Annotated in this window: 57 protein-coding genes (2 of these 57 running past the window's edge); 27 read left to right on the top strand and 30 right to left on the bottom strand. The window is 70.8% G+C overall.

The genetic code is table 11. The features are described 5' to 3' along the window. Together ACZ592_RS34410 and ACZ592_RS34405 are read right to left on the bottom strand one after the other, a co-directional pair. Window positions 1-350: the 5' end (the start) of a trypsin-like peptidase domain-containing protein gene (locus ACZ592_RS34410; RefSeq protein WP_471585633.1), read on the bottom strand. The gene continues 3865 nt to the left of window position 1, outside the view; 350 of the gene's 4215 nt are visible here — the first part of the coding sequence; the start codon lies at window positions 348-350; the stop codon falls past the left edge of the window. Window positions 351-455: 105 nt separating this feature from the next. Further along, window positions 456-767: a trypco2 family protein gene (locus tag ACZ592_RS34405; RefSeq protein WP_471585632.1), complete on the bottom strand. Its 312-nt coding sequence runs from the start codon at window positions 765-767 to the stop codon at window positions 456-458. Window positions 768-871: 104 nt separating this feature from the next. Between ACZ592_RS34405 and ACZ592_RS34400 the strand changes: the two genes are divergently transcribed. Beyond that, window positions 872-1939 carry a BUD32 family EKC/KEOPS complex subunit gene (locus tag ACZ592_RS34400; protein ID WP_471585631.1) on the top strand — a complete coding sequence of 356 codons (1068 nt, stop codon included), beginning with the start codon at window positions 872-874 and terminating at the stop codon, window positions 1937-1939. 48 nt (window positions 1940-1987) lie between these two features. Beyond that, complete coding sequence (locus ACZ592_RS34395) at window positions 1988-2458, top strand: DIP1984 family protein (protein ID WP_471585630.1); 471 nt, start codon at window positions 1988-1990, stop codon at window positions 2456-2458. A 357-nt stretch (window positions 2459-2815) separates the two neighbouring features. Here ACZ592_RS34395 and ACZ592_RS34390 read toward each other — a convergent pair whose 3' ends face one another. After that, window positions 2816-3646 (bottom strand): helix-turn-helix transcriptional regulator, encoded by an 831-nt coding sequence (locus tag ACZ592_RS34390; RefSeq protein WP_471585629.1) that lies wholly within the window; start codon window positions 3644-3646, stop codon window positions 2816-2818. Between the two features lie 101 nt (window positions 3647-3747). Between ACZ592_RS34390 and ACZ592_RS34385 the strand changes: the two genes are divergently transcribed. Together ACZ592_RS34385 and ACZ592_RS34380 are read left to right on the top strand one after the other, a co-directional pair. Further along, a complete protein-coding gene (locus ACZ592_RS34385) occupies window positions 3748-4455 on the top strand; it encodes an SDR family NAD(P)-dependent oxidoreductase (RefSeq protein WP_471585628.1) in 708 nt (235 codons plus the stop codon). A 160-nt stretch (window positions 4456-4615) separates the two neighbouring features. Then, window positions 4616-8014 carry a molybdopterin-dependent oxidoreductase gene (locus ACZ592_RS34380; RefSeq protein ID WP_471585627.1) on the top strand — a complete coding sequence of 1133 codons (3399 nt, stop codon included), beginning with the start codon at window positions 4616-4618 and terminating at the stop codon, window positions 8012-8014. Window positions 8015-8028: 14 nt separating this feature from the next. On the opposite strand, the gene ACZ592_RS34375 is transcribed toward ACZ592_RS34380, so the two are convergent. Further along, window positions 8029-8496, bottom strand: coding sequence for an SRPBCC family protein (locus ACZ592_RS34375; RefSeq protein ID WP_471585626.1), 468 nt, complete (start codon window positions 8494-8496; stop codon window positions 8029-8031). A gap of 277 nt (window positions 8497-8773) precedes the next feature. On the opposite strand from ACZ592_RS34375, the gene ACZ592_RS34370 reads away from it, so the two are divergent. The 4 genes from ACZ592_RS34370 to ACZ592_RS34355 are packed head-to-tail and all read left to right on the top strand — an operon-like array spanning window position 8774 to window position 11950. Further along, on the top strand, window positions 8774-9775 hold the full coding sequence (locus tag ACZ592_RS34370) for an acyl-CoA dehydrogenase family protein (protein ID WP_471585625.1): 1002 nt from the start codon (window positions 8774-8776) through the stop codon (window positions 9773-9775). Then, on the top strand, window positions 9772-10548 hold the full coding sequence (locus ACZ592_RS34365) for a PIG-L deacetylase family protein (protein ID WP_471585624.1): 777 nt from the start codon (window positions 9772-9774) through the stop codon (window positions 10546-10548). The genes ACZ592_RS34370 and ACZ592_RS34365 overlap by 4 nt, the downstream gene beginning before the upstream one ends. Continuing rightward, window positions 10545-11159, top strand: coding sequence for an SAM-dependent methyltransferase (locus ACZ592_RS34360; RefSeq protein WP_471585623.1), 615 nt, complete (start codon window positions 10545-10547; stop codon window positions 11157-11159). The genes ACZ592_RS34365 and ACZ592_RS34360 overlap by 4 nt, the downstream gene beginning before the upstream one ends. Continuing rightward, window positions 11156-11950 (top strand): glycosyltransferase family 2 protein, encoded by a 795-nt coding sequence (locus ACZ592_RS34355; protein ID WP_471585622.1) that lies wholly within the window; start codon window positions 11156-11158, stop codon window positions 11948-11950. The genes ACZ592_RS34360 and ACZ592_RS34355 overlap by 4 nt, the downstream gene beginning before the upstream one ends. 168 nt (window positions 11951-12118) lie before the next feature. Here ACZ592_RS34355 and ACZ592_RS34350 read toward each other — a convergent pair whose 3' ends face one another. Beyond that, window positions 12119-13531 (bottom strand): oxygenase MpaB family protein, encoded by a 1413-nt coding sequence (locus ACZ592_RS34350; RefSeq protein WP_471585621.1) that lies wholly within the window; start codon window positions 13529-13531, stop codon window positions 12119-12121. 318 nt (window positions 13532-13849) lie between these two features. On the opposite strand from ACZ592_RS34350, the gene ACZ592_RS34345 reads away from it, so the two are divergent. After that, on the top strand, window positions 13850-14659 hold the full coding sequence (locus ACZ592_RS34345) for a squalene/phytoene synthase family protein (protein WP_471585620.1): 810 nt from the start codon (window positions 13850-13852) through the stop codon (window positions 14657-14659). A gap of 435 nt (window positions 14660-15094) precedes the next feature. On the opposite strand, the gene ACZ592_RS34340 is transcribed toward ACZ592_RS34345, so the two are convergent. Further along, complete coding sequence (locus ACZ592_RS34340; RefSeq protein ID WP_471585619.1) at window positions 15095-15523, bottom strand: hypothetical protein; 429 nt, start codon at window positions 15521-15523, stop codon at window positions 15095-15097. A gap of 1069 nt (window positions 15524-16592) precedes the next feature. On the opposite strand from ACZ592_RS34340, the gene ACZ592_RS34335 reads away from it, so the two are divergent. After that, entirely contained in the window at window positions 16593-16832 is a 240-nt protein-coding gene (locus ACZ592_RS34335; protein ID WP_471585618.1) for a hypothetical protein, read from the top strand. A gap of 106 nt (window positions 16833-16938) precedes the next feature. Here ACZ592_RS34335 and ACZ592_RS34330 read toward each other — a convergent pair whose 3' ends face one another. After that, window positions 16939-17223 (bottom strand): hypothetical protein, encoded by a 285-nt coding sequence (locus ACZ592_RS34330; protein ID WP_471585617.1) that lies wholly within the window; start codon window positions 17221-17223, stop codon window positions 16939-16941. A gap of 290 nt (window positions 17224-17513) precedes the next feature. Here ACZ592_RS34330 and ACZ592_RS34325 point away from each other — a divergent pair, with 290 nt between their 5' ends. Next, entirely contained in the window at window positions 17514-17897 is a 384-nt protein-coding gene (locus ACZ592_RS34325) for a nuclear transport factor 2 family protein (RefSeq protein WP_471585616.1), read from the top strand. Between the two features lie 15 nt (window positions 17898-17912). On the opposite strand, the gene ACZ592_RS34320 is transcribed toward ACZ592_RS34325, so the two are convergent. After that, on the bottom strand, window positions 17913-19196 hold the full coding sequence (locus tag ACZ592_RS34320; RefSeq protein ID WP_471585615.1) for a metal-dependent hydrolase family protein: 1284 nt from the start codon (window positions 19194-19196) through the stop codon (window positions 17913-17915). Between the two features lie 391 nt (window positions 19197-19587). On the opposite strand from ACZ592_RS34320, the gene ACZ592_RS34315 reads away from it, so the two are divergent. Both ACZ592_RS34315 and ACZ592_RS34310 read left to right on the top strand, forming a co-directional pair. Then, on the top strand, window positions 19588-19938 hold the full coding sequence (locus ACZ592_RS34315; RefSeq protein ID WP_471585614.1) for a hypothetical protein: 351 nt from the start codon (window positions 19588-19590) through the stop codon (window positions 19936-19938). A 254-nt stretch (window positions 19939-20192) separates the two neighbouring features. Further along, complete coding sequence (locus ACZ592_RS34310) at window positions 20193-21008, top strand: SAM-dependent methyltransferase (RefSeq protein WP_471585613.1); 816 nt, start codon at window positions 20193-20195, stop codon at window positions 21006-21008. Window positions 21009-21055: 47 nt separating this feature from the next. Here ACZ592_RS34310 and ACZ592_RS34305 read toward each other — a convergent pair whose 3' ends face one another. After that, complete coding sequence (locus tag ACZ592_RS34305) at window positions 21056-21481, bottom strand: pyridoxamine 5'-phosphate oxidase family protein (RefSeq protein WP_471585612.1); 426 nt, start codon at window positions 21479-21481, stop codon at window positions 21056-21058. A 442-nt stretch (window positions 21482-21923) separates the two neighbouring features. Further along, the gene (locus ACZ592_RS34300) at window positions 21924-23090 is read right to left on the bottom strand and encodes a DUF1152 domain-containing protein (RefSeq protein ID WP_471585611.1); all 1167 of its coding nucleotides are present in this window, start codon (window positions 23088-23090) and stop codon (window positions 21924-21926) included. A 243-nt stretch (window positions 23091-23333) separates the two neighbouring features. Here ACZ592_RS34300 and ACZ592_RS34295 point away from each other — a divergent pair, with 243 nt between their 5' ends. Next, on the top strand, window positions 23334-24722 hold the full coding sequence (locus ACZ592_RS34295) for an STM4012 family radical SAM protein (RefSeq protein WP_471585610.1): 1389 nt from the start codon (window positions 23334-23336) through the stop codon (window positions 24720-24722). Between the two features lie 123 nt (window positions 24723-24845). Here ACZ592_RS34295 and ACZ592_RS34290 read toward each other — a convergent pair whose 3' ends face one another. The 4 genes from ACZ592_RS34290 to ACZ592_RS34275 form a co-directional block, all read right to left on the bottom strand. Beyond that, window positions 24846-25820: a DMT family transporter gene (locus tag ACZ592_RS34290; protein ID WP_471585609.1), complete on the bottom strand. Its 975-nt coding sequence runs from the start codon at window positions 25818-25820 to the stop codon at window positions 24846-24848. Between the two features lie 140 nt (window positions 25821-25960). Next, window positions 25961-27304: an MFS transporter gene (locus ACZ592_RS34285; RefSeq protein WP_471585685.1), complete on the bottom strand. Its 1344-nt coding sequence runs from the start codon at window positions 27302-27304 to the stop codon at window positions 25961-25963. An 8-nt stretch (window positions 27305-27312) separates the two neighbouring features. Then, window positions 27313-27915, bottom strand: coding sequence for an ArsR/SmtB family transcription factor (locus ACZ592_RS34280; protein WP_471585608.1), 603 nt, complete (start codon window positions 27913-27915; stop codon window positions 27313-27315). Window positions 27916-28071: 156 nt separating this feature from the next. Further along, window positions 28072-28557, bottom strand: coding sequence for a carboxymuconolactone decarboxylase family protein (locus ACZ592_RS34275; RefSeq protein ID WP_471585607.1), 486 nt, complete (start codon window positions 28555-28557; stop codon window positions 28072-28074). A 218-nt stretch (window positions 28558-28775) separates the two neighbouring features. Between ACZ592_RS34275 and ACZ592_RS34270 the strand changes: the two genes are divergently transcribed. Continuing rightward, entirely contained in the window at window positions 28776-29705 is a 930-nt protein-coding gene (locus tag ACZ592_RS34270; RefSeq protein WP_471585606.1) for an RNA polymerase sigma-70 factor, read from the top strand. A gap of 39 nt (window positions 29706-29744) precedes the next feature. Here ACZ592_RS34270 and ACZ592_RS34265 read toward each other — a convergent pair whose 3' ends face one another. The 7 genes from ACZ592_RS34265 to ACZ592_RS34235 form a co-directional block, all read right to left on the bottom strand. Next, a complete protein-coding gene (locus tag ACZ592_RS34265; RefSeq protein ID WP_471585605.1) occupies window positions 29745-30776 on the bottom strand; it encodes a hemolysin family protein in 1032 nt (343 codons plus the stop codon). Then, complete coding sequence (locus tag ACZ592_RS34260; RefSeq protein WP_471585604.1) at window positions 30773-32116, bottom strand: hemolysin family protein; 1344 nt, start codon at window positions 32114-32116, stop codon at window positions 30773-30775. The genes ACZ592_RS34265 and ACZ592_RS34260 overlap by 4 nt, the downstream gene beginning before the upstream one ends. 152 nt (window positions 32117-32268) lie before the next feature. Continuing rightward, window positions 32269-32739 (bottom strand): GNAT family N-acetyltransferase, encoded by a 471-nt coding sequence (locus ACZ592_RS34255; RefSeq protein WP_471585603.1) that lies wholly within the window; start codon window positions 32737-32739, stop codon window positions 32269-32271. Beyond that, window positions 32736-33932 carry an acyltransferase family protein gene (locus ACZ592_RS34250; RefSeq protein WP_471585602.1) on the bottom strand — a complete coding sequence of 399 codons (1197 nt, stop codon included), beginning with the start codon at window positions 33930-33932 and terminating at the stop codon, window positions 32736-32738. Before ACZ592_RS34250 ends, ACZ592_RS34255 begins: the two co-directional genes overlap by 4 nt. Window positions 33933-34254: 322 nt before the next feature. Then, on the bottom strand, window positions 34255-35709 hold the full coding sequence (gene argG / locus ACZ592_RS34245; RefSeq protein ID WP_471585601.1) for an argininosuccinate synthase: 1455 nt from the start codon (window positions 35707-35709) through the stop codon (window positions 34255-34257). A 76-nt stretch (window positions 35710-35785) separates the two neighbouring features. Further along, a complete protein-coding gene (locus ACZ592_RS34240; RefSeq protein WP_471585600.1) occupies window positions 35786-36211 on the bottom strand; it encodes a hypothetical protein in 426 nt (141 codons plus the stop codon). 187 nt (window positions 36212-36398) lie between these two features. Beyond that, entirely contained in the window at window positions 36399-37004 is a 606-nt protein-coding gene (locus tag ACZ592_RS34235) for a hypothetical protein (protein WP_471585684.1), read from the bottom strand. 369 nt (window positions 37005-37373) lie between these two features. Here ACZ592_RS34235 and ACZ592_RS34230 point away from each other — a divergent pair, with 369 nt between their 5' ends. From ACZ592_RS34230 to ACZ592_RS34210, 5 genes are all read left to right on the top strand, one after another. After that, window positions 37374-39461, top strand: a complete 2088-nt coding sequence (locus ACZ592_RS34230; protein ID WP_471585599.1) for a hypothetical protein — start codon at window positions 37374-37376, stop codon at window positions 39459-39461. Window positions 39462-39567: 106 nt separating this feature from the next. After that, window positions 39568-40341 (top strand): SDR family NAD(P)-dependent oxidoreductase, encoded by a 774-nt coding sequence (locus ACZ592_RS34225; RefSeq protein WP_471585598.1) that lies wholly within the window; start codon window positions 39568-39570, stop codon window positions 40339-40341. 382 nt (window positions 40342-40723) lie between these two features. Beyond that, complete coding sequence (locus ACZ592_RS34220; RefSeq protein WP_471585597.1) at window positions 40724-42232, top strand: peptide MFS transporter; 1509 nt, start codon at window positions 40724-40726, stop codon at window positions 42230-42232. 46 nt (window positions 42233-42278) lie between these two features. Then, complete coding sequence (locus tag ACZ592_RS34215) at window positions 42279-42560, top strand: helix-turn-helix domain-containing protein (protein ID WP_471585596.1); 282 nt, start codon at window positions 42279-42281, stop codon at window positions 42558-42560. A 191-nt stretch (window positions 42561-42751) separates the two neighbouring features. After that, complete coding sequence (locus ACZ592_RS34210) at window positions 42752-43171, top strand: transposase (RefSeq protein ID WP_471585595.1); 420 nt, start codon at window positions 42752-42754, stop codon at window positions 43169-43171. Between the two features lie 66 nt (window positions 43172-43237). On the opposite strand, the gene ACZ592_RS34205 is transcribed toward ACZ592_RS34210, so the two are convergent. Further along, window positions 43238-44623 carry an MFS transporter gene (locus tag ACZ592_RS34205; RefSeq protein WP_471585594.1) on the bottom strand — a complete coding sequence of 462 codons (1386 nt, stop codon included), beginning with the start codon at window positions 44621-44623 and terminating at the stop codon, window positions 43238-43240. 92 nt (window positions 44624-44715) lie between these two features. Next, the gene (locus ACZ592_RS34200; protein WP_471585593.1) at window positions 44716-45075 is read right to left on the bottom strand and encodes an ArsR/SmtB family transcription factor; all 360 of its coding nucleotides are present in this window, start codon (window positions 45073-45075) and stop codon (window positions 44716-44718) included. 104 nt (window positions 45076-45179) lie between these two features. On the opposite strand from ACZ592_RS34200, the gene ACZ592_RS34195 reads away from it, so the two are divergent. Then, window positions 45180-45503, top strand: coding sequence for a hypothetical protein (locus ACZ592_RS34195; protein WP_471585592.1), 324 nt, complete (start codon window positions 45180-45182; stop codon window positions 45501-45503). Between the two features lie 70 nt (window positions 45504-45573). On the opposite strand, the gene ACZ592_RS34190 is transcribed toward ACZ592_RS34195, so the two are convergent. Beyond that, window positions 45574-47103: an MFS transporter gene (locus ACZ592_RS34190; RefSeq protein ID WP_471585683.1), complete on the bottom strand. Its 1530-nt coding sequence runs from the start codon at window positions 47101-47103 to the stop codon at window positions 45574-45576. A gap of 146 nt (window positions 47104-47249) precedes the next feature. On the opposite strand from ACZ592_RS34190, the gene ACZ592_RS34185 reads away from it, so the two are divergent. Then, entirely contained in the window at window positions 47250-47696 is a 447-nt protein-coding gene (locus ACZ592_RS34185) for a MarR family winged helix-turn-helix transcriptional regulator (protein ID WP_471585591.1), read from the top strand. Between the two features lie 51 nt (window positions 47697-47747). Here the strand turns inward: ACZ592_RS34185 and ACZ592_RS34180 are convergent, their stop codons facing one another. Beyond that, the gene (locus ACZ592_RS34180) at window positions 47748-48599 is read right to left on the bottom strand and encodes a LysR family transcriptional regulator (RefSeq protein ID WP_471585590.1); all 852 of its coding nucleotides are present in this window, start codon (window positions 48597-48599) and stop codon (window positions 47748-47750) included. A 191-nt stretch (window positions 48600-48790) separates the two neighbouring features. Here ACZ592_RS34180 and ACZ592_RS34175 point away from each other — a divergent pair, with 191 nt between their 5' ends. Beyond that, window positions 48791-49246 (top strand): cupin domain-containing protein, encoded by a 456-nt coding sequence (locus ACZ592_RS34175; RefSeq protein ID WP_471585682.1) that lies wholly within the window; start codon window positions 48791-48793, stop codon window positions 49244-49246. Then, entirely contained in the window at window positions 49243-49605 is a 363-nt protein-coding gene (locus ACZ592_RS34170) for a DoxX family protein (RefSeq protein WP_471585589.1), read from the top strand. The genes ACZ592_RS34175 and ACZ592_RS34170 overlap by 4 nt, the downstream gene beginning before the upstream one ends. 92 nt (window positions 49606-49697) lie before the next feature. Here the strand turns inward: ACZ592_RS34170 and ACZ592_RS34165 are convergent, their stop codons facing one another. Further along, window positions 49698-50084: a hypothetical protein gene (locus ACZ592_RS34165; RefSeq protein ID WP_471585588.1), complete on the bottom strand. Its 387-nt coding sequence runs from the start codon at window positions 50082-50084 to the stop codon at window positions 49698-49700. Between the two features lie 298 nt (window positions 50085-50382). Here ACZ592_RS34165 and ACZ592_RS34160 point away from each other — a divergent pair, with 298 nt between their 5' ends. Continuing rightward, window positions 50383-51366: an ArsR/SmtB family transcription factor gene (locus ACZ592_RS34160; protein ID WP_471585587.1), complete on the top strand. Its 984-nt coding sequence runs from the start codon at window positions 50383-50385 to the stop codon at window positions 51364-51366. Window positions 51367-51390: 24 nt separating this feature from the next. Here the strand turns inward: ACZ592_RS34160 and ACZ592_RS34155 are convergent, their stop codons facing one another. Together ACZ592_RS34155 and ACZ592_RS34150 are read right to left on the bottom strand one after the other, a co-directional pair. After that, window positions 51391-51873 (bottom strand): diadenosine tetraphosphate hydrolase, encoded by a 483-nt coding sequence (locus tag ACZ592_RS34155; RefSeq protein WP_471585586.1) that lies wholly within the window; start codon window positions 51871-51873, stop codon window positions 51391-51393. 23 nt (window positions 51874-51896) lie between these two features. Beyond that, on the bottom strand, window positions 51897-52352 hold the full coding sequence (locus ACZ592_RS34150; RefSeq protein WP_471585585.1) for a GNAT family N-acetyltransferase: 456 nt from the start codon (window positions 52350-52352) through the stop codon (window positions 51897-51899). A 232-nt stretch (window positions 52353-52584) separates the two neighbouring features. On the opposite strand from ACZ592_RS34150, the gene ACZ592_RS34145 reads away from it, so the two are divergent. Beyond that, window positions 52585-52806: a hypothetical protein gene (locus ACZ592_RS34145; protein ID WP_471585584.1), complete on the top strand. Its 222-nt coding sequence runs from the start codon at window positions 52585-52587 to the stop codon at window positions 52804-52806. A 48-nt stretch (window positions 52807-52854) separates the two neighbouring features. Here the strand turns inward: ACZ592_RS34145 and ACZ592_RS34140 are convergent, their stop codons facing one another. After that, window positions 52855-53523, bottom strand: coding sequence for a TetR/AcrR family transcriptional regulator (locus tag ACZ592_RS34140; RefSeq protein WP_471585583.1), 669 nt, complete (start codon window positions 53521-53523; stop codon window positions 52855-52857). 160 nt (window positions 53524-53683) lie between these two features. On the opposite strand from ACZ592_RS34140, the gene ACZ592_RS34135 reads away from it, so the two are divergent. Continuing rightward, window positions 53684-54640, top strand: coding sequence for an NAD(P)-dependent alcohol dehydrogenase (locus ACZ592_RS34135; RefSeq protein ID WP_471585582.1), 957 nt, complete (start codon window positions 53684-53686; stop codon window positions 54638-54640). A 25-nt stretch (window positions 54641-54665) separates the two neighbouring features. Here the strand turns inward: ACZ592_RS34135 and ACZ592_RS34130 are convergent, their stop codons facing one another. Continuing rightward, window positions 54666-55137 carry the 3' portion of a GOLPH3/VPS74 family protein gene (locus tag ACZ592_RS34130; protein WP_471585581.1) on the bottom strand. The gene runs 137 nt beyond the window's last position, so the window shows 472 of its 609 coding nt (coding positions 138-609); its start codon lies beyond the right edge, outside the window — the gene reads right to left on this strand; the stop codon is at window positions 54666-54668.

The raw sequence follows: 55137 nt of genomic DNA, 5'->3' as shown, positions 1-55137 counted from the left end.
TCCTCACCCGTACGCAACTTGAAGAGCGGGAAGCCCAGGGATGTGCAGCGGACCACGGCGTCCTGCTCGCCGAGCCGGCCGTAGGAGGCCGGCGCGGCGTCCACCGCGGTGTCCTCGATCGCGAGCACGGCGATGTCGATCCCCCGGTGCGCCCACGCGACGCGGGCCACGACGACTCGCTCGTCGGGCAGGTCCGCCTGAAAGCGGACACGGACACCGGACGCCCCGCCGACGACGTGCGCGGCGGTCAGCACCCTCCCGGGCGCGACCAGATACCCCGAACCGCGCCGCCCACGGCCGCCGTCGGCGGACTCGGCGATGACTTCGGCCACCAACGCCGCCGTCAGCACCCGGCCGCTCCCGACGCACGGCGTTCCGGTCCGGCGGACGAACCGTGCGCCGAGCGGCCGTCGCACCCGCGGGGAGGCCCGCTCACCGCCGGTCCCCGGACGCGCTCACCGCTCACCGTCGACTTCGTCATCGCCGATGAACAACGTGGCAGTCGGTTCCTGTCCGTGACCCGCGGCCTTCGGCAGCAGCGTGACGGTGATCCGTTGCGTCTCGGCCCGGGAGTGCCTGCCATGGGCCGCGGCGTCGACGACCCACAGCCGTACCTTGGCGTCCGCTCCCCCCTCGCGGCTGACGGCGACGGTCGCCTCCACCTCGACGGGACCGAGCTCGAACCGCACCGCCTCGTCCGCGCCGTCGGTCATGGCTACCGCCAGCTGACTCCGCAACTCGCCTATTAGGTCCGACAGTTCAATCACGCTCGCCCCCTCGTACACTTGCCCGTCAGGACCGGGATCCTACAAGGGTCGTACTGCGGACACGGGCGGCACCCGCGGCCCCGGGAATCGAGGTTGTTCTCCGGATGCCGACAACGGCCAGACAGCCGACCGCCCGGCCCGATGAGCGCGAAGGCGCGTACAGCACCGCCGCCACCGCCCTGGCCCTGTGCGGCGACCGGGAGTTGCGCGATCTCGTGAGTGCTGCCGCCCCGCTCGGCTCCGGGATCGGCGGGACGTCAGCGCTGCTGAAGGTGGACGGCGTGTCCGTCTTCGTGAAGCGCGTGCCCGTCACCGAGAGGGAGCTCCGGCCGGCTCATGTCCGTTCCACGGCCAATGTGTTCGATCTGCCCGTCCACTGCCAGTACGGCATCGGCAGTCCGGGCCTCGGGGTGTGGCGGGAGCTCGCCGCCCACACCATGACCACGAACTGGGTGCTGACCGGGCAGCACCAGAGCTTTCCCCTGATGTATCACTGGCGTGTGCTGCCGGACGCGGCTCCCGCCCTCCCCGAGGAACTGGCCGACGTGGAGAAGGCTGTGGCCTATTGGGGTGGAGGAGACGCCGTACGCCACCGTATCGAGGCCATCAAGAAGTCGTCCGCGAGCCTCGTGCTGTTCCTGGAGTACATTCCCGGAACGCTGCGGGAATGGCTCACCGGTCAGGTGCGCGCCGGTGGCGCGATCGCCGACCGGGCCTGTTCCCTGGTCGAGAAGGAGCTCCTTGCCGGCACCTCGTTCATGAATGACCGTGGACTCCTGCATTTCGATGCCCACTTCCAGAACATCCTCACCGACGGCCGCCGCCTCTACTTCACCGATTTCGGCCTGGCCCTGTCCTCACGGTTCGACCTGTCGCCTGCCGAAATCGCCTTCTTCGACAGGCACAGGTCGTACGACCGGGCGTACACCCTCAGTTACCTCGTGAACTCGCTCGTCACCGGCCTGTACGGATACGGACGCGCGGATCGGGAAACGCTGATCCGGGCCTGCGCCGACGGGCAGACTCCCCCGGACTGTCCGCCCGGAATGAGGGCGCTCCTGGCCCGGCACGCGCCGCTGGCTGCGGTCGTGACGGATTTCTGCGGCAGGCTGCAGCACGAGAGTCGGAACGTTCCGTACCCGGCGGAGGAAATTCAGCTGCGGATGGGCTGAGGTCACTCCGTATACTCGACCAAGCCGAAAGAGGACGAGGGGAATTCAGTGAAACTGGCCGAGGCACTGGCAGAGCGCGCGGAGGCGACTCGGCGCGTGGAGCAGCTGCGGGCGCGGGTCGTCGGCAGCGCGCGGTACCAGGAGGGCGAGACGCCCCCCGAGGACGCGGCTCAGCTGTTGTCCGATGCCGATGAGGTCCTGAACGCCCTCGAGTCACTGATCCGGCGGATCAACCGGACCAACGCGGCCGTCGACCTGGGTGAGGTGGGCACCCTCACCGACGCGCTCGCGCGCCGGGACGTGCTGCGGCTGCGCCACTCGGTGGTCACCGCGGCGGCGGACGCGGCGGCGGGCACCGACGAGCGCGGCTACGGTCGGCAGCTCCGGTCCGAGCTGATGATGCTCTCCGCCCTGCCGGTCGCCGAACTGCGGAGCCAGGCGGACGCGGTCGCACGGGACCTCCGCGAGATCGACGTGCGGATCCAGCGCGCGAACTGGGAGGTCGATCTGCTGGACTAGCCGTACGGGCCGTGCCGACCGTCCGAGTCGGTCGGCCCTCGCGGCACAGGAGAGCGATGGGAGCAGGTAGCTGTTCCGGAGGCGTGCACACACCGAGGGCCGCGGTTTCCGGCCCACTCCTGGCGCGTGAAGAGCAACGCAGGGGTTCGATTCCCCATCAACAGTGCAGCTCAGCACCGCGTACAGGTGACAGTGCACCTTGCACGGCACATCACCGCGTGCAGATCCGGGCAGTGAGGGCGGGTTCGGGGTCCCCCATCGCACTTTTGAGGCGGGCGCACACGGTCGAGGTCACCCGGGCGCCACGCCCCAGTGAGCCCGCCGTGGAGGCGAGGCCCGGTGGCCGCGCGCCCGTGCCTACCCGGTCGGCGTCTGCGTGCCGAGGACCGCGAGGAGTTCGAGGCGTTCGGCGTCCCGGCTGCCGGGCTCGGCCGTGTAGATCATGATGCGCAGGTCGCTCCCCGCGACGCTGAGCACGTCGCAGTCCAGCGTCACGGGACCGGCCCGCGGGTGGTCGACGGTCTTGCGGGACGCTTCGTGGTGACCCACGGCCCCGGCGTTCCACAGCTCGTCGAAGCGGTCGCTGTGCGCGCGCAGTTCCGCGATCAGCTCGCGCAGCCGGCGGTCCGCCGGATACCGGTTCGCCGCCGCGCGCAGATCGCCGACCACCGCGGTCTCCATGGCGTGCCGGGACCGCGGTGTGTGGCGGACGCGGTCCGTCCCCCCGAGGAAGGCACGCCACGCGCCGTGGCGGTCCCGGCCGCGCCGCTCGCCCATCAGCGCCGTGTGCAGCGGGTTGGCCAGCAGCAACGTCCACGACGCGTCAAACACCGCGACGGGCGTACCGGCCAGCCGGTCCAGCATCCGGTGCACACTCGGAGTGATGTACGCGGGGACGGTGCCCCGTCCCGGCGGCACAAGACCGGCGAGGTGGAACAGGTGCTCGCGCTCGGCCGAGGACAGCCGCAGCGCACGGCCGAGGGCCTCGACGACCTGTTCCGACGGGTTGGCCGCCCGGCCCTGCTCGAGCCGGGTGACGTAATCGACCGAGATCCCGGCCAGCAGCGCCAGCTCCTCGCGCCGCAGGCCCGCCGCGCGCCGCTGACCGCCCTCGGGCAGCCCGGCAGCCGCCGGGGAGGCCCGGTCGCGCCAGCGCCGTACCGCCCGTCCGAACTCCGTCTGCGCCATGCCCCCACTCTGCACCGTCCGGCCCCGTTCTTCCTGGTACCGCGAGTCCCAGGAAGCGGGGACTCCTGGCTGGGCCGGCCCCCGGGACGCACCGTGGAGGCATGACAACGACACTGATCACCGGAGCGAACAAGGGGCTCGGGCACGAGACCGCCCGCCGTCTGATCGCCGTCGGCCACACCGTCCTCATCGGCAGCCGTGACGCCGCCCGCGGGCGCCTCGCGGCCGAGCGGCTCGGAGCACGGCTCGTGCTGCTCGACACCACCGACGACACGTCCGTCGAGGCCGCGGCGCGCACCGTCGAGGCCGGCGGCGGGCTCGACGTCCTCATCAACAACGCCGGCATCGAGGGGAGGGGCCCCGGCAACACCGTGATCGACGCCGAGCACGTGACCGCCGACAGCATGCGGGAGACGTTCGAGACGAACGTCTTCGGCACCGTGCGCGTGCTGCACGCCTTCCTGCCGCTGCTGGAGCGCTCCGTCGCCCCCGTCGTGGTGAACGTCAGCAGCGGCCTGGCCTCCCTGGCCCACGCCACCGCCGATGGCCACCCGGCGTCCGCGTATCCGGGCGTCGCCTACCCGGCGTCGAAGGCCGCGGTCAACATGGTCACCGTGCAGTACGCGAAGGCCTTCCCGCGCCTACGGATCAATGCCGTCGAGCCCGGCTTCACCAAGACCGACCTGAACGGCAACACCGGTCTGCAGACCGTCGAGCAGGGCGCCGAGATCATCGTCCGCATGGCGCAGACAGGTCCCGATGGCCCCACGGGCGGCTTCTTCGACGCCGAGGGCCCGCTCCCCTGGTGATACGGGCGACGCCGCCGCCCTAGGTCCCGCTCCCCAGAGCCGTACGGCCCGGAGAACGGGACCATCGGCGCTCCGTGCGACGGTGCCGCGGACGTGCAATGGGAGCAGATGTCCCAGCAGCCGGCGCCGAGGCCGGCCGTCCGTCCTCCGGAGGCACGTGGTGAGCCAGGAAAAGCGGGGTTTCTGCACGCTGTGCAAGTCACGCTGCGGTGCTGTCTTCACGGTGGAGGACGGCAGGATCACCGGCGTCCGGCCCGATCCGGACCATCCCACGGGCGCGGCGATGTGCCCCAAGGGACGCTCCGCGGCCGAGATCGCGCACAGCAGCCGACGGCTGACGACGCCACTGCGGCGCACCAGGCCAAAGGGCGACGACGACCCGGGGTGGGAGCCGATCTCCTGGGACGAGGCGCTCGACGAGATCGCGGAGCGGCTGCGGGCGATCGCCGACGAGAGCGGGCCGGAGTCGGTGGCCTTCGGCGTGGCCACGCCCAGCGGCACGATGATCTCCGACGCGACCGAGTGGATCGAACGATTCGTGCGCGGCTTCGGCAGCCCCAACACCGTCTACAGCGCCGAGATCTGCAACTGGCACAAGGACTTCGCGCACGCCTTCACGTTCGGCTGCCCGCTGCCGCCGCCGGACTACGCGCACGCCGGCCTCGCGGTGCTGTGGGGCTTCAACCCGGCCAAGACGTGGCTCGCCCAGTCCACCGCACTCGCCGCCGCCCAGGCCCGTGGCACCCGGCTCGCCGTCGTCGACCCGCGCCGCTCCACCAGCGCCCTGCACGCCGACCACTGGCTGCGGGTGCGTCCGGGCACGGACGCGGCGCTCGCCCTGGGCATCGCCCACCTCCTCATCGAGAACCACGCCTACGACGAGCGGTTCGTGCGCTCCTGGACCAACGGCCCGTTGCTGGTCCGGCTGGATGACGGCCGCTTCCTGCGCGCCGGGGACCTCACCGAGGGCGGCGAAGGCTTCGTCGTGCGGGACGAGCGGACCGGCGCGCACGAGGCGTACGACACCAGGCGTGCCGCCGTCGCCCCGGAGCGGTTCGCGCTGCGCGGGGTCCGCCCGGTCCGGCTGCGCGACGGATCCAGCGTGCGGTGCGTCCCCGCGTTCGAGAAGTACGCCGAGGCCTGCGCGCGGTGGCCCCTCCAGCGGGTCGCGGACACCACCTGGATCCCCGCTCAGGAGATCCGGTCGCTGGCGGACGAGATCGGTTCGGCCCGGTCCGTGACGTACTACGGCTGGACCGGCGTGGGGCAGAGCGCCAACGCCGCCCAGACCGAGCGGGCACTCGCGACCTTGTACGCCCTCACCGGCTGCTTCGACACCGAGGGCGGCAACCGGGTCGCGCCCGCACCGCCCTACCGTCGGGCCTCGGCGCCCGTCGACCTCGCCCCGGGGCAGCGGGCCAAGGCCCTCGGCCTGGACAAGCACCCGCTCGGGCCGCCCGCCGCCGGTTACATCAACGCCGGTGACCTGTGCCGGGCCATCGAGGAGCACGAGCCCTACCGGGTACGGGCGCTGGTCGGGTTCGGCTCCAACCTCGTGGTCGCGCAGCCCGGTTCGGACCGGACCGCTCGCGCGTTGCGGGCCCTTGACTTCCAGGTACACCTGGACCTGTTCATGAACCCGACCTGCGCGAGCGCCGACATCGTGCTGCCCGTGAACAGCGCCTACGAACACGAGGCGCTGCGCTTCGGGTTCGAGACAGGCCAACAGGCCCAGGAGCAGGTTCAGTTGCGGCAGCGGATCGTCGAACCGTTGCCCGGCACCCGCTCCGACACCGAAGTCGTCTTCGCCCTCGCCGCCCGGCTCGGCATGGGCGCGGAGTTCTTCGACGGTGACATCGAGGAGGCCTGGAACTGGCAGCTGGCGCCGCTGGGCCTCACCACGGAGCAGTTGCGGGCCGCACCGGGTGGCGTGCGGGTTCCGCGACCCGTGCCGGAACGCGGTTACGCCACTGCCGCCACCGACGGTGGTGGCGGTATCGACGGAGCCGTCACGGGCTTCAACACCCCCACCCGGCGCGTGGAGTTGTACTCCCAGCGGCTGCTGGACCACGGCTACCCCGCCGTACCGGAACACCAGGAGCCGGCGGCGCCCGACGCGTCCTACCCGCTCGTCCTGACCTGCGCCAAGCACGGCTACTTCATCCACAGTCAGCAGCGCGGCGTCTCCTCGCTGCGTCGCCGCGCGACCGAACCGTGCCTCGACCTCCACCCTCGTACGGCCGCCGCCCGCGGGATCGACGAGGGCCAGTGGGTGGAGCTCGCCACCCCTCTCGGAGCGATCCGGCTGCGTGCCCGCTTCGACGGCTCCCTGCACCCCGCTGTCGTCGTCGGCGAGTACGGCTGGTGGCAGGACGCCCCCGATCTCGCCCTGCCCGGTGCCGACCCCCTCGGCCCGGCCGGCAGCAACTACAACCGTCTGGTCGACCACGCCAGGACCGACCCGCTCAGCGGCTCGGCGCCGCTGCGCTCCCTGGCCTGCGAGGTGCGTGCCGCGCCGGCGGACGGCACCTGGAACGGCACGCGTACGTTCACGCTGACGGCCGTCGGCGAGGAGGGCCCGGGGGTGCGCACCCTGCGCCTGAAGCCCGTGGACGCGGGGCCGCTCCCCGACCACCGGCCCGGCCAGCACGTCACCGTACGCACGGGCGTCGGCGACCTCGCGGACACGGTGCGCGCGTACTCCCTCACCGGTCCGGCCACCGACCCGGCGCGCGGCACGTACGACATCGCCGTACGCCGTCAGCCGGGCGGCGCGTTCTCCACGTACGTCCATGACCGCCTGCACGTGGGCGACCGTCTCGAACTCACCTCTCCGGGCGGCGTGTTCAGCATTCCCACCGACACCGACCACCCGGTGGTCCTGCTCGCGGGCGGCATCGGGATCACCCCGTTCCTGGGCTACTTGGAGACGCTCGCAGCCGTAGGAGGAACCGTCCCCGAGGTCGTGCTGCACCACGGCGTCGCGAACTCCGCCGATCACCCCTTCCGCCGGCGCCTGCGCGAACTGGAGCGACGGCTCCCCACGCTGCGCGTCGTGACCCACTACGCGGCCCCCTCCCCCACGGACATCCTCGGCGACGCCTGCGATCGCCGCGGCTTCATCACCGCCAGGGACCTCGATGCGGGCCTCATCGCGCGCCGGGCCCGCTTCTACCTCTGCGGCCCCGGGCCGATGCTGGTCTCGCTCACCGAGGGCCTGCGCTCTCTCGGGGTGCCGCACTTCGAGATCTTCGCCGAGCGGTTCGGTGCCGCGCCGCGCACGGTCGACGTGCCCGACGACGCTCGTTTCACCGTCCGGTTCGCCCGCTCGGGCCGCGAACTGACCTGGACGGCGCCCACCGGCACCCTCCTCGAACTCGGCGAGCGGGCCGGCGTCACGATGCCCAGCGGCTGCCGCGTCGGCCAGTGCGAAAGCTGCGCCTGCACGGTCCTGGAGGGCCGGGTCTCCCACCTCGTGAGCCCGGGTGCCGACTTGCCCGAGGACACCGCCCTCACTTGCCGGTCGATCCCGGCGTCGGATCTCGTCCTGGACGCCTGAGCGCGGGGACCCGGTCAGTCCGTCTCGACCGTGCGAGCCAGGATTCCGAGCGTGGCCCGCAGTCCCGCCTCCGGGATGACCGGGAAGATGCCTGCCTCGCGGTACTTGTCGTCGATCTCGCTCCAGTCGTAATAGGAGGTGACGAGGGTGCCCGCGGCATGGGGTTCGAGGTGGTATCCGTAGAGGTGACGGATGGGCGGCTGGATGGTCCCGGAGATCGTCCATTCCAGAAGCACGTCGTGTTCGTAGCGAGTGATGATCACGGTGACGTCGTACCGCCCCATGGGGAGATCCCCGAGGGCTTCCCGGTCCATGTGGACAGTGAACTCGTCGCCCACCGCGCTCACGGGATCGCCGTCGGCGGACTGCAGCATCCCTGAGCTGTCAATGCTGACGTGCCCCCGAGGGGATCGCAGCACTTCGAAGATGGCCGCCGGGGACGCGGCGATCTGCCGGGTGACATCAAATCGTTCTGTCGTCATGCGTACCACCCTTGCACGCAGGATCTCGGTACCTGTCACCGCAGGATGGGGAGACGGCCTCTTCGCCACCGGAGCCAAGCTGAAGCCGACCGCCCCACAGCGTTCGACGAAGGGGTGGGCAGTCGTCGGCTCACGACCGTTCCGGCGGGTGAGCGACGGCGAAGATGCGCCAACCCGCCGATCGGGGGACGCTGAGATGCCGCGCACGCGGGGTTTGCGGTGACCCTCGGGGGAAACACAGGCGCTGGTGTGGCTGCCGCAGCCGAAGGAGTTGGAGATGACCGCATCCACCGCTGCCCGTCCTGGCGCCTCCTCGGCCCTGGGACCAACGGCGTCTGAGCTCTTCGCCGACTTCGTCGAACGTGAGGCCGCCGACGTGCCTCTCCCCGGCCGGTCGACCGCCCGCAGATTCGCGGTCCTGGACGCTCTGGGCCGGCGCGACCTGTCGCTGGCGCGGCTGGCCGAGGGGCATCTGGATGCCGCGGCCATCCTCGACGAAGTCGACGGTTCCCGACCCGAGCCGGGCGAGCGCTGGGGAGTGTGGGCGGCACGCCCGCCGAATCCGGTCGTGCGCGCGACCCGGGCCGGGAGGGAGTGGAGGCTGAGCGGCGTCAAGCCTTACTGCTCCGGAGCGCGCAGCTGCACGCACGCCCTCGTGACCGCCGAGGCGGACGACGGCTACCGGCTGTTCGCCGTGCCCCTGGACCTTCCCGGTGTGGAGGCCGTACCGGGCACCTGGACGGCGGTCGGCATGGCCGAGAGCGACAGTCTGGACGTGTCCTTCACCGACGTACCGTCGCGGGCCGTCGGCGGCCCGGAGGCCTACATGGAGCGACCTGGTTTCCTGCACGGCGGCGTGGGGGTGGCGGCGTGCTGGCTCGGCGGGGCGCACGCGGTCTCCGCTCCCCTGTACCACCGCGCCGCCTCCGGACACCTCAGCGAACACGCTGCCGCGCATCTGGGAGCGGTGGACGTGCTGCTCAGCACCGCGGACAGCGTGTTGCACCGGGCAGCGGAGGACATCGACGCCGACCCCCTCGACGAGGGCGGGCAGGCTCGGGTGCGAGGTCTGCGGGTCAGGGCGCTGGTCGAGAAGGTGTGCACCGAGGTGCTCGGCCATGTGGGGCGGGCCACCGGCGCCGGCCCGCTCTGTCACGACGAACACCATGCGCGTGCCGTGGCGGATCTGACCGTCTACATCCGTCAGCACCATGCCGAGGCCAACCTCGCCGAGCTGGGACACTCGATCGCCAAGAGCGCCGAGCAGGCGGCCCGGTGAGCGCGCGCAGCAGTCTCTCGGTGCACGAACGGGCCGCCGCGGCCGCGGCCATCGACGCACAGGGTACGTCGGAGGCGGACTGGTCACGGGAGGAACTGCCCGACCGTCTGCCGCGTCTGCGGCCGCCCCTGGGGCCCGTCGTGGTCGTGGCGGCCCATCCCGACGACGAGGTGCTGGGCTTCGGGGGGACCATGGCCTCGCTGGCGAGTTCAGGCGTTGTGGTACACACGCTCTGCCTGACGGACGGCGAGGCTTCCCACGGACACACCGCCCCTTCGGAGCGTGCCGTGTTGGCGACCAGGCGCCGCGGCGAACTCCGCGCCGCCCTGCACGAGCTGGGTCCTCTCCCCCCGCCCGTCCACACAGGTCTGCCCGACACGGCGCTGGACCGGCACGAGGACGAAGCGGTCAGGGCCATCGCCGATCTCCTTGCCGACGCAGGGGCGAGGACGTGCGTGGCGCCGTGGGACGACGACCTGCACAGCGACCACGAGGCTGCTGGGCGCGCGGCGCGGCGCGCCTGTCGCACCACGAGGACCGACCTGTGGACGTTCCCGGTGTGGATGTGGCATTGGGCCCGCCCGCGGGACCCTCGGGTGCCCTGGCAGCGTGTCGGCGTCCTGCCGCTCTCCCCTGATGCGCTGGACCGTAAGGAGGCGGCTCTTGCGCGGTTCGTCAGCCAGCTCGAGGCGCGCGGTCCCGGGGCCGGTCCTGTGCTGCCGCCGGAGGAGATGGCCCACCACACTCGTACGTTCGAAACGGTGATCCGTTGAACACGCCCACCACCTACTTCGAGGACCAGTACGCCGGCAGCTCCGACCCCTGGCATCTGGCGGACCGCTGGTACGACCGCCGCAAGTACGACCTGACCGTGGCGTCACTGCCACGTGCGCGCTACCGTCACGCCTTCGAACCAGGCTGCTCCGTGGGCGTGCTGACCAGCATGCTGGCCGCGCGCTGTGACCGCCTGCTCGCGGCCGACCGCATGGCCTCCGCCGTGCGCACGACGACCCGGCGCACGCACGCGACGGACCATGTCACGGTGCGGCAGATGACCGTCCCCGAGCAGTGGCCCGAGGAACAGTTCGACCTGGTCGTCCTCTCCGAACTGCTGTACTACTTCGACGCGGACACCCGCACCCGGCTTCTGCGTCGTGGCGCCGACAGCCTCAGCACGGGCGGTCACCTGGTCACGGTCCACTGGAACCATCCGGTCGCCGAGCACTCCTGCACGGGGCGGGAGATCGCGGAGCAACTCGAAACCGTCACGCACCTGAGCCGCCTCGCCCGCTACGACGATCCCGATTTCACCCTCACGGTCCACGAGGCCGGCCCCGAGGGTGCTCCCCCCGTCTCCCCCGCCCGGGCCGAGGGTCTGGCGTGATTCCCGCGGCGGTGGCCGTCGTGATCCCTGCACACAACGAGGAGCATCGCATCGGCGCCTGCCTGCGCAGCGTGCGGCGAGCGGCGGCGCACGTCGCACCCGTCCCCGTCGTGACGGTGGTGGCAGTGGACACCTGCACGGACGCCACCGCGGACATCGCCGCGCGCGCCGGAGCGGAGGTGGTGCACCTCGAACGCCGCAACGTCGGAGCCGCCCGGGCCACGGGAACCGCCCACGCGCTCCGTCTCCTTGCGCGCAGCGGGCCCTCCGTCTGGCTGGCGATGACGGATGCCGACACGACCGTGCCCGCCGCCTGGCTCACGCATCAGGTCACATGGGCGCTGCGTGGGTACGACGTCGTACTGGGCACCATTCGACTCGCCAGGGCACCGCGAGGACTGGCCGCCCTGCATGACGCCGACTACTTCCGCACCCGGCCCGCCGTCCCGGGCGGCGGCCGATGGGATCACCCGCACGTCCACGGGGCGAACATGGGGTTCTCGGCCGCGGCCTATCTCCAGGCCGGCGGTTTCGCCGCACTGCCCACCGGCGAGGACCGCGACCTCGCATCCCGGCTGGCCGCACACGGCCGCCGCATCGTCCGCACCGACCGGCACCCTGTCCGGACCGCGGCACGGCTGCGAGGACGTGCGCCCGCCGGCCTCGCCGATCTGCTCGCCGCTCTGGGGCCTTTCCGTACGACAGAGGCCCGTACAGGTGTCCGTTTCCATGCCTCCGCTCCCCGCAGGGCTGCCTTGGCGGGCGACGAACAGCAGGGTCCTGTGCAGTAGGCGGCCTCCTCAGCGCCCGGCACACCGGCGCCAGATCGACGCTTGGACCAGGCCGCGCTCACACAGCGAAGTCCCCGCGGGGAGGGTTTGCAGGCCGTACCCGGCGGACGCGGCGGGACGGCCGACCATGTGCGTGCCCGGCGCCCCAGTGGCTTCCATTGGTGACGATCACTGGCCGAACAGACGGGCTCCTGTGGTCGCGTTCGCTTGGGCTGTGAAGAACAGCTCCAGAGTGTGGAGGAATTCCGTCCGGCTGATCTGGCCGTCGCCGTCGGTGTCGAGCTCTTGGAAACCCTGATTGAGGTCGGCCGGGTGAAGTTTGGAACCGAAGAGTTTCCGGTATTCGGCCATGTCCAGCCGGCCGCTACCGTCGATATCGACCACGTCGAAGACCGCACCCATGGCGTGAAGAAGGCCGTCCTGCAGATAGTCCGGCGTCTCGTCCAGACGCGACAGTGTCCCGGTGGTGAACTCATCCTTGGAGACGCGGCCGTCGCCGTCACTGTCCATGACGGAGAGCTGTTGCCACCACGCGTCGAAGGCGTCGTAAAGGCGCTGCTCCGCCTCGTCGGTGAGGTCCTGGTGCCAGCACACGGTCCGCACCATTGCCTGGAGGTCCTCTCGGGTGATGAAGCCGTCCCCTGTCTGATCGAGGACGTCGTCGAAGAATTTGCCGACCCGCACCGGCCGCGAGTAGTCGCCACCGCGGTGGCGCCGCACCGGAAGCGGTCGCCGTGCGGCACGGGGCTCCAGGGCACCTCCCTGAAGAGCAGCCGCTGCCAGCGGCAGGTATCGCCGCTTCAGCGCCAGGACCGACATGAACTGCCGGGCGGTGCGGTGCAGCACCCACGACAGGGCACGGTCACCTCGACTGGCCTCCAGACCCAGACGCCTGCGGTACGGGGACGGAAGGTCGGCGCGCAGTACCCGGCCCATCACGACGGCCGCAGCTTTCGCGACCGCCTTCCAGACGGGCTTGGGGCACCGGGCGAGTGCGGGCGGGCGCTGGACGGAAGCGTAGAGCTCGCCGAGGAGGTGGCGGACCTCGGGGTTGTCCTCGAGCTCGTCCGCCACCATGGAGGCGAAGCAGGAGCGGTAGGCGGCGAGGTCCTTGGGGACCGCGCTCTCGTCGATGCCGAAGGCGAGCGTCACCACTCGCCACTCGTCGTACAACTGGGCCTCGTCGGCCGGGGCGAGTGGCCTGCCGCCGAGCCGTTCCATCGTCACCATGGCATCGAAGAGGGTGAGCATGATCCAGGTGCGGCTGGCGTCGTCCAGGCCGTCGTACGGGCGGCCCGTCTCGTCCGTGCCGTTGATGTGCCGGTGTGCGCGCCGGATCCGGGTGACCTCCCGCTCGCGGGTCTGAGCGTCGCCGTAGGTGAGGCGCTGAAGGCTGTCGAGAGTGAGCTCCAGACGCCGGAGCGGTCGGGTGCGGTAGGTCGAGTGCCGGGCCAGCGCCGCCCCGCCCGCCGGCAGTGCGGCCTCCAGGACCAGGGCCCGGCCGGTGACGAGGAGCATTCTCGTCTGGCCCAGGAGCCGCCAGCACAGCGAGCCGGGGCCGGGAAGTTGACATTCACTCACTCGGTTTCTCCAGTTGTGTTCACCATCGCGCCCGCTGAGGAAGCGAAGCCATCGGGGGCGAAACATATCGGTTTCTCCGCCTAGAAGAATTCGAATGTGGTGGCACCTCCCTAACCGCCGGACGCAGAGCGCCGCGAATCGGCCACGTGTGACTTAAAAGGAAATCGCACAAGCCGATCAGTTCCTTTCTATTTCCTACGGTGCACGCTGCTAGGATGTGCCGCCACGCATCACCAAGTGACGCGTGTGGATACCGGGTTGGATGCAGTTTGACGGCCATTCACATTCGGCAGGCCGACACTACGAGACAGGCTTGAAATGCTCACCACGGAAGTTCTCGGAATCCTTGAAAAAACAAGCAGAACGTTCTTTCTGCCCATCATGCGACTTGATGGAGCACTGCGGGACGTGGTGGCCGTCTACTACCTCGCCAACCGCGCGCTCGACGAAATCGAAGACCATACGGAACTCAAGCCCGAAGCCAAGATCGAACTGCTGCGCGGGCTGAGCCGCCTCATGCAGCAGGAGTCCTTCACCCGGGCTGACGTCGAACGCCTGTTCGAGCCCTACGCGGCGCAGCTGCCCCCCATCACCACGTGCTTTCATCAATGGGCCGTCGAACTGCCTCCGTACGAGATCGCGCCGCGCCTGTGGGACGCGCTGGCCGCCCTCGCGGACCGCATGGCCGACTGGGTGCAGGCCGGATTCAGGGTCGACAACGAATCAGACCTGGACCGCTACACGTTCGCCGTGGCGAGTTCCATCGGCATCACACTGTCCGACCTGTGGGCCTGGCACTGCGGCATCACCACTTCCAAGGTTGGCGCGGTGTCCTTCGGGCGTGCCGTGCAGGCTGCGAACATCGCCTGGAACCGCCAGGACGACCTCGCTCGCGGTGTCGACTTCTTTCCCCGCGGCTGGACGACAGCCGACATGTGCCGCTATGTACGCCAGCATCTGCCCGGGGCGGAAACCTACACCCAATCGATCCCCGCCGGCCCGGTCCACAGCTTTTGCGCGACCACCCTGGACATCTGCGCCGCCACACTGGAGGCGCTGCAAGGAGGAGCCTCCGTGGACAGGGCAGCGATCACCGCGATCGCCGCAGCGCACACTGTGCCTCAGTAGTCCGGCATTCGTCCCACGGCCCCTGGGGCCGGAGATGCGTGAAGGCACGGTCCGGTGGCCATAGCCGGTGCCGCCCCGACGGCCGGACACTGGACGCTGTACCCCGCCACCACCTCCGACGCCCCAATCATTCCCCGCCCATACAGAAGCCGCCGGAGCCCGCGCGCCCATACAGCGCGACGCCGTTACTTCTTGGCCAGCCACCTCCCCAGCCATCCAGGAAGACAGCCAGAGCGCGGCGTCGCTCTTTTCCGGCGGCCTGCCACCGACCACCCGCACCACCAGCTCCCTGGTGATCTTCACGGTCCGGGCCCGACCGCATCTGGAACAGGGGATGGCCATGCACAGGGCGCTCACGACCATCGACCAGCGTCTCCTGTCCTGCGACAGTGAGCCCTTTTCAACTGACCGTTCTCGCCGCATCCAGTCGATTTCTCATTCAACGTAGTCCGAGTGCAGCCCGGTTGGTAAGCCGACAGGAATCCGGTCTTGCGGGCCGCACATCGTGTCGTCGATCGTCGTACCCATGTTGATGCTGATGACCTGTGTGGTCTCACTGACCAGCGTGAACATCGTGTTGGGTCTGGCGACCAGGCCGTGGCGGCGGTCGGTGGAGACTCGGATGGTCCGGCAGGCGCGGCCTCGGTGGCCGTCCGTCTGATGAGTGAGGACAAGCTGCTCGACAGGCGCGGCATGAGGCTGGCGGAGACTGCGCCTGAGCCGGCCCACCCGGTCACCGCGGCCGCGTTCCGCGCCATCGGCCGGTACCAGACCGTCCGCGACCGGCCACGCGTCGGCGACATCGACCGCGACCCCGCCTTCCAGACGACCGTCCGCACTCGCCTGAACGACATCTTCGTCCACGCCCCCGCTACCCGGCGCCACTTGGGGACCACGAACAGCAACCTGGCCCTCTGGCGCTACGGCCTCGGCGCGGCAGCCCCGCACTACACGCCTTCTTCATACTGCGCCGCACCGAGCACAGTGACCCCTACGTCCTCCAGAGCTCCTTCGTGCTGGCCTCGCTCGCCTTCGTGGCGGCTCTGATCGCGCTCACAGCCCAGGCCCGGCAACACGTGGCACCCCTCGAAGGCTTGGACACCCCCACCGCACTCAACGAACAACGAACTGGGCCCCACCCCGAGAAGACCCCGTGATCCTCGCCGAAGGCGCCGGGGAGAGCACGTCGTAGAGCTCTCCCAGCGCCGGCGCGAGTTGATCCTGGAACACGAACGACAGGCTCACCTCGGCAAGGGCGGTCCGCACCGATGTCGACAGGTGCGAGCGGAAGCTCGTCGTCAACCACGCCGAGCTCGCCCTGGGGCCGAACGAGGCGACTGGATCGCATGAGATGACGGCTGGCTTCGATGAGAACGGTCATGCGTTTCAGACTGCCGTCGAGTGGCCGCCTGCCGGGTGTTCTGTCTCAACGAACCCAGGACCCCCGCACGATGCAGGTCCGTCCGTGAATTGGTCGGTCACCCCCACGAACTGGGGCGTCTTCACGGGGTCCCTGAGGGCGATGGTGGAAACGAGGGGCGTCGGCCGCGACGGCCCGTCGGAGTGTCGATCGGTGATCGAGCACGAGTGGCCGAGGGCCTGCACACAGTGATGGACCCGCTGGTGGTGTCGGCGATACAGAAGGGGACCAACGAGGCTGCCCAAGGCTCCACCCGGGGTGACGGTGGCGGTGAGCGGGCCAGGGAAAGTCTGGACCATGCATGGCATTGACTCCCTGCAGGCCATGCCACACATATGGGTGGCATCGCCGGGATCGTCACCGGCCTGGTCCTCGTGGCCCGGCCAGTCCGCCACACCGGCCCGTACCCGCCCAGACGAGCGGGTCCCTCGGCTGGCACGCTCATGTGGACTGGCCGGCGGAACCGGTATGTCCTGGAGGCTCCGTGCAATCGACCCACATGGGGTGAGTTACATGCGTATGCGTAGCGCGGTGTGTGCCGCTGCCCTGGCCGTGGCGGCCGTCGTCGGCACTGGGGGTGCGGCTTCCGCCGAGGCAGCCGCTCCGGTGAGGGACGGCCGCTGCCCCGCAGGTCAGCACGAAGCGGTCGAGGACGCGGTCAACGCGCATGGACCGGGTGAGGACGAACCGGCCTGCCTGCCGGATCCGCTGGACGGCCTGTCGAGCCTGAACCCTGCGCCTTCTTCCCACTGAGCCTGGGAGTCCCGCGCGTTCGAGGCCGGGCGAGAACGGAGCCATGTGGCCCTGCCGCCGATGATGTGCCCCGGCGTCGGTGGCCTTGCCGGCCGTGGCCGACCCTTCAACCGGACTGCGTCAGGGCGAGGGGAACGGTGATGGTCAGGTGTTCGTCGGTGGTCGGCAGGGCGGTGGCCAGAGCGTTCATGCGAGCTCCGAGGTGACCGATCACCCGACGGGTCAGTTCCTCGTCCCACTCCGCCGTGCCTTCTGGTGACAGGCGCATCTCCTCTCCGAGAGGCGGGTTGTCACCGAGATAGCGCGCGGTGTCCTTGTTGACGACCCAACAGGCCAGCGCGATCTTCACGTGCCCGGGTGCCGCCCACTGCGCCCGCACGTGGGCGCGCATGCTGAAGTCGTCCCCGCCGAATGTGACCGTCGTGGAGAACGGACGGCCTCGCGGGTATGTCCGTATCAGCTTGAGCACTGCTGGTTCCACAACGGCTCGCGCCATGGGTTCCGTATACACCGTCTGCCCCCTCCCCTGCCGAACCCGGCCTTCAGCATCCCAGAGAGGGGGTTGCGACGGACGGCACTCGGATCATTACCCGGGACGTCATCGACCGCCATGCGGCAGACGGGCAGCCTTGAGTCATCACTCCGCAAGTCGAGAACCACCTCACAGGAGGCTGACCCGCCATGACCGCACACGACACCCTCGCGTACGAGACCGCCGTCGCCCGCTACTTCGAGGCCTGGAACGTGGCGGGCGCCGAGGACATCGACAAGGCCGTGGCCGCCGCCTGGACCGAGGACGGCAGCTACACGGATCCGCTGGCCGACGTCTGCGGGCACGAGGGCGTCGCCGCCGTGATCAACGGGGCCCACGAGCAGTTCCCCGGCTTCGAGTTCCGCCGCACCGGCACGGTCGACGGGCACCACGACATCGTGCGCTTCGCCTGGGAGCTCGTGTCGCCCGCGGACGGTTCCGCGCCCGTCGCCGGGTTCGACGTCATCACGCTGGCGGACGACGGCCGGATCCGTACCGTTCACGGGTTCCTGGACCGCGTGCCCACGGTCTGAACGAACCAGTGGGCGTCAGCTCGCGCGGTGGGAGGAGCCTCCGCCACCGCGCGATGCCCGCAAGCCCGCCGCGTCGTCCCCGACTTCGATGTGGCCGTCCTTCATCACGAACTCTACGTGGGCCATGGCCTCGGCATCGTGGAGCGGGTCGGACGGAACAGCGATGACGTCCGCGATGCGTCCGGGTGCGAGGCGGCCCAACTCCGGGGTGTCCAGGAGTTGGGCCGCCGTGCGGGTGGCGGTACGCAGCGCCTGGGCCGGGGAGAGTCCCGCGTGGACGAGGGCGGGGATCTCTCGCCAGCTCTCGTCGTGGGGAAACATCCCGGCATCCGTTCCGAAGGCCAGCGGGGCGCGGCTGGCGACGATGCGTCGGCCGTGGCCGCGGAGCGTCGGAGCGAACTTCTCCAGCTTCGCCCTCATCTCGGGGTGACGGTCCGTCCAGAAGAGGTCGTCGTCCAGGTGCGTGAGGACGTTCTGCAGGATGTACAGGGTGGGGACGAGGAAAGCTCCGTGGCGGGTGACGGCGTCGAGTCCCGCGGGGGTCGCCAGACAGGCGTGTTCGATGGAGCGGACTCCTGCCAGCAGTGCGCGCTCGATGCCTTCGTCGGTGAAGGCGTGCGCGGCGCAGGACAGGCCGAGGTCACGGGCGGTGGACACCAGTACCTTCATCTCGGCCTGGCTGTAGCCGGCGCGCTCCGGTGGGTCGCCTGGACTGGAAAATCCGCCGGTTGCGGCGAACTTGATCCAGTCGGCGCCGTACCGCGCATCGGTCCTCACCCGTTTGCGGAGTTCGTCGTGACCGTCGGCCACGGCGCCGACTTCCAGTGGCCCCGGCGTCGCGGTAGACGGCGACTGGTCGCCGTGCCCGCTTCGGGAGGAGATCAGGTGCGGTGCGACGAGCATCCGGGGGCCGGGGACGAGCCCGGCGGCGACGGCGTGCCGCAAGTGGACGGTCACAGGATCTTCCGCCGGCGCCCCCAGGTCCCGAACGGTGGTGAAGCCGGCCTGGAGGAGTTGCCGCAGGGGGCGCAGTGCCGAAAGCGCCTTGCTCACCCCGTCGGCGCGCTCACCCGGTGCGGCCGTACTCACATGAACGTGGCAGTCGATCAGCCCCGGCAGAAGGGTGCGGTCGCCCAGGTCGACGGTGCGGGCGCCGGTACCGCGGGCTTCGCGCCCCACCGCGGTGATCCGTCCGTCCTGCACGCGCAGGGCCGCGGGCGAGACGGTGTGGTCACTGACGCCGTCCCACAGGCGAGCGGACGTCAGCAACAGGGGTTCTTCGGGAGCGAACGGCGGCATGGATTCTCCTGGGCGAGTCGTGGTTCCGAGATCAGCCGGCAGCGCATCACCATCCACGTACTCGTCGACGTGCTTGTGCGTGCGGCGGGCATGAATCGGGTTCACGTCCTGGCGCATTTGATGCGTGAGCTACCAGGAGGCACGGAAGCGTTCGTCACGGTACGGAGTACGCCGGGCGCGTGAAGTGCAGCCGAGTGCCCTCGGAATGGTCCGGCTGCGGGGCTGCACCGGCTCGTACCGGGGCCGGCCTCGTCCGGGCCGGCAGATCCACCGGAGCCGCGACGTCCCCGTTGGGGAAATGTTGGTCGCTCTTGCAACGCTGGTCCCACCAGAGTCCGACCATGGTCTGCGGGGCGCAGGGCGCCCATCTGCGACCGAACGGGGTTATGTGATGAAGAAGTTGGCTTCGCTGCTGTGTGTTGCGGCGATGACGGGGGCAACGTTGGCCGTCGGTACGGCATCGGCTGTTGCCACCTCTCCCACGCAGGTGGCCGGCGCGTCCTGCCCAGGCAAGGGCATGACGCTCAAGGCGCGGGAGAGTGTGAAGATCCGCAAGTCCAAGAAGCTGAACGCGACCGCGCTCGGGCTGTTCCCGAAGGGCGCGAAGGCCAAGCATCTGGACTGCTATGTGTCGTCCGGCCAGACGTACCACAATCTTTGCACATGGGACAAAGACAACCGGTGGTCACACATCTCCTACCGGGGGATCAAGGGGTGGATTCCCACGGCGTGCGAGCTGTAACCACGTGACCGCCCAGCCACCTCTTGCCGAGGAGTTCCACGGAGCGCTGTGAGGACTTCGGTTCGTGGCCGCGAAGGCCCTGGTGGATCAACGCCGGGGCCCTTTCGCCATGCGCAGGTCCGCGGGGCCGGCCAAGGGGCCCGGCGCCGATCCGCGACCCCGGATTCCCTGCACTGGCGTGTGCACCGTAATGATTACCCCATAGGTTGGGCCGCGGACAGTTTCACGCCACGGTGGAAAGACGGACGGAACCCATGACCGACCACGCCGCGACGCCAGATCCGGCGGCGCACCAGAAGATCGACACGACGGTTCCGCACTCGGCCCGGATCTGGAACTACTGGCTGGGCGGGAAGGACAACTACCCCGTCGACGAGGCCGCGGGCGACGCGTACAGCGCCGTCTTCCCCGGCATCGTCACCGTCGCGCGCAGCAGCCGCGCGTTCCTGCGGCGCAACATCACCCACCTGGTCACCGATGCGGGGATCCGGCAGTTCCTCGACATCGGGACCGGCCTGCCGACGGTGGACAACACCCACGAGGTCGCCCAACGGCTCGCCCCCGAAGCCAAGATCGTCTACGTCGACCACGACCCGATGGTCCTCACCCACGCCCGCGCCCTGCTCACCTCCACCCCGGAGGGCGCGACCGCCTACGTCGACGCGAACCTGACCGACCCCGACCGTATCCTCGCGGCCGCCGCCGGGACGCTGGACCTCACCCGGCCCACCGCGCTGATCCTCAGCAACATCCTGGGGCACATCGCCGACTACGACCAGGCACGCGCCATCGTCGCCCGCCTGATGGACGGGTTGCCCTCCGGCAGCTACCTCTCCGTCAACGACGGCTCCCGGGGCACCGACTCCGCTTACGAAGAGGCCCAGGACGCGTACAACGCCTCCGGCGCCGTCCCGTACTTCCTGCGGCCCGTCGACGAGATCACGGCCTTCTTCGACGGGCTGGAGATCCTGGAGCCCGGCGTCGTGTCGGTTCCCTTCTGGCGCCCGGACCCCGGCTCCCCCACCCAGGAGCCCATCGGCGAGCACGGCGGTCTGGCCCGCAAGCCGTGACGTCCTGACGTGACGCCTCCGACGGTCCGGCCCGTGGTTCCACGGGGTCAGACGCTGCCGAGGTCCGACGAGTACCAGCGCTCGGGCCGCAGGTGGAAGGCGACCTGCTCGCCGTGCTCCTTGGAGGCGAACTCCATGTACGGCTCGACCTTCTCGGCCGGGAGGTAGCGCGCCGCCATCTCCCGCAGGTGCTCCGGCGTCGTCTCCTCCGTCCGGACGACAGGACCTTCCACCGACACGTACCGGATGGTCGGCTCCAGGCGCTCGACCATCAGGGAGAAGCGTCCCGCGGCGGTGATGAGCCGCGCCTTCTTGGAGTCGCGGCCGGTCATCACCCACAGCTCGCCGCCCGGGGCGTACTGGTACCAGATCGGCAGCGTGAGCGGGCCCCGTCCCTCGCCCGCGTCCACGGCAAGCGCTCCGATGTGCGGTTCGGCCAGGAACTGTTCGCGCTCTTCGACGCTGAGGGGCATGCGAATCTCCTTCGACGGTCTCTCGTGGTCTGCACTGTCGGACACGATCCCCAACTCGCCCTCGGCCCCTGGTATTCCACACGCCCATCAGGTCTCCACCGACCAGCCTGTTCACTCCTTCGGATGCGATCGGGGCGCCGTCGGGCGTGGCGCCTGGACACCCCGGGATACCGTGCTGATGCGTGACGGCTCCTGCGCCCGGCCCGGGCCGCCCCCCGTCCGCCGACCTCGTGGACGCCTCCGGGGACCGCACTCCAAGGCCGCTCGTCGCAGCGCCTCGTACAGGTGAGGGCTTCACAGTGCTGAGGCTGGGTGGCTCAGTGCCTCGGTGCCACTCATTCCGGGACGGCCCTCCCCCTCGCCTCATCTCATGTCGGCGTACGCGGACTTCCGCTGCGCCATCGGCCGTGCCTCCCTCACGATCCGCGACTGAGCGAAGGCGTCAGCGGGCCTCGGATGCGGGGTCGGGCACGCGCAGCGACCACAGCGGGCCGGTGCGACCGCCGGCGGGGTTGTCCGGGTGCGTGGCGCGCAGCCGGGCGAACTCCGCCTCGGTCAGGCCGAGTTCTTCGCGGATGCGGCGCGTGGTCACGTACTGGATGCCGTCGCGGGCGGTCCGCGCCGACCACGTGTCGAATCGGCCGGTCAGTGCCTGTAGGTCCGCGGGAGTGCTGCCGGCCGGGGAGTGTGCCGCCCTCGGCGCCCGGGTTTCCGTCCGGGGTCCGCGGCTCGTGGCGGTGCGGGCACGTTCGCGTTCCCGGGCGATCTCCGAGAAGCCGCAGATCCTCGTGCTCGCCGTCTCGGCCCGGGCCAGCGTGGTGGTGTCGTGCAGGGCGCGGGCCAGGGGGTTGAGGGCGAGAGCGCGGGCGAGCGGCATGCGGTACACACGCGGGCCGGTGTCGGACAGGGTGACCGGTCGGTCGGTGTCGCGGATTCCGCACACGCCGCGTACGCCGTGGGCCGCGGCGGTCACCAGAGCGCTGGCCTCGGAGGGGTGCCAGTCGAAGACGTGCTCGACGGTACGGGTGTGTTCCGTGGTCAGGGTGAGCCCCGGCGAGGCTCCGTCCAGGCGGCGCAGCACGTCCGCTTCGGGGATCTCGCAGTCCAGGCCGGGGCCGGCGACGTGGACGACGGCCGGTATGCCGACGCGCGCGCAGGCGGCGAGGACCAGGGCGTCCCCCAGGGGGCTGCGCAGGGTGGGTTCGGTGCCTTCGGCGAGGATGTCCCCGCCCACGTCGACGACGTCGATGCGGGCGGCGCCGCAGTAGGCGACGGCTTCGGCGATCTGTGCCGCGAGTCCCACCGCTCCGTCGTAGGGGTCGAGCACGCCGATCCTGGGTGACAGGTCGGCCGCCAGGCGGGGCAGCAGCGAGCCGGCCGGCGGCAGGGGGGCCGAGTCGGGGGTGAGCAGGCGCAGTCGCGGCCCGGCCGCATCGGTGCCGGTGAAGTCCGAGGCCCGGCGCGGCCCCGGAACCGGGTCGACGGTCAGCCTCTCCCAGGCGTAGGTGAGGACGAGGGCCGGGGCGTCCGGACCGTGCAGGGCGCCGTGGACCGCGGTGGTGGTGATGACGTCACCGCCACCGCCGGCCGCTATCAGGAGGTGCGTCATGGCCCCAGACGTACCGCATCGACAAGGCGTGATCCGCGGAAAGTCGAAATCTGGACATGGCTGTTTTCATTTCTCCTCGCGAACCACACGGGAGGCAATGGGGCAATGCGAGGAAGCGCCTATATGCAGGCTTTCTCGGGCGTCAAATTCGGAGGTTAGCATCGTCGATATGGAGGAGCAGCGTCCGTAGCGTTGCCGGTGGGCGCGATCGATCATTTCGTACCGAAAGGACGCTTCCGCTCCATGGCGACTACTGTCCCTCTTCCGTTAGTAACTCCCGGTTCGTCCGAGCCGGAGACCCCGTACAAGCAGTACGTGTACGCCTATCCGCATCAGAAGTCCTACCGCCTCCAGGAAAGCGGCCCGCTGCTGAGCGACCTGTGGTCGCGGGAACGGCTGGACGCGCTCTCCCTGTATGTGCACGTCCCGTTCTGCGAGATGCGCTGCGGATTCTGCAATCTTTTCACCCGGACCGGCGCCCCCGAGGACGTCACCCGGGCCTTTCTCGGCACTCTGGAGCGCCAGGCACGGGTCACGCGGGAAGCCCTCGAAGCCAAGGGCGAGCCGGTCCGTTTCTCCCTCGCCGCGTTCGGCGGGGGTACGCCCACCTACCTGACGGCCGCCGAGCTCACCCGCCTGTCCGACATCTGCGAGAACGTCATGGGCGCGGACCTCGCCGCCGTACCGTGGTCCGTGGAGACCTCGCCGGCCACCGCGACCGCCGACCGGATCGCCGTGCTCAAGGAACGCGGGGCGACCCGGCTGAGCATCGGTGTGCAGAGCTTCATCGACTCCGAGGCGCGCGCCGCCGTCCGGCCGCAAAAGCGCGCGGAGGTCGAACAGGCCCTGGCGCGGCTCAAGGAGGCCGCCTTCCCGGTGCTCAACATCGACCTGATCTACGGCATCGACGGGCAGACCGAGGATTCCTTCCACGTGTCGCTGGACGCGGCGCTGTCCTGGGAGCCGGAGGAGATCTACCTCTACCCGCTCTACGTACGGCCGTTGACCGGGCTGATGGCCCGGCACGACAAGGACGGCCGGGTCTGGGACGAGCAGCGGCTGCGGCTGTACCGCTACGGCCGGGACCACCTGCTGTCGGCGGGGTACGAGCAGACTTCCATGCGGGTCTTCCGGCGCGTGGGCACCGCCGCCGTGGAGAGCGCGGACGAGACCAGCATCAGCGAGTACAACCAGCAGGCCGGAATGGTCGGACTCGGGGTGGGGGCACGCTCGTTCACCACCGACCTGCACTACACCACCGACTACGCCGTCGCGGTGCCCGAGGTACGCCGGATCATCGACGACTACATCGCCACCCCCACGGAACAGTTCCGCCGCGTGCAGTGGGCGTTCGCCATGGACGACGACGAGCGGCGACGCATGTACGTGCTTCAGGCGCTGCTGGAGTCCGGCGGGCTGCGGCGCGACGACTACCGGCGCCACTTCGGCAGCACCCCCGAAGACGACTTCCCGGATCAGTTCGCGCTGCTCGCGGCACGGGACTGGACGAAGTCCGCAGAACAGGACCTGCTGCGCCTCACCGGTGAGGGGATGGCCTGGGCCGACGCGATCGGACCGCTGTTCTTCTCCGCCCGGGTGAATGACGCGATGGCCTCCTACCGGGACCGGTGACACCGGTAGGACCTCAGGGCCGGTGACTACCGGCGGGCCTCCGCTACCGGTGACCGCCGCCCTGCGGCCCTCAGGACCATTGACTGCGCCCACACCCTGGGCGCGTCCCGGTCGGCGCGGGGCTCACCCGCCTTCGCGCCGGCCGGTCAGCAGTGACCGGTCCTGATCGCCGTCCCGGGTCGGGGCCTTGCCGGGGTCCGCCCCGTCACGGGCCCGGGACGGCAGGGAGGTCACGACCAGCCCGCCGAGCAGGAGGACCGCCCCGCAGGCGGCGAGGGCGCCCGGCCGTTCCCCCAGCAGGGCCACTCCGAGGCCGGTCGCCACGAGGGGTTCGATCAGGCTGAGCGTGCCGGCGGTGGCTCCGCCGACGCGGGTCACTCCCTTGGTGAACAGCAGATACCCCAACGCCGTGGTGCCGAGGCCCAGATACGCGACCAGGAGAGCACTCTCCGGCCGCGCAAAGCCCTCCGGCCGGGCGAAGAGCCACGGGGAGACGAGGAGGCCCGCACACACCACGCTCACGGGCGCGGCCGCCGACGGGTCGGCGCCACGTGCCGCGATCCGGCCGGTGAGCGCGATGTAGACGCCGAAGCTGGCCCCGGCCGCACAGGCCAGAGCCACACCCAGGACGTCGGCGCGGTCGCCCGCCCCGGGAACCATCAGCAGGACGAGGCCGCCGACCGCGCAGGCCGTGGCCATGCCCCACCGGGCATCGAGACGGTCCCCGCCGAACCGCCGAGCACACATTCCCGCCACGACGGGCACCGTGCCGAACGCGGCGGCGGTGGCCAGCGCCGACCCGCACCTGTCGACGGCGGCGAGGAAACAGGCTTGGAAGGACGCCGTCACCGCGACGCTCACCGGCATCCACGCGCGCACGCCGGGCAGCGTCAGGGTCCGCAGCCCCGCACCGCGCACGGTGAACAGTCCGAGGACCAGCCCGCCCAGCAGCATGCGGCAGGCGCCCAGAGCCACCGGTTCCACCCCGGTGCCGGCCAGCAACTGGGCGGGACCGACCGTCCCCCAGAGCACGGCGGCCGCGCCGACCAGACCGACCCCGCCGTACGACCGCCCGGCTTCACCCGCTGTGGATCGCATGCGCGCGCCTGCCCGCCCCTCCGAGTCCGCGCCGCTCACGGCGCATGCCTGTCGACATCCCTGGGCGACGCTAGCCCGCGCCCGGCCGCGGCGCCCATCGGGAGATGCCACCAACTCCGGCATGCCAAGGGCCGGTTAATTCATGGGTTCGTACCGGAGGGCGACGCCCCTGCCACTCCCGCCTCCAGCGCTCCGCCCGGCGCCGGAGCACCGGGCACCACCACGGGTGCGCTGTTACGCGTCCACAGCACCGCCCCTGCCGCCAGCGCGGTCGCACCGAGCAGCCAGGGCAGCGGGCCCGTGGGGAGGATGCCGACGATCAACCCGGTGAGCGCCACGGCCAGTTGCAGCGCGAGCGACTGGACGGAGAGGGCTGTGGCGCGCCCTGCCGGGGTGACTCTGCGGTGCAGCAGGTCGTTCTGGTTCGGGCCCGCCGCGCCGAGGCCGAGGTAGACCAGTGCGTATCCGACGGCCGCCAGAGCCAGGGGCAGGGGGCCGTCGAAGGTCGCCGTGACCGCCAGCAGGAGCAGGCCGCCCGTCCCCGCGCCCAGTCCGATCAGGACGGCGCGTTCGCCGCCCGCCATCCGGGCGGTGAACGGTGCGAGGTGGCTGCCGAGCGCCGCGCAGACGAATCCGGTACAGGCCAGCCCCGCGAAGAGCACGGCGCCCGTCTCGGGATTGCCGGTCAGTGCTGCCGCCCGGCCGGGCGCGAGCAGTTCGATGGCGGCCAGGGCGCCCCCGGCCGCGCCCGCGCTGAGCAGCACGCGGCGCACCAGCGCATCGCGTCCGCCAAGACGCAGCCCCGTGACGACGGTCGCCGGGATGTCCCGCAGCACGGCGCGCAACCGGGTGGCGGGCCTGGGCGGTTCGGGCAGGGCGGTCAGGACGTACAGCATGAAGACGACGTCGACGACGGCCGCGAGCAGGACGGGGACGGACAGCGGGAGCACCAGTCGCGAGGTCGCCTCGCTCAGCCGAGCGCCGAGGTCGGGTCCGAGCCCGAGGAGCCAGGGCAGCGCGCCGCCGACCAGGGTGCCGGCGGCGAGGGCCGTGGCGGTGGCCGCGTTGCCCCGGGCCAGACCGGTGCGCAGTTCGGCACCCGGGCCCGCGCCGGCTTGGACCGTGTCGACGTACCAGGCCTCGGCGGGGCCGCTGGACAGCGCGCGTCCCGCTCCCTTGACGGCCATGCCCAGGGCGAGGACCCAAGCGGTGGTGCCGAGGCTCACCAGAGTGAACGCGGCCAGGTCCAGAAGCCCCGCGGCGACCAGGACAACCCGGCGGCCCAGGACGTCGGAGAGGCCTCCGGTGGGCAGTTCCAGGGCCACGGCGGTCAGGGAGTGCGCCGCGAAGAAGCCCGCGATGGTGGCGAGGGTCATGCCGCGCTCGGTGAAGAGCAGCAGTTGCGGGGCGACCGTCAGACCGATCGGGAGCCAGAAGAGGAAGGAGACGGTGACGTACCGACGGCGTGCGGTGCGGACGTCCATCGGCTCGGTCACGCGTCGCCCTCGGGGACGCGCGGGGCGAGGGGCAGGCCTGCCGCGAAGAGGACCAGGTGGGCCGCGCGGGGGTCCGCCCGGTCGCGCTCGGTCAGTTCGTCGAGCTTGTCCTCGAACGTCTGCCACAGCTCGGTGAGCGATTCCGGGGTCAGGCGCGGCATCAGGTCACTGATGCCGGACGGCTCACGCCACTCGGGCCCGAGCCGTCCCGACGCGAGGTCGCCCTCGTGTCGCACCAGCGACTCCTGCAGATGCTGGATCTGGCGTCTGTGCATCGTGTCGACGAAGACGGGGCCGCCGTCGGTCGCGTCCATCGCCCGGTTGCTCCACGAGGTCACCTCGTGGACGGACCGCCACCGTCGCTCCCGGCCGTCGCGTTGTTCCGCCTCCGCGACGAACGCGTATTTCGCCAGTACGCGCAGGTGGTAGCTGGTGGACGCGGACGACTCCCCCGTCACGGCCGCCAGTTCGCTGGCGGTGGCCGGGCCCTCCATCCGCAGCAGCCCGAGCAGCCGGATGCGCAAGGGGTGGGTGAGGGCCTTCAACGCGGCCGCGTCGCTCTCGGGGTCGAGGACGCGCCTCTTGTCTTCGCTGACCATGCCGGGAGCGTAGAGCGGATCACGGATCTGCAAAAGAAGTTTTGCAAAAACACTTTGGGAAACATCTCCTGAGCATCTCCCGTCGGAGGAGGCCCGCCCGGTCCGGGCTCACATGGCCAGGACCGGGCCGCGGTCCCCCGTCCCCTCCCCGGCGGGTCAGCTCGCCACGTCCGCGAGGCTCCCGGTCTCGTAGGAACCGCCCTGGTTGTTCAGGATCACGCCGAGGCGGTTGGTCGCGTTGATCATCGCGATCAGGGAGACGAGCGCGATGGTCTGGTCGTCGTCGTAGTGCTTGCGCACCCGGGCCCAGGTCTCGTCGGGCACGCCCCCGTGGGCGTCGACGATGCGGGTGCCCTCCTCGGTCAGTTCCAGCGCGGCACGCTCGGCCTCCGTGAAGACGGTTGAGTGGCGCCAGGTGGCGACCAGATGGAGCCGGGCCGAGGTTTCACCCGCCGCCTCTGCGTCCTTGGCGTGGATGTCGGCGCAGAAGCCGCAGCCGTTGAGCTGACTGGTGCGCAACTGCACCAGTTCCTGGGTGGACCTGGGCAGCGGCGATCCCTGGATCACCTGGCTGACGGCGTAGATCCGCTTGCCGATCTTCGCGCCGATCTCGTGGCCGAACAGGTTCATACGGGGTTCCATGTCTATGTCCTCACGCGCATGCCGGGCGGATGTGCGTACCGCACCGACTCGTCGGCACCGCACGTTCGAGCGGCGCCCTGACGAACACGAGATGCCGACCGACCGGCCCTTGTGACAGCGCGATCATGTGACGTAGAACACCGACCGCGGGTGTCACAAGGCAGCGGGGGCCGGTGTCTCGTGCGTGACACGTCGAGCACGGACAGCGGGGGTCGACCATGGGCGAGCGCAGCACGCGAACAGGAACAGAGAGCGTCGGACCGGCTGTCCGCGAGGGGCGGACGGGGTCCGCCACCGACGCGTTCGTCGCCCACCGCAACCTGCTGTTCACCGTCGCCTACGAGATGCTCGGCTCCGCCGCCGACGCCGAGGACGCACTGCAGGAGACCTGGCTGCGCTGGGCGGACGTCGACCAAGCCACCGTCCGGGACCAACGGGCCTATCTGGTCCGGATCGCCACGCGCCAGGCGCTGATCCGGCTGCGCACGCTCCGTCGGCGCAAGGAGTCCTACGTCGGCCCGTGGCTGCCCGAACCGCTCCTGACCGCACCCGACGTGGCCGACGACGTCGAGTTGGCCGACAGCGTGTCGATGGCGATGCTGCTGGTGCTGGAGACACTCGCACCGACCGAGCGGGCCGTGTTCGTACTGCGCGAGGTGTTCGACCTGGAGTACGCGGAGATCGCGGAAGCCGTCGACAAGAGCCCGGCCGCGGTGCGTCAGATCGCGCACCGGGCGCGGGCACACGTCGCCGCGCGACGGCCGCGCGGGGCGGTGTCCCCGGCCGAGAACCGTGGCGCGCTCGCGGCGTTCCAGCGGGCGATCGAGACGGGCGACCTGCAGCGGCTGCTCGACTTGATCGCGCCGGATGTCGTTCTGCTGACCGACGGCGGCGGGGTCGTGCGGGCCGCGCTCGCCCCCGTCGTGGGCGCCGACCAGGTGGCCGGCGTGCTGGCCAGGATCGACACCACGATGTCGCTGCGGCCGGCCCTGGTCAACGGCCGTCCGGCGCTCGTGCTGCGGCTCGCAGGCGTCGTCGACACCGTCCTGGCGGTGCGCATCGACGACGGCCTCATCACCGGCCTCTACGCCGTACGCAATCCCGAGAAGCTGTCACGCCTCAACCACGAGACGGTCGTGCGCCGCTGAGCTCGCTCGGGCACGGTCCGCCGGTGCCGGAGGTCCGCTTCACGCCATCTGCCCCCGCTCCGGATGCATCAGGCGGGCCAGCAGGTCGTCGAGAGTGACCATGCCCGTCAGACGGCCCGTGTCGTCGCTGAGGACGGCGAGCGAGGCGCGGCGCTGGCGCAGTTGCTCGATGGCGTGGCCCACCGTGTCGTCCGCGGCCAGTGCCGGTATGGGGCGTGCCAGATCGCGTGCCGTGACCGTCCCCCGGTTCCGGGCGCGGGCGATCAGGGCGTCGCGCGCGTGCACGGAGCCGACGACCAGGGGTCCTTCGAAGACGAGCAGGCGGCTGCGGTCGTGCGCGGCGGCCGTGGCGAGGATGTCGTCGATGCCCGCCTCGGCCGGCACGGAGATGATCTGGTCGGCGGGTGTCTGGAGGTCACCGACCGGTGCGTGCGGCTCGGTGAGCGAGTTGGTGATCAGTTCCGAGTCGGTCTCGCTGATCAGGCCGAGGCGTTCGGACTCCTCGACGAGGTGGGTGAGTTGTTCGCGGTTGTGGACGGAGGTGAGCTCGTCGCGCGGGGTGACCCGGCACAGGCGCACCAGGGCGTTGCTGACCCGGTTGAGGAGCCAGATGAGCGGGCGTACGGCCTTCACCACCGCGCGGAAGGGCGGGGCGAGGAGCATCGCCGAACGCTCGGGGTGGGCGATGGCCCAGGACTTGGGTGCCATCTCGCCGACGACCATGTGCAGGAAGACCACGACGAGCATCGCGAAGGCGAAGGAGACGCCGTAGCTGAGGCCGCTGGGCAGGCCCCACTGGTGCAGCAGCGGGTCGAGTTCGTGCGAGATCGCGGGCTTGGAGATCGAGCCGAGACCCAGCGTGCAGACGGTGATGCCGAGTTGGGCGCCCGCGAGCATCAGGGACAGCTCGCGCATGCCGGCGAGCGCGGCCCTGGCGCCGCGCTGTCCGTCGCACGCCGCCTTCTCCATGCGGTGGCGTTTCGCTGCGACGAGCGCGAACTCGGCAGCCACGAAGAAGCCGCTGCCGATCAGCAGCAGGACGGTGATGAAGAGTGCCAGCGGGAAGCTCATGCGCTCGGCTCCTCCTCGTCCGGGCGGGAAGTCCTGACAAGCCGCTCCAGGCGGACCTGCTCCGCGACGTGCCGCTGCAGCGTGCGTACGTCGATCACCACGGGGGTCCCGTCGGTCGCCTCGACGGTGAGCCGGTCGCCGACGGACGGGAATCGGCCGAGGCGGTCGACGACGAGGCCGGAGACGGTGTCGTAGTCGTCCTCCTCGGGCAGGTCGATGCCGGTGGCCTCGGCGACCTCGTCGAGGCGGCGCCCGGCGTCCACGAGCCAGCCGCGGCCGTCGGCGACGGCGAGCTCGACGACCGTGTCGCTCTCGTCGGCGATGTCACCGACGAGTTCTTCGGCGATGTCCTCGTAGGTGACGATGCCCGCCACGCCGCCGTGCTCGTCCAGGACGACGGCGAACTCGTCGTCCCGCTCCCGCATCTGCCGAACCGCGTCGGGCAGTTCGAGGGTGTCGGGCAGGAGCAGCGGCCGGCGGGCCACCGAGCCGGCGGTCGCGTCCGCCAGCCTCTCCGCGGGCAGCCGCATCAGTTCACGGACGCCCAGTACGCCGCCGACGTCGTCGGGGTGGTCGCCGAGGACCGGGTAGTTGGAGTGGCCGTGCTTGGCGATCAGCTCGATCGTGTCGGCGGCGCTCGCGTCCTTGCGTACGAAGACGGAGTCGGCGCGCGGCACCATGACCTCGTCCAGGGTCCGTTCGGAGAACTCCAGGGCGTGGTCGAGGAGCGCGGCGGTGTCCTTGGGGAGCTCGCCCTGTTCGTGGGACTCACCGATGAGGTGGCCGAGCTCCTCGAGGGTCGCGCCGTGGTGCAGTTCCTCGACGGGTTCGATGCCGGCGCGGCGCAGCAGCCGGTTGGCGGCGCTGTCGAAGATCCGCACGACCGGCCCGACGACCTTCAGGTACGCGAGCGTGGAGGCGGCCAAGGACTTGGCGAGCCGCTCGGGCACCGCGAGCGCGAGGTTCTTGGGAGCCAGCTCGCCGAGCACCATCTGCACGACGGTGGCCAGCACGAAGGCGAGGACGACGGAGATCCCGCCGACCGCGCCGTCGGGGATGCCGACGCCGGTCAGCGCGGGCCTGAGGAGCGCGGACACGGACGGCTCGGCGATGAAGCCGACGACCAGGCCGGTCACGGTGATGCCGAGCTGCGCGCCCGACAGCATGAAGGACAGCCGCTCGAGGACCCGCAGGGCGCGGGCCGCCCGCTTGTCGCCCGCCGCCGCCTCGCGGGCCAGGGCGAGGCGGTCCACGGAGACGTACGCGAATTCCTGGGCGACGAAGTAGCCGGTGCCTGCGGTGAGGACGAAGACGGCCAGCAGGCCCAGTGCGGCGCTCATCGGCGCGTCGACGGAGCGGGGTTCTCCCGTCGCGTGCCTCGATCAGCCAGGTCGTGCGGGGTCTGGCGGGGTGGTCGGGGACTGTGTCCCGGGGGGTCCGTCGGTCTGGCGGACAAGCGTCGCTCCTCGTTCAGTGTGTTTCAGGACAACGGTCACGGCCGGGGCCGGGTTCCCGGCTCGCTCTCCGTCGCCTCTTCCCTCACTTTCCGCCGTCGGCGGGCAGGGTGCCACCTGGTGCGTCGCTGGGGCACGGCGCCGAGCGGGCAGGCCTCCATGTGGGGGCACCGGGTCCCGCAGGGAGGCAGGGTGGTCTCGGTCTCGTCCTCCATGGCGGCGAAAAAGCGCCGTCCCTGGGCGGACTGGCGTGACGTGGACCAGCGGTAGTCCGGGCAGTCGGCCAGGACGCCGTGCACGGCGTGGCGTGCCAGGCCCTGGCCCTGCCAGTGCGCGGCGACGGCGATGTTGCTGATGTACCCGAGCCGGCACGGGTGGCAGACCTGGTAGTCGAGGCTGCCGATCCGGCGGTCGTCGGCGTCCAGTATGAGGACGGCCCGGCGGCCCGCGGGCAGCGTCTCGGCGACGCTTTGGAAGTGGACCGCGGGTGGCCGGGCCGGCGGGGTCACTCGGCCCGTCTCCCCGCTCCGCGCCCCTTGGCGAGGGCGGTCGCGTCCTGTCGGAAGGCCCATTCCATCTTGGGCTCCATGGCGAAGCGGAACATGCGCTGCACCGGTGGCGTGCACAGGAGCGTGATCACGGTGCCTGCGATGACGGTCACGGTGATCTCGCCGAGCGGCCGGTGCATCCAGTCGGCCTCGTACCAGTCCCAGAAGCGGGATCCCTTGGCCAGGAAGCCGTGCAGGAGATAGCCGTAGAGCGTCCCGGCGCCCAGGGCCGTGAACCAGAGCTTGCGGCCCGGCACCCACGCGAAGAAGCACGCCACGAGCACCAGCGAGCAGCCGAACATGGCCAGCGTCATCACGCCGCCCGACCAGCCGGGCGCGACCAGTTCCTGGGCGCTGTCACGCCGGTAGAACCACGCGGCGTTCATCCGCGGGGCCGCCCAGTAGGCGAAGAGCAGCGCCAGGGCGAAGACCGGCAGGGCCAGCAGGCGGGCCTCCTTGCGGCGCACCAGCTGGAAGTGTTCGGGCTTCAGGACCAGGCCGAGGACGAAGAAGGGCAGGAACTGCAGGACGCGCTGGAGGTCGAGGTCGTCGCCGATGTCCGGGGACACCGACGCGAGGACGGCGATGGCCAACGCGAGCGGCAGGGGCCAGCGCACGACCTTCCAGATCGGGGTGGTCAGCCGCCAGATGAACAGCGCGGCCAGGAACCAGGTCAGGTACCAGGGGTCGAGCAGGCTGATGGGGTAGTCAGGGTCGCCGCCCGCCCACCGCTTGAAGAAGGTGTACGCCACTTCGAAGATCACGTACGGCACCGCGACCCCGGTGACCAGACGTTTGATCCGGTTCGGGCTCGCGTCGAAACTGCGGGAGAAGTAGCCGGAGATGACGATGAAGGCCGGCATGTGGAAGGTGTAGACGGTGATGTACAGCGCTGCGGCAGCCCTGCTGTCACCGCGCAGCGGCTCCCACGCGTGGCCCATGGCGACGAGGACGATCGCCAGATACTTGGCGTTGTCGAAGAACGCGTCGCGCCGCTTGGCGGGTTGCGCCACCTCCGCCGCCGTACCGGTACCGGGAGTCGACCCGGCCGCCTTGGCGGTACCGGAGGCCAACCCGGCACCGGAGTCCCGCCCGGGTTCCGCGTCGAGGGCCGGTGACCGGGCGGTGAAGGGCCGCTGAGGAGGAAGGGGCATCGCATGACGGCCGGCCGACCGTGACGTCTCGTTCAAGATGCCTCCCACAGTGAACCTGGGCCTGCGAGGTCGCGTCTGACAAGGAATACGGGTGTTGCGTCGTCGCAGCACATCTCCGGCACCATAGCCATACTTCTACAACCGCGTAAAACCCCACTGGTGGTGGGCTCGCCCACGCGGGACATGCGTCACACGTGACGGCGGCCGGACAGCCGGTCCTGTTCGGCGCCGAAACGCGGAGGGCCGGCCCGACACCGTGGTGTCGGGCCGGCCCTGTCCAACGACCCATCCCCCACGGGGTGCCGGGTCGCGCGCGGACGATTCAGTCCGTGCCGAACTCCATCGCGGCGCGGTCCAGCATCTCGTCCTCCGCGGAGACCTGACCGCGCGAGGCGATGGCCTCGGCGCCGCCCTGCGGCATCTCCGGCATGGTGCCGATGAGGCCGGTCGCGGCGGCCTGCGCGGCGCCGATGGACGGGTTCGCGGTGCCGATCAGGCCGAGGCCCGCGTACTGCTCCAGCTTGGCGCGGGAGTCGGCGATGTCGAGGTTGCGCATGGTCAGCTGGCCGATCCGGTCCACCGGGCCGAACGCGGAGTCCTCGGTGCGCTCCATGGACAGCTTGTCCGGGTGGTAGCTGAACGCCGGGCCGGTGGTGTCGAGGATCGAGTAGTCCTCGCCGCGCCGCAGCCGCAGGGTGACCTCGCCGGTGACGGCGGCGCCGACCCAGCGCTGCAGCGATTCGCGGACCATCAGGGCCTGCGGGTCCAGCCAGCGGCCTTCGTACATCAGCCGGCCGAGGCGCCGGCCCTCGTTGTGGTACTGCGCGAGGGTGTCCTCGTTGTGGATCGCGTTGACCAGGCGCTCGTACGCGGCGTGCAGCAGGGCCATGCCCGGCGCCTCGTAGATGCCGCGGCTCTTGGCCTCGATGATCCGGTTCTCGATCTGGTCCGACATGCCCATGCCGTGACGGCCGCCGATGGCGTTGGCCTCCATCACCAGGTCGACGGCGGAGGCGAACTCCTTGCCGTTGATCGTGACGGGGCGGCCCTGGTCGAAGCCGATCGTCACGTCCTCGGCGGCGATCTCGACCGAGGGGTCCCAGAACCGCACGCCCATGATGGGATCCACGGTCTCCACGCCGGTGTCCAGGTGCTCCAGGGTCTTGGCCTCGTGGGTGGCGCCCCAGATGTTGGCGTCGGTGGAGTACGCCTTCTCCGCGCTGTCGCGGTAGGGCAGGTCGTGGGCGACCAGCCACTCCGACATCTCCTTGCGGCCGCCGAGCTCGGTCACGAAGTCCGCGTCCAGCCAGGGCTTGTAGATCCGCAGGTTCGGGTTGGCCAGCAGGCCGTACCGGTAGAACCGCTCGATGTCGTTGCCCTTGTAGGTCGAGCCGTCGCCCCAGATCTGCACGTCGTCCTCGAGCATCGCCCGGACCAGGAGGGTGCCCGTGACGGCGCGGCCCAGCGGCGTGGTGTTGAAGTACGCGCGTCCGCCCGAGCGGATGTGGAACGCCCCGCAGGTGAGCGCGGCCAGGCCCTCCTCGACCAGCGCCGCACGGCAGTCGACCAGGCGTGCGACCTCGGCACCGTAAGCCTTGGCGCGACCGGGCACCGAGGCGATGTCGGGCTCGTCGTACTGCCCGATGTCGGCGGTGTAGGTGCACGGGACGGCACCCTTGTCGCGCATCCACGCGACGGCGACAGAGGTGTCGAGACCGCCGGAGAAGGCGATGCCGACGCGCTCGCCGGCGGGAAGGGAGGTGAGGACCTTAGACATAGGAAGAGTATGCATCATCACGCATGGTCATGCAAAGACGATGCACGAAAGCCACCTCCCGTACCCGCGGTCGCGGTCAGGCGGCTCCGTCGAACGGAGTGATACGGCGGTAAGCGGCCCGCGCGTACCAGACCCGGGCCGTCGCCGTGCCGACGAGAGCGGCCGCCAGCAGACATCCCACCCAGCCGGGGTCGCGGTGCCCGGCCCAGGAGAGCTCCCCGGTGGGGTGGGCGGCGAAGACGTTCAGCAGGGCCCAGCAGAGCAGGGCCGTGCCCGGTGCCGCGACGAACCGGCCGAGCATCCCGAGCAGCGCTGCCAGGACGGAGAGGGCGGCGAGGGCGAGTCCGGTGCGGTCGAGGGCGCCGAGCAGGTCGAACGCGATCACCAGCACCAAGGAGCCCGAGCAGGCCGTCGTCCAGACGAACGGTGTGGCCATGGGTTCGGGCACGGGCCGTGCGCCCTTGGTGATGTACCGCCACTCCAGCACCGTCGTCCTCCCCACCGCCGGGCACCGGGTACGACACCGGCCCCCGGCCTCTCCCCGGCCGAATCCACGTGCGACGGGACCGGCGCACCGGCGAGAACGACAGGCGTGGTCCGTCGGGTGATTGTCCCACCCCGCCTCCCGAACGCCGAGATCGGTGTTCCCTACAGCCGTCGCACACGCGGGATTCGGCCAGGTCCGAGGGTCAGTAGAGCTTGTTCACGGCCTTGGCGGTCGTGGTCTTGAAGTCGGCGACCTGGGCGTCGGCGAAGCCGCCCATCTGACCCCAGTGCACGATCGTCACCGTCCTGCCGTCCCGCCCGACGGAGAACATGTTGATGTCCGAGGCACCCCACGTGGCGGTCGTGTGGAAGCCGTAGACGTGGGCACCCTCCTCGGCGTCGACCTTGCCGTAGTACTTCTGCTTGGCCGTGATGTCGGGGTTCTCCTGCATCACCTTCTTCGCGCAGCCTTCGAGGTCCTTGCGCACCAGGGCGGCGAAGTCCTTGGCCCGCTGTGTGTCGCGCTCGACGACGGTCACCTGCAGTGCGTTGGTGTCGAGGTCGGTGCGGTAGGCACGGTGCACGGACGTCGACGGCAGCGCCTCGCCGACACACATCGGCAGCGGGTCCGGCTGCCCGGCCGTCACCGGCCCGGCGGTCCATGCCGACGACGCGTGCGGCGGCAGCTCGGCCGCGGACAGGAATCGGGGCGTACCGGCCGCGGACGCCGGCACCGTCCCGACGGCCACGCCTGCCGCCGCCAGCGCGGCCCCCATGACGAACAGTCCCTTGTTCACGCGCTTGTTCATCTCCACTTGCTTCCCCCAGCTCATTTGGTCGGCCTGCTTGTCCGGGCGGTCACAGCCGCCCTTTGATCCCACGCCCCGTACGACCCGCGACCCGGCACGGTCGTTGCCCTCGCCCACGTCACAGCTCTGTCTTGCATGTCACCGAACAGCAACAGCGCGGCAGCGTACGGGAGTCGGCACCCGCCGGAGCACACGTGCGGAGCCTGGCAGTCCGCATCCCGGGGGTGACGGCGCGGCGGTGTGCGGGGCGGCGTCTGGCCCGGCGGCCCGCGCCCCCAGTCCGCGCCCGGCCTGTGACCATCCCACGATTCACTCGTTTGATGGAGGTCAGGACGCAACGTCGTCAGCCTTCGGAAGGCCCTTTGATCGATGAGCACATCGCAACGGCGCTGGGCGAAGGGATCCGAGCCCGTGGCCCTCGACCATGCCGAGGCCGTCATCGTCGACCAGTACACCCGGCTCGTACGCCTCGCCTATCTCACCCTCCCCAGCACCCTCACGCGCCATCGGCGCGTACTCGTCGCACACTCCCTGGTGCAGCGCGCCCTGCCCGGATTCCGGTCCCGGCGGACCGTGTCGCGGATGTCGAAGATCCCCCCACCGCGGTCCGGGGACGGCGCACCGCGGGCGACGCCCGCGGACGCGGCACGCCCAGAACCCGAACGGACGGGTACGGGGCGATCACGCGCGCCCTGGACGGGGGCGTCCTGGATGACGGCGCGGGTCCTGTGTGCGGCACTGGCCCATGAGCAGCGGCCTCGCGGGTGGCCGCACCGGCTGCCGCCGCCTCGTGCGCTGCACCCCACGCTCCCGGTCGTCTGGGGGCTGCGGCTCTTCCCGCGCGCCGGTGGCACCGAGGAGATCGCACTGGCGCAGTTGCTCTCGGAGGTCTCCGGCCCCGCCCGCGCGGCGTTCGTGCTGTGCAGGCTCGACGGGCTCCCCCGGCCCGAGGTCGCGGAGCTGCTCTCCGCCGCCGGTGTCTCCGACGCACGGGAGGCACTGGAGACCGCCGGCCGTGTCGAGGAGTCGGTGGGCGAGGCGGCGGGGGCTCTGCTGCAGTCCCAGGAGTTCGACGCCTGCTCCGTCCAGACCCGGCCCACCGACCTGCTCCGGCGCAGACGACGGTTCCGGCTCGTCTGCTGCGCCGCGGGGATCGCCGCCGTCAGCGCCGTGGCCCTCTCCATGCTCCCCGCCGTCCACAAGGACGCACCGGAGCGCCCCTCGGGCGGGCGCCCCGCGATCAGCGCCGCCGCCCTGCTCCGCACCTCGCCGGACGCGTGGTCGGACACCTCGCGGGTGGACTTCACCGCCTGGCCGGCCCGCGGTTCCCACGTCGACGACCGCGCCCTGCTCACGCGTGCGCTGTCCGTCTGGAGCGATCCTCCGCACGGCACCCGCGTGGGCGCCGCTCCGGCCAGCACCACCGAACCCCCTTCCGGGACGACCCAGTTGCTGTACGCGGGGGTCGTGGGCGAGGAGGCGGTCGTGCTGTTCACCGACGGCCGCCGCGTGGTCCGTTACGGCGAGCCGGTCTCCCCCTCGGAGCCTGCGACGCTCGACTTCTCACGCGCCGACGACTCCGACGTGACCACGGCGGCGGCGCTCGCCGTCAGCCGCAAGGACGGCAGGGTCCGCTACCTCACCGCCCCGTGGATCGATGAGGCCCGGACGCGCGACCTGCTGCGCCCCAACGCGCCGGGGGGCCCGCTGGACGTGTCGGACGAAGGACTCACCGACCCGGTCGGCGCACCGTCCGCCTCGGGGGCGTGCGACAGCGTGCCCGTGATGCAGCTGCGGTCGTCCTCGAAGATCGTGGAGAAGCACGCCTTTCTCGTCACCGACCTGGGCGACCTCACCGCGGCCCACATCAGTTACACCCCGCTGCCCGGTTCCGGCGCGCCGAGCCGTCAGCCGCGCGAAGCCACCAGTGGTGCGGCGCTGGTGAGTTGGGCCCGGGGCGCGTGCCACCTCGCGGAGCTGCGGGGCAACGGCGTACGGTCCGTCAACCGGTGGGACTTCGCCGAGCAGGACCTGCCCGAGAACGGTGGCCGGGCCGTGTGGTCGTGCGCGCGCACCTCGACCTGGCGGGGCCCCGGCGACGTACAGCTGCAGTTCCGTACGTCCGCCGAGAGCGCGACGGCACCGGCGAAGGTCGTCGGGCGTGCCCGGTCGACCGCCGCCTGCAGCCGGTTCGGCCAGCACGTCGTGGCCAGCACCCGCTGGACGGCGGGTTCGGGGCACCGCTACCTCCTGGCCGCGGGCAGCCGTGACGTCACCCGCATCTCCGTCACCGGGAAGGTCGACACCGAGAAGCGCGGCCGCACTCTGGCCGTACGGGCCCCCAAGGACGCCCGGGTGACGGTGCGGGCACGCCTGAGGGACGGCGAGGAGCTGGCCGAGGTGGGTGCCGAGTCGCCGCGCCGGAGCGGCCGTTCGGGTCCGGCCACGGAGAGCTGACCAGCCAGGGTCTGTCCCACCCCGTGCGTGCGCAGTGGTTCACTGTGGGGGACGTCATGATCACCCAGGGGTGTGATTCCGGGGCCGCAGCGGCTTTACTCACGGCATGACCGACACGAATGGACTGCTGGCCGGCAAGGCCGTAATGATCACGGGGGCGTCGAGCGGGATCGGCGCGGCGGCGGCCCGCCTGTTCGCCGCCGAGGGGGCGGCGGTCCTGCTGATGGCCCGCCGCGAGGACACGCTGAAGCAACTCGCCCAGGAGATCAAAGAGGCGGGCGGCCGGGCGGCGTTCAGCGCGGGGGACGTCGCGGTCGCCGACGATGTGCAGCGCGCCGTCGACGCGACGCGCGAGCACTTCGGCGCCCTGGACGCGGCCTTCAACAACGCGGGTTTCGCCGGTGGCGACCTGTCGCCCCTGCACCAGCTCGACCAGGACGTCTTCGAGCGCACGATGGACGTGAACGTACGCGGCACCTGGAACTGTCTGCGTTCCCAGATCCCGGTGATGCTCGAGGCCGGCAAGGGCGCGATCGTCAACACGTCGAGCACCGCGGCCATGGTGGCCACCGGCGCTCCCGTGCCCTACGTCGCCGCGAAGCACGCGGTGCTGGGCATGACGCGGGCCGCGGCGGCCGAGTACGCGGCGCACAACATCCGCGTCAACACGCTCGTCGTCGGCACCACGCGGACGGAGATGATCGAGCACGCGGTCGAGGCGTACCCCGAGATGGAGGAGGTGTTCGTCGCCCGCCAGATGCAGAAGCGCATGGCCGAGCCGGTCGAGATCGCCCAGGCGGCCCTCTGGCTCTGCAGCGACCGCTCCTCGTTCTCCACGGGCACGGCCCTGGCCGTGGACGGCGGTCTGACGTCCAACTGACGCGAGGTGCGAAGGGGGCGGGCCGGGGGTCCGCCCCCTTCGCCATGAGTCGTGTGCCGTGGCAGACGTACGGAGTCTTCCGGAGCGGCCTTCCCCGATCCGGGTGGCATCTACACGTAACTGTGAGCCACCTCTCAGAGTGTTCGCTCAGCGGACACTCTGCCCTAGGGTATCCGGGTGCTGTCAGATAGATGGCCCACGCAACTTGTGTGCGGTCCTCCACGCTGCCCGCACGCCTGAGCCGGCCTGAAGCGAAGACGTGGACGGCCGGCCCCGCACCGCCCGCATACGGGCGTGCCGCTTCTGTTCTTCCGCTGTGACGCGTGCGCGTGCCTACGGCTCCGGCAAGCTGCGGCGCGTCCCGAGCCACAAGGACACATTCATGGCGTCTAGCCTGACGAAGGACGCGCCCGTCTCGGGCGGGAAGACCTTCTTCGGCCACCCCCGCGGCCTGGCCACGCTGTTCATGACCGAGATGTGGGAGCGCTTCAGCTACTACGGGCTGCGCGCGCTACTGGTCATCTACCTGATATCAGGCGGTGCCGACGCCAAGGTCGGCTCCCAGGGCGGTGGACTCGCCTACGACGCGGCCACCGCCACGGCGATCTACTCGGTCTACGTCGCGATGGTCTATCTGCTGGCCATGCCCGGCAGCTGGTTCGGAGACCGGGTGTGGGGGCCGCGCAAGACCGTGGCCATCGGCGCGGCCATCATCATGGTCGGCCACCTGTGCCTGGCCGTCCCCGGTTCGGCGGGCTTCTTCGTCGGCCTCTCCCTGGTCGCTCTCGGCTCCGGTCTGCTCAAGAGCAACATCTCCACCATGGTCGGGCAGCTCTACTCCGACAACGACGTGCGCCGGGACGGCGGCTTCACCGTCTTCTACATGGGCATCAACGTCGGCGGCTTCCTCGCCCCCTACGTGATCGGCACGGTCGGGCAGACCGTCAACTGGCACCTCGGGTTCGCCCTCGCGGCGGTCGGCATGGCCCTGGGCCTGACCCAGTTCCTGCTCGGCACCCGCCATCTGCCCGAGCACTCCGATGTCGTGGTCAACCCAACCAGCGCCGCCGAGAAGAAGAAGCTGGCCGTCAAGTCCCTCACCTGGGCCGCCGTCGCCGCCGTGTTCTACGCCGTCGTCGTGGCAAGCGACCACTTCACGATCAACTGGGTGCTGCTGCCCCTGACGGTGGCCGGCCTGGTCATCCCGGTGCTGGTCCTGGTCCGGATCAAGCGGGACAGCGACCTGACGGCGACCGAGCAGTCACGGATGACGAGCTTCATCTGGATCTTCGCCGCTGCCGCCGCGTTCTGGATGATCTACGACCAGGGTGCGTCCACCGTGCAGGCCTTCGGCGAGACCAAGGCGAACAACGCCGTCTTCGGCTGGGAGATGCCCTCGACCTGGTACCAGTCGTTCAACTCGTTCTTCATCATCCTGCTGGCCCCGGTGTTCGCGGCTCTGTGGACGGTCCTGATCCGGCGTGGCCGGGAGGCGCGCACGATGTCGAAGTTCGCCTTCGGGCTGTTCTTCATCGCACTGTCGTTCTTCTCGTTCTGCATCCCGCTCACGCAGGCCGCCGACGGTGCCCATCCGACGATGTGGTGGATCGTCCTGCTCTTCTTCGTGCAGACCATCGGCGAACTGTGCCTCTCCCCCGTGGGCCTGTCCGTCTCCACCAAGCTGGCCCCCGCCAAGTACGCCTCCCAGCTGCTGGGTGTGTGGTTCCTGGCCGTGACGGCCGGTGACTCCGTGACCGGCCTGCTCGCCATCGCCGGTGTCGACCTGTCCGGCGTCGGCGTGGTCGCGGCGGAGGCCGCGCTCGCCGTCCTCGCCGGCCTCGGGCTGCTGCTCACCCGCAAGAAGGTGTCCGCCTCGATGCAAGGGGCCTGACACCGCTCATCCGGCTCACAGGCGCCGCAGGGGCCGAAGGAGCACAGTGCACGACGAACCGTGGCAGCGGCTGCTGGCCGCCTTGGACGCCATCGAAGCGATCCCGGATCCCGAGGAGCGTGTCCGCGTCCAGAGCGCGGCCTCCGGCGAAGTGCGTCGGCGCAGCAGCGCCTGGGCCGACGAGCGGGCGGCCCTCTCTCGCGACCTGCGGGACTCCGGCTCCTCCGTACGCGCGACAGCCGGCCGTCTGGGCGTGCACCCCACGACGGTCCAGGACGCCCTGCGGGGCTACAAGGGGTCCGGCAGGGACCGGTCGAACAGGGCCTAGAAGTCCCATGAAAATGTTGGGCTGTTCTGGCCCTCGATCATGAGGTTCGGGGCCAGGCTGGTAGGGCCGACCTGCGGGCCACCCTCACCGCGGCCGGACACCGCCTGCTGGTCAAGCCCCCGGCCCTGAAACCGGCCGTCCCGGGCGGCTTCACCCTCGACGACTTCCACATCAACGCGGCCACCGACACCGTGACCTGCCCTGCCGGACACACCACCGTCCTGTTGCCCCAGGGCGGCAGCCATCAGCAGCGCAAAGCCTGGTTCACCGCGAACCAGTGCACCGCCTGCCCGTTCAAGGCCCGCTGCACCACCGCGAAAGGCGGCCGGGTGGTCACCTGGCGCCCCCACCACGACCTGCAGCAAGCCACCCGCCACCAGGCAGCGACCGACCCCGACTGGCAGGCCGACTACCGGCGTTGGCGCCCCGCGGTCGAGCGGGTCATCGCCTGGCTCGTGGCCCGCGGCAACCGCCGCCTGCCCTGCCGCGGCTGGATCAACGGCGAACGCTGGATCCACCACCGGGCCGCCGCCCTCAACCTCCGCCGCCTGACCAACCTCGGACTTGACCACCGCAACGGAACCTGGACCCTGGCCCCGGCAACCCCCTGACCAGCACCAACCGAGCCACCTGGCTACACAACAAAACGACTTCCGAACAAGATTTTCACGAGGCTTCTAGGCGCGTTGGTCCGCAGGGTTGCCCCGTGGGCCCTCCACGGTGCGGCCCGGGGCGGGCCAGCGCGGGTGGCGGGCGTCGATGACGTAGTCGTGTGTGTGCTGCCAGCCGTGCGGGCCCGCGTGGGCGTCGGCGAGGTGGGGGTCGCCGACGGGCGGGGCGGCGTGCAGGTGGGTGAGGCGGGCCGGGTCGCGGGCCGGCCACGACAGTGCGGCCGCGGTCGCGGCGGCGAGCGCCACCGCGGTGAGCGTCGCGGTGGCCGCGGTCATCCCCGAAGCCGTGGCCAGCCAGCCCGCGAGGGGGTAGGTGAGCAGCCAGCAGCTGTGGGACAGGGCGAACTGGGCGGCGAACGCCGCGGGCAGGTCCTCGGGCGCGGCCGAACGGCGGATCAGCCGGCCGACGGGGGTCAGAACCATCGACGAGCCCACGCCGAGAAACCCCCAGGCGACCAGCAGGCCCGTCCAGGACAGCTTTCCGTGCGCGAGGCCCAGCGTGAACGCGGCGAGCACGGCGCCGAGGACGAACCCGGCGGACAGCATCACCGAACGGTCGCTGAAGCGCTCCAGAGCGCGCGGCAGGACCAAGGCCGCCACCATCGATCCCGCCCCGAACGCGCCGAGGGCCAGCGACACGTCACCTGCTCCACGGTGGAGGTGGTCACGGACGAGCACCACGGTGTCGACGACGACCAGGGCCCCGGAAGCGGCGGCGGCGAGGTCCAGCGCGAGCAGGGCCCGCAGCCGGGGCGTGGCCCAGTACAGGCGCGTGCCGAACGTCGCCTTGGCGTAGATGCCGCCGCCGCGCTCGACGGGACGCGGGGCGGGCAGGGCGACCGACACGACCAGCGTCGCGGAGGCGAGGAACCCGATGGCCGTGCCGGTGAACAACCAGTTGTACGTGGTCAACGCGAGCAACGCGGCGGCGAGTACCGGACTGAGCAGGCTCTCCAGGTCGTAGGCGAAGCGGGACAGGGACAGGGCACGGACGTAGTCGCGCTCGTCGGCCAGGATCTCGGGGACGGCGGCCTGGAAGGTGGGCGTGAAGGCCGCCGACGCGGCCTGCAGCAGGAAGATCAGGATGTACACCTGCCAGACCTGGTGCACGAAGGGCAGGGCGAGCGCGATGCCGGCACGGGTGACGTCCATCGCGACAAGGAGTGTGCGGCGCGGCACGCGTTCGGCGAAGACGCCGATCACCGGGGCGAGGCCCACGTAGGCAACCATCTTGATGGCCAACGCGGTGCCCAGGACCGCGCCGGCGTCCCCGCCCGCGAGGTCGTACGCCAGCAGGCTCAGGGCCACGGTGGCCAGGCCCGTGCCGGCCAGGGCCACGACCTGGGCGGTGAACAGGCGGCGGTAGGTGCGGTTTCGGAGGACTGAGCGCATGACGGCGTCCCCTGGGTCGGCGGCCCGGACCTCTGCACCGTAGATGACGTGTGCGCATCTGCGCACACGTCATGAGTGAAAATGCCGGAAACTCAGAGGTGCCACGGTTCGCCGGTGACCTGATGGTCCGCGTGGTTCAGCGCCTCGGTGACCAGGCGGCGCAGGTGACCGTCGCGCAGCGAATACACCATGCGGCGCCCGTCCTTGCGGGCCTGGACGAGCCCGGCGAGCCGGAGCTTGGCCAGATGCTGGCTGACGGCGGGCCGCGCCGCCCCGCTCACGGTGGCCAGTTCCGTCACGTCCGCCTCTCCCCCGGCAAGCACCCACAGAAGATGCAGGCGGGTCGGGTCGGCGAGCAGCGCGAACACGGTCGTGGCCGTCTCCAACTGCTCCTTGCCCGGTCCCTGTTGGTGCCCATGGTGTGCAGGTGAGGACTTATCGCGCGCCGGCATGGCCTCATCGTAGAACCGCACGCCATGGATAATCGGTGCGGCCGGGGAGTCACGGTGCGGTCCCGTCGGGCGGTTCGGCTCGGGACCGACGGAGGGGATGGGTAGTGGAGCAGTGGCCCGAGGGCCCCGCGGCCGATTCGGAGGCAGCACGGGAGCGCTACGACTCCGACCTGCGGACGGCACGCGAGCAGGCGCGCGAGGCAGTGCGCGCCGACCTGCCTGCCGCGCACTTCGGCCTGGGCATCGTGTGCGTCGCGAGCGTGGTCGCGGGTTTCGCAGCGGGGCCCTTGGTGGGGGCACTCGTGGGTGGAGCGTTCACCGTGTCGTTTCTCGTGACGCTGGCGGTCACGCACCTGCGAGGCGTCCGGGGTGCGGACGCCCTGCGGCGGACCTACCTCTTCGTCTTCGGGTGGGCGAACTGGGTGTAGGAGCAGCCGTCGCACCGGCCCCTCGCCGGCGAGGAGAGCCGACCGTGCCGACGGGCGTGCCGGCAGCCGGTCAGGCCTTGGTCTCCGGCGCCTCGGTGGAGGCCACCGGTACGGCGGCCGCGGCGGGGGCCGGCCGGACTCCGGTGGGACGGACCGGGATGAGCGCGGCCACGACCGCGGCTGTCAGGGCCACGCCGGAGCCGATCGCCATCGCGGCGCGGAAGCCGCCCTCCGAGGGCAGCGCGTAGCCGCCGAAGTCGGTGGTCAGTTGGGCCAGGACGACACCGATGACGGCGGCGGAGACCGAGCTGCCGATCGACCGCATCAGGGTGTTGAAACTGTTGGCCGACGCGGTCTCCGAGGGCGGGACCGCGCCCATGATGAGCGCGGGCATCGCGCCGTAGGCGAACCCGACGCCCGTGTTGCAGACGATGGTCACGATCAGCAGGCTCCACGGGGAACCGGAGCTGATGAGCGGCAGCGCGAGGCCGTAGCCGACGGCGATCACCAGACTGCCCACCGCCAAGGTGACCTTGGGACCACGGGCGGCGGAGAGCTTGGCGCCCAGCGGCGACATGGCCATCATCATCAGTCCCGCGGGCGCCATCCACAGTCCCATGGCGATCATCGACTGGCCCAGGCCGTAGCCGGTGGCTTCGGGGAGCTGCAGCAGTTGGGGCACGACGAGGGACTGGGCGTACATGGAGAACCCGACCAGGATCGAGGCCACGTTCGTCATCAGGACCTGGGGGCGCGCGGTGACGCGCAGGTCGACCAGCGGTTCGCTCAGGCGCAGTTCCCACCAGGCCCAGGCCAGCAGCGTGACGACCGAGGCGGCGAACAGGCCCAGCGTGGTGGCGCTGCCCCAGCCCCAGTCTGCGCCCTTGGAGACGCCGAGCAGCAGGCAGACCAGACCGGCGCCGAGGCCGACGGCGCCGAGCAGGTCGAAACCGCCGGGCGCGGTGTTCTCCCGGTCCGCGGGGACGAAGGTACGGATCAGCGTGCCGACGGCCAGAGCCAGGGCGGCGACGACCCAGAACAGCACGCGCCAACTGGCGTTCTCCGCGATCGCGGCGGCGAGCGGCAGGCCGAGCGCGCCGCCGACCCCCATGGAAGCACTCATGATCGCGATGGCGGAGCCGAGCCGCTCCGGGGGCACCACGTCGCGCAGCAGGCTGATGCCGAGCGGCACGACACCCATGCCCATGCCCTGCAGACCGCGGCCGACGATCATCGGGACGACGGAGGAGGACAGGGCACACACCACGGAGCCGGCCAACAGCGGTATCAGGGAGGCCAGCAGCATGCGGCGCTTGCCGAACATGTCACCGAGGCGGCCGGCGACAGGGGTCGCGACGGCGGCGGCCAGCAGGGTCGCGGTGATGACCCACGAGGCGTTGGAGGCGGAGGTGCCGAGCAGTTCGGGGAGTTCCGCGATCAGGGGCACGACCAGGGTCTGCGTGATCGCGGCGATGATGCCCCCGGAGGCGAGGATGCCGACCACGACGCCCGGGGTCGTCGCCGGTTGCGCACTGGTCTTCGGTTGCGCACTGTCCACGGGTGCTCCTAGGTGCCGTGCCGTGGCACGACACCACGGAATCGATGTGTACGGTACACGAGCTATGCATCATGCACGTCACGTGCGCCATGCGCATGATGTGCTAGATGCATACAATCCGTGATACATCTACTGCGAGGCGGCCGTCTCGACCGGGAGGCAAGCCCGGGAGCCGAAGGGAACCTCGCATGGAAAAGCCGCTGGATCAGATCGAGTTCGAGACCATGCTCCTCGGCCGGCACATGAGCCTGATCACCTCCCGCGGCGGCACGCGTCTCGACCGCAGTGCGTACATCATCCTCAGCAGGATCCTGACCGAAGGGCCCATGTCCATCGGCCAGTTGCGCGATGCCTTCGGTCTCGACACCTCGACCCTGAACCGCCAGACCGCCGCCATGGTGCGGGCCGGAGTCGTCGAGCGCATCCCCGACCCCGAGGGCGGCATCGCCCGCAAGTTCGCCATCACCTCGGAGGGCGGGCGGCGCCTGGACGACGACCGGTCCGAGAACGTGACCGGCCTGGCGAAGGTCCTCGCCGACTGGACGCCCGAGGAAGCGGCCCAGCTCGCGGAGTGCCTCGGCCGCCTCAACCGCGACATCGAGCGCCTCGACGGACGGCCGTGGCCGCGCGACTGAACCGCGGGCGGGACCCGGAGGAACGGGGCCGGAGACACCGGAGGCGCCGGGTCAGTCCCGGTACGCGTCCCCCGCGAGCCGCACGAACGAGCGGATGAGCGGATTCGTGTCGTCCCGTTTCCACGCGGCCACGACACGGCTCGGCGGCATGTCGACGAGCGGCACCACGACCAGCCCCTCTCCCGGATCGTGGTGCAGAAGCGTCATGCCGACCGTGCCGTTCCACAGGACGGCCTGTCGGCACTCCGCCACGGCCCGCACCACCGGCCCCTCGCGGGGTTCCCCGCCGTGCCAGTACGTCCGCCAGGCGGAGTCGGTGCCCTCCGGGAACGCGAACCATCGGCGGTCGGACAGGTCGGACAGTTTCAGACGGTCGTGACGGGCCAGCGGATCGTCGCTCCGCAACAGCACACCTACCGGGTCGGCACGCAAGGGCCGCACGGTCAGACCCGCCTCGTCGAACGGCCCCCGCGTCAGGGCGACATCGACGAGACCGGCGTGCAACCCGCAGGTGGGATCGGTCAGATCGGTCTCGCGGACGCGGACTTCGACGTGCGGGTATCTGCGGCGGTAGACGTCGGCCAGCCGGGTGGCGCCCGGGTCGGCGGTGTCCCCCAGGATTCCGACGGTGAGGCTCGCCGCGCCCGCCGCCGCGGCCACGCGCACCCGTACCCGGTCCGCGTGCTCGAGCAGCGAGCGCGCCTCGTCGAGGAGCACCGCGCCCACCGGCGTGAGCGTGACGCCCGAGGGCGCCCGGTCGAAGAGCGCGGCCCCGACCTCCGTCTCCACCTGCTTGACCGCCCGGCTCAGCGGCGGCTGGCTCATGTGCAGGCGGGCGGCGGCCCGGCCGAAGTGAAGTTCCTCGGCAACGGCGACGAAATAGCGCAGCGTCCGTAGCTCCATGCTGCGACGATACCCACGCGGTATCGGGAACGAAGAACAGGTCTTGGACAGTCGCGGCGCCCCGGCAGTGGAATCGAGGCATGCCCGACGAGCCGGAGAACAAGACCATGCACAAGACCACTCAGCCGCCCACTTTCGAGCCTGCCGCTCCCGCGCATCCCGCCGCCTCCGAGCCCGCCGCCACCGTGTCGGTGGTCGGCCCGGACGGCGGCGAGACGATCGTGCTGGGCACCACGCGCCTGCGCATCCTCGAGGACGGCAGCAACACCGGGCACCGGCTCGGCGTCGCCGAGTCCGTCCTCGCGCCGCACACGCCGGGCCCGCCGCAGCATCGTCACGCCCAGCACGACGAGGGCTTCTACGTCGTCTCCGGTACGGTGCGCTTCACGGTCGGCGAGACGGACCACGACGCGGCCGCGGGCACGCTCGTGATGGTTCCGCCCGGCGCACCGCACACCTTCGCCAACGTGACCGACCAGCCCGCCGTCATGCTCAGCACGTTCACACCGGATCTGTACGTGCAGTACTTCCGCGACCTGCAGGACATGATCGCGGGAGGCCAGGCACTGACCCCACAGGCGAACATCCAGGTGATGAGCCGTTACGCCACGGAGCCCGCGCGCCCCGCCCCGCGGACGCGATCGTGAACATCGTCTACTGGTTCGTCGCGGTCCCGCTCGCCCTGTTCTACCTCTACGGGGGCGGGCTGAAGGTGGCCTGGAGCCGGGAACGGCTCCTGCCGATGATGGCCTGGGTGGACAGCATGCCGATGTCCGCCGTGCGAACGATCGGCGTGCTCGAACTGCTCGGCGCGATCGGGCTGCTCGCCCCTCCGCTGACCGGCATCGCCCCCTGGACGGCCCTGGCCGCGGCCACGGGATTCGTCATCCTGCAAGTGGCCGCGGCCAGGGTCCACCTGCGACGCGGAGATCGCCGGATCGCCCTCAACCTCACGCTCGTGACCACCGCGGCCGTGACCGCCTTGACCTCGACGACATGGCTCTGACATCCCGCAGGTGACTGTCTGGCCGGCGCGGGTTCACCGACCTGAGCGAAGGGGGCCGGGATGCCCCGGCCCCCTGGATGAGGGATGGGTGCTCAGCAGGCGTCGATGTAGCGGATGCCGGCCCAGTTGCCGCTGGGGTCACCGTAGGGCGCGCCCGGCGTCGTGTAGACCAACTGCTTGTTGGCGTCGTACATCTTGGCCTTGGTGCCCCTGGACTGGTTGTTGTACCAGGAGCCGCCGGTCCTGGCCTGGATCTGCTGCAGGTAGCAGTCCTTGAACTTGAACACCAGGTGTGAGTAGTTCCTCCCCGAGTAGCCGCAGAAGTAGTACGCCGGGCAGTCGGCCGGAGCCGCCGTGATGCGGGCGCCTGCTCCCTGTTCCCCGGCGGTCGAGGCCGTGGCGGCGGGTACGGCGAACGCACCCGCACCCACCAGGACCGCTGATGCTGCGCCTATCGAGATGCGCGACCGAATGTTCACTCTGACGCTCCTCTTGTCTGCCGAGGCGTACGTCTTCACGCCGTACGCCAGTTGTCCGGTGACGCACGTACTCTCCGAAGTGGAGGACGCGGGGCCCGCGATGGGGCGAAGTGCGCCGTCCGAGCACTGTCGAACAGTCCGGTTCACTGCTTTCGCCCGGTCGGCCGTGCCGCTCATACTCGAACCCCGCTGACGCTCGCCACAAACGATTCGGTTCAGGTCGAACCGTCGCCGCACACCGGCTGACGGGGCGGAGTATGAGCCGAACCGGCACGGCCCAAGGGGGATGGGTGACCGCATGCTGCGTCTTCACTTCACCGCGGAAGATCTGCTGAGGGTGTCCTTCGCGACGGAGCCGGCCCCGTTGATGGAATTGGCCCTGGCCCTTGCCCTGCTCCAACAGCGCTGGGTTCCTCCCGTGCTGAGCACGTGGCAGCGCCGGACCCGGCAGACGTTCCCCACCGGCGCGCGAGCACTGATGTCCCTCGTCCCGCCCACCGCTCTCGGCCCCGTATTCCTCGACCCTCTCAGCCAGGGGCTGGAGGACGGGCTGGACACCGTTCGCTCCAGCCCTCCCGCGCTGGTCCGGTCCGAGCTGGACCGTGTCTTTCCCACCGGCCGACCGGTGACACCCTGGGTACGCCAACTGGCCGACCAGGACCGGGAAGCCTGGCACCTGCTGGAAGCCGCACTGCGTCACGCCTACAGTGCCGTCCTCGCCGACGCATGGGCCCACATCCGGGTCGCCTTCGATGTCGAACGGGCCTGGCGCACACGTCTGTTGGCGGGACGCGGCATCGGTTCAGTGCTGGCCGGACTGGGCCCCGGCGGGCGGTGGCACGGCACCACGCTGATCTACGACTGCCCCGAGGAGGCGGAACTGCGCCTGACCGGCCATGGTGTGGCGTTGCTCCCGTCCACTCTGTGGCGCGGCCGGCCGCTGGTGGCCCCGCGCGCTGACGGCCCCAGCGTCCTGGTCTACGCGGCGGCGACCCCTCTCCCCCTGCTCGGCACCCCCTCCGGCCACGACTCGCGCCACGCCCTGGCCGCACTGCTGGGCCGGACCCGCGCGGCCATCCTGCAACTGCTCGTGCGGCAGTACACGACCAGCGAGATAGCCAAGCAGCTGGACATCGCCAAGTCCTCCGCCTCGGAACACACCAAAGCCCTGCGCGAGGCCCGACTGATCTCCACCGGCCGCAGCGGCAAGGCCGTCTGGCACCTGTGCACTCCGCTGGGACTCGACCTGCTGGCCGGACTGTCCGGTGATTCCTGGACGTAGGACCGACTCGCCCCCGGAGCCGCCTCACCCCTCCCGCGCCGTCAACCGGTCGAGTTCTGCGCCGAGTTGAGACCGCAGCGCGTCATGCCGGGGCGCCAAGGCGCGGTGCTCGTCCGGCCAGTTCTCGCGGGGGTGGAGCCAGACCGGCATGCCCACCAGGCCGGCCGGCTCCCATCCGAAGCGCGGCCACACATGGGCGTGGAGGAATGCGTCGGTGTTGCCGAGGATCTCCAGGTTCACCCGGCGGAATTCCGGGTCGCGGCGACGGCAGACGTTCTCCACGGCCTCGCCGAGCGCGTCCATGTCGCAGAGGAACGCGAGCCGTTTCGCCCTCGGGAGGTCGGACAGCCGCTCGACCCGCGGATCGTCGGCCAGGAGAACGCAGTAGCCCGGCAGGAACTGTACGTCTCCGATCACCGCGAACCCCGCCCTCAACCTCCGCACCACGGTGGGGTTCTCGCCCTGCAGAGCACTTCCGATCCGGTCCCGGCGCCACTCGCTCGTCATGCGGAGAATCTACGCAAGGGCATTCACCGTGCGCCTTCGTCCCCCTCTGGGCGCTTGCCCATCAGGCGGTACATGCCGATGGAGTCGTGCGTGGCGGTGTCGGCGAAGCCGAACTTCTCGTAGAGGAAGCGCGCCGGGCCGTCCGCGATCAGCGATACGTAAGCGGTGGCGGGCGCGCGGCGCTCCAACTCCTCGGTGAGCGCGGCCATGATGAGCTTGCCGAGCCCGCGCCCCTGGTGTGCCGGGTGGACGCAGATGTCGACGATCTGGAAAGCCGTGCCGCCGTCACCGATCACGCGGCCCATGCCGATGGGCTCCCCCTCGTACCTGAGGACCACCCCGTGCCACGTGTGGGGCAGGGCCAGTGCCACCGCTTCGGGATCCTTGTCCGAGAGGCCGGCATCGGTGCGCATGCGGCGGAAGACCTCGACGGAAGGCACCCCCACGGTGATTTCGTAAGGGTTACTCATGCTATTCATGGATTACATAGTAGGGCTGTCGGGGCGGTGACGGGACCGCGGTGGACCCGCCGCGTCTCGCGCGGCCCGGCGCCCCGTCGGCACGCGCAGCGCGTCACGGCAGCCCGCTCCGGCGAGCGGATGCGCCGCGGGCACATGCGCGGGGCAGTGCCGTAGTCACGGGGTGGTGAAGCCGCGGCAACGAACGCGATGGCACCGGTGTCCGGATGCCCGTCGAGCCCGTTGCCCAGGCATGCAGACATCAGGCGATTCCGGGGAACACGCGCAGCTGCTGGGTGCCTACTGGCTGGAGGCCTCCCAGTGGGCGCACAGCACGTGCTGCGTGTGCGAGGGCCTGCCCGGCCAGGAGCCGGCGCCGGGGAGCACCGCAGTGACGTTCCCCTGGAGCCGTGCCGTGATGCTGAGCCTGGCCGCCGCGTCCATCGTCGCGGCGACGCTCCTCGTGTCCCAGTGATCGTGTCCCGGTGACCGTGCGGGCTCAGGCGCCGCCCGGCCGGTGCGCTTAGCCCGGCAACGGGCCCAGCCCGGCGGGCGGCGGCAGCGGCCCGTGCTCCCCTGCTCGAAAGGCCTGGAAGAGGTAGGCGAGCAGCCGACGGGAGGCGGCGAGGGCGATCTCCCGAGGCTGCCCGGCGAGACCTCCGTGTGCCAGGAGCAGCAGTGTGATGTCGGCGGGGTCGAAGTCCGCACGCAACTGACCCGCCTCCCGGGCACGCCGGACCAGCAGCGCCAGGCCCTCTTCGGCGCAGGCCCGTTCGTGGGCGTGGTCCAGGGCGTCGGGGAACCGCGTGATGAAGACGGAGGCGAAGCCGCGGTCGGTCACCTGCGTGGCGCACACCTTCTCCAGGAGCACATACAGGCCGTGTCCGGGATCGGGGTCCGCCAGGGCCTCGTCGAAAGCCGCCGCGCACACGGTGAGCTGTTCGGCGAAGGCGGCCTCGACGAGCGCGGCGCGGGTGGGGAAGCGTCGGTACAAGGTCGCCACGCCGACGCCGGCGCGGCGGGCGACGGTACTCATGGGGACATCGATGCCCTGGGTGGCGAACGCCTCGCGCGCGGCCTCGACGATGCGGTCCCGGTTGCGCCGGGCGTCTGCCCGCAGGTCGGCCCGCTCCGCGCCGGAAGGCGCGTCGCCAATGTCATCCGAGGGATTGTGAGACGACTGAGCAGGCATTGTTTCTCACTTCGCGGCAAACGGACGGTGTCATCCACTTACGGGTCTAGCGTGACGTTACCAGCGGGCGCCCACAGCGCCTTCGCGGCTGTCCCGACTGCTCCGCGACCGCGGCAGCCGCGGATGACCCCGCCTTCGACACGCGACCCAGGACGAGACCATGAACGACATGCGCGCGGCCCTCTTCGACCGCTACGGCCCTCCGGACGTCCTCTACGTCGGCAGGGTGCCGAAACCGACGATCACTCCCGACCAGGTACTGGTACGGGTGGACACCGTCGGCCTCAACGGCGGCGAGCTGCTCCTCCGCTCGGGAAAACTGCGCCTGATGTCCGGGCGTACGTTTCCGAAATCCGGTGGAGTCGACTTCGCCGGCGAGGTGGCCGAGGTCGGCTCACGGGTCACCGGAGTACGTGAAGGGGACCGGGTGTGGGGGCTGTTGGGGCGCAGGACCGGCAGCATGGCGGAGTACGTCGCCGTGCGCCCCCGCCAGATCGGGCGTGCCCCGATGAACCTCACCCCGGAGGAGGCCGTCTCGCTGCTCGCCGGCGGGACCACCGCGGTGACGGCGCTGCGCGAGAAGGCCGCCGTCCAGCCGGGTGAGCGTCTCCTGGTGCGCGGGGGAAGCGGCGGCGTCGGCAGTGTCGCCGTGCAGATCGGTCGCCTCTTCGGCGCCCATGTCGTGGCTCTCGCGGGTGCGGGGAACCTCGATTTCGTGCGCGCCCTGGGCGCCGACGAAGCACTGGACCACCGCGCCACTCCCCTGGACCGGCTCGGCCGCTTCGATGTCATCGTGGACACCGCGGGATCTCAACACACCCGGCTCCGACGCCTGTTGGCACCCGGCGGGCGCATGGTCGCCGTCGCGCCGGACGGCGACAGGCCCTTCGCCTTCCTCGCCGGGGTCCTCGCCTCGACGGTCCACGGCACCGGGCGCATCCGCTTCTTCAGCGGCAACCCCGACACCGCCGAACTGACCGAGATCGCGCGCTACGCGGAGCGCGGCGACATCGTCCCCGTCGTGGACACCGTCCACCCTCTCGACCACATCGCCGACGCCCACAGGGCGCTGGAGGCCGGCGGCGTCCGCGGCAAGCACGTCATCCGGATCGCATGAGCGGGAGGGCCGTTCGTCGCCTCGGCTACGCGCCCCAGCCGCCACCGACGGCCCTGCTGGACAGGTAGGAGTCGCGCAGCGCCTTGCGCAGACCGGGGACGACTCCGTCGAAATGAGCGGGCAGTGCCTTGAACGCCTGCTTGTGCTCCCGGCGTTCCTTCCCGCTGAACACGCTGGTCACCTCGACCTCGGCCGCGAACACGGCCATGGTCAGCTCGTCGATCGGGAGCGTCGCAGGTTCGGCACCGCCGAGCACGGCGGCGCGGACGCTCGCCTGGAGTTCGAGAACCTGCCGGGGGTCGTTGACGACGACCTTGTCGACGGGGACCAGGCCCAGTCGCTTCTCGTGCTCGACCGTGAGTGCGCCACTCGCGGCGAGCTGTTCGCGGACGGGCTTCTCCGCCCTGTGCGCCTGGGCGTGGATGAAGTGGAGCCAGCTCTTCGGCTTGTCCGCGGGGACGTCGCGCCAGACCGACGCCATGAAGTCGTCGGCCGGC

The organism is Streptomyces sp. NPDC040622 (genome assembly GCF_055593965.1).
This window is presented reverse-complemented; position numbering and strand designations above follow the sequence as displayed.

What these genes read in the sequence shown, in the direction of transcription:
- ACZ592_RS34335 (WP_471585618.1), top strand. Translation starts at nt 16,593, where the DNA reads ATGCGTATGCGTAGCGCGGTGTGTGCCGCTGCCCTGGCCGTGGCGGCC.
- ACZ592_RS34135 (WP_471585582.1), top strand. Translation starts at nt 53,684, where the DNA reads ATGAACGACATGCGCGCGGCCCTCTTCGACCGCTACGGCCCTCCGGAC.
- ACZ592_RS34400 (WP_471585631.1), top strand. Translation starts at nt 872, where the DNA reads ATGCCGACAACGGCCAGACAGCCGACCGCCCGGCCCGATGAGCGCGAA.
- ACZ592_RS34375 (WP_471585626.1), bottom strand. Translation starts at nt 8,496, where the DNA reads ATGACGACAGAACGATTTGATGTCACCCGGCAGATCGCCGCGTCCCCG.
- ACZ592_RS34370 (WP_471585625.1), top strand. Translation starts at nt 8,774, where the DNA reads ATGACCGCATCCACCGCTGCCCGTCCTGGCGCCTCCTCGGCCCTGGGA.
- ACZ592_RS34295 (WP_471585610.1), top strand. Translation starts at nt 23,334, where the DNA reads ATGGCGACTACTGTCCCTCTTCCGTTAGTAACTCCCGGTTCGTCCGAG.
- ACZ592_RS34260 (WP_471585604.1), bottom strand. Translation starts at nt 32,116, where the DNA reads ATGAGCGCCGCACTGGGCCTGCTGGCCGTCTTCGTCCTCACCGCAGGC.
- ACZ592_RS34385 (WP_471585628.1), top strand. Translation starts at nt 3,748, where the DNA reads ATGACAACGACACTGATCACCGGAGCGAACAAGGGGCTCGGGCACGAG.
- ACZ592_RS34140 (WP_471585583.1), bottom strand. Translation starts at nt 53,523, where the DNA reads ATGCCTGCTCAGTCGTCTCACAATCCCTCGGATGACATTGGCGACGCG.
- ACZ592_RS34285 (WP_471585685.1), bottom strand. Translation starts at nt 27,304, where the DNA reads ATGGACGTCCGCACCGCACGCCGTCGGTACGTCACCGTCTCCTTCCTC.
- ACZ592_RS34250 (WP_471585602.1), bottom strand. Translation starts at nt 33,932, where the DNA reads ATGCCCCTTCCTCCTCAGCGGCCCTTCACCGCCCGGTCACCGGCCCTC.
- ACZ592_RS34315 (WP_471585614.1), top strand. Translation starts at nt 19,588, where the DNA reads ATGAAGAAGTTGGCTTCGCTGCTGTGTGTTGCGGCGATGACGGGGGCA.
- ACZ592_RS34290 (WP_471585609.1), bottom strand. Translation starts at nt 25,820, where the DNA reads ATGCGATCCACAGCGGGTGAAGCCGGGCGGTCGTACGGCGGGGTCGGT.
- argG (WP_471585601.1), bottom strand. Translation starts at nt 35,709, where the DNA reads ATGTCTAAGGTCCTCACCTCCCTTCCCGCCGGCGAGCGCGTCGGCATC.
- ACZ592_RS34300 (WP_471585611.1), bottom strand. Translation starts at nt 23,090, where the DNA reads ATGACGCACCTCCTGATAGCGGCCGGCGGTGGCGGTGACGTCATCACC.
- ACZ592_RS34280 (WP_471585608.1), bottom strand. Translation starts at nt 27,915, where the DNA reads ATGGTCAGCGAAGACAAGAGGCGCGTCCTCGACCCCGAGAGCGACGCG.
- ACZ592_RS34330 (WP_471585617.1), bottom strand. Translation starts at nt 17,223, where the DNA reads ATGCGCGCCCACGTGCGGGCGCAGTGGGCGGCACCCGGGCACGTGAAG.
- ACZ592_RS34225 (WP_471585598.1), top strand. Translation starts at nt 39,568, where the DNA reads ATGACCGACACGAATGGACTGCTGGCCGGCAAGGCCGTAATGATCACG.
- ACZ592_RS34230 (WP_471585599.1), top strand. Translation starts at nt 37,374, where the DNA reads ATGAGCACATCGCAACGGCGCTGGGCGAAGGGATCCGAGCCCGTGGCC.
- ACZ592_RS34235 (WP_471585684.1), bottom strand. Translation starts at nt 37,004, where the DNA reads ATGAACAAGCGCGTGAACAAGGGACTGTTCGTCATGGGGGCCGCGCTG.
- ACZ592_RS34270 (WP_471585606.1), top strand. Translation starts at nt 28,776, where the DNA reads ATGGGCGAGCGCAGCACGCGAACAGGAACAGAGAGCGTCGGACCGGCT.
- ACZ592_RS34160 (WP_471585587.1), top strand. Translation starts at nt 50,383, where the DNA reads ATGCTGCGTCTTCACTTCACCGCGGAAGATCTGCTGAGGGTGTCCTTC.
- ACZ592_RS34185 (WP_471585591.1), top strand. Translation starts at nt 47,250, where the DNA reads ATGGAAAAGCCGCTGGATCAGATCGAGTTCGAGACCATGCTCCTCGGC.
- ACZ592_RS34345 (WP_471585620.1), top strand. Translation starts at nt 13,850, where the DNA reads ATGCTCACCACGGAAGTTCTCGGAATCCTTGAAAAAACAAGCAGAACG.
- ACZ592_RS34390 (WP_471585629.1), bottom strand. Translation starts at nt 3,646, where the DNA reads ATGGCGCAGACGGAGTTCGGACGGGCGGTACGGCGCTGGCGCGACCGG.
- ACZ592_RS34325 (WP_471585616.1), top strand. Translation starts at nt 17,514, where the DNA reads ATGACCGCACACGACACCCTCGCGTACGAGACCGCCGTCGCCCGCTAC.
- ACZ592_RS34145 (WP_471585584.1), top strand. Translation starts at nt 52,585, where the DNA reads ATGCAGACATCAGGCGATTCCGGGGAACACGCGCAGCTGCTGGGTGCC.
- ACZ592_RS34180 (WP_471585590.1), bottom strand. Translation starts at nt 48,599, where the DNA reads ATGGAGCTACGGACGCTGCGCTATTTCGTCGCCGTTGCCGAGGAACTT.
- ACZ592_RS34320 (WP_471585615.1), bottom strand. Translation starts at nt 19,196, where the DNA reads ATGCCGCCGTTCGCTCCCGAAGAACCCCTGTTGCTGACGTCCGCTCGC.
- ACZ592_RS34150 (WP_471585585.1), bottom strand. Translation starts at nt 52,352, where the DNA reads ATGAATAGCATGAGTAACCCTTACGAAATCACCGTGGGGGTGCCTTCC.
- ACZ592_RS34220 (WP_471585597.1), top strand. Translation starts at nt 40,724, where the DNA reads ATGGCGTCTAGCCTGACGAAGGACGCGCCCGTCTCGGGCGGGAAGACC.
- ACZ592_RS34265 (WP_471585605.1), bottom strand. Translation starts at nt 30,776, where the DNA reads ATGAGCTTCCCGCTGGCACTCTTCATCACCGTCCTGCTGCTGATCGGC.
- ACZ592_RS34205 (WP_471585594.1), bottom strand. Translation starts at nt 44,623, where the DNA reads ATGCGCTCAGTCCTCCGAAACCGCACCTACCGCCGCCTGTTCACCGCC.
- ACZ592_RS34200 (WP_471585593.1), bottom strand. Translation starts at nt 45,075, where the DNA reads ATGCCGGCGCGCGATAAGTCCTCACCTGCACACCATGGGCACCAACAG.
- ACZ592_RS34310 (WP_471585613.1), top strand. Translation starts at nt 20,193, where the DNA reads ATGACCGACCACGCCGCGACGCCAGATCCGGCGGCGCACCAGAAGATC.
- ACZ592_RS34305 (WP_471585612.1), bottom strand. Translation starts at nt 21,481, where the DNA reads ATGCCCCTCAGCGTCGAAGAGCGCGAACAGTTCCTGGCCGAACCGCAC.
- ACZ592_RS34155 (WP_471585586.1), bottom strand. Translation starts at nt 51,873, where the DNA reads ATGACGAGCGAGTGGCGCCGGGACCGGATCGGAAGTGCTCTGCAGGGC.
- ACZ592_RS34275 (WP_471585607.1), bottom strand. Translation starts at nt 28,557, where the DNA reads ATGGAACCCCGTATGAACCTGTTCGGCCACGAGATCGGCGCGAAGATC.